This is a genomic window from Luteibacter sp. (assembly GCF_036500425.1).
GTDB lineage: Bacteria > Pseudomonadota > Gammaproteobacteria > Xanthomonadales > Rhodanobacteraceae > Luteibacter.
In genome coordinates this window covers 1-48,909 of sequence record NZ_DASYCB010000050.1, presented here as the reverse complement: position 1 = coordinate 48,909, position 48,909 = coordinate 1, and the positions used below count along the sequence as shown (strand labels likewise).

Genomic DNA, 48,909 nt, shown 5'->3' with positions numbered 1-48,909 from the left:
ATGGCATGCAGGAGGTCGCCGGTTCGATCCCGGCTGGCTCCACCAACTTCTAGTACGTCCCCATCGTCTAGAGGCCTAGGACATCACCCTTTCACGGTGGCGACCGGGGTTCGAATCCCCGTGGGGACGCCACTTTCCGGTTCGCCGGTAAGTGTAATGGATGTAGAAGTTGGTAGTTGTTGGAAGTGTTGGATTAGTGTGGAGCGGTAGTTCAGTCGGTTAGAATGCTGGCCTGTCACGCCGGAGGTCGCGGGTTCGAGTCCCGTCCGCTCCGCCACTTTCCAAAAAAGAATCCGCCAGTTGGCGGATTTTTTTTGCCCTGGATTTGGGGTCTCGGCTTTTCCGCCTTGTTGGTTATCGCGTGCAAGCACGCTCCTACAGGGGGGCTGCGGGCTGGTGTAGAGCGCGCTCGCGCGCGATCAGGGTCCCTCAACCCGGACCAGGGTCCCGATCGAATGGCCCTGCTCGGCCAGGTATTCCAGCCAGCGGCTGAGGAAACCATTCATGCGCAGCCGGTGCTGCAACACCGTATCCGCCGGTGGAAACGGACCCAGCACCTGCCACAGCTTGCGCCCGGGGTGGCAATGCAGCGCTTCAGCCACATGCGCGTCGGTGTACATGCGTAACTGGGCCGACGGCGATGGCTGGCCGGTGGCTTCGTCGACGAAATCGTAGGTCAGCTCAAGCTCAAGCGTGTATGGATGCTTCTCCTGGACCTCCAGCCGCACGTTGAGGCCATCGTCCACATCGGAGAGATAGCGACCCGCCGCCAGTCGTTGCGGCGCGAACAGCCGTGCAAGGCGGTGGTAATTCTCCGCATAAAGACCCATCAGGAATTCGAAGCGTCCCGGGATCAGCGCAGTTGGGCGTTCGAGGATGGCTGTCATGGGCTACATCGTTCTCCGTAAACGTTCTCGTATTAATACATATGCCGCTCTATCCCGAGGTACTCGAAGATCTTGCTCGAGATTTCCTCGATCGAGGTGTGCGTCGTATTCAAGACCGGGATGTTCTCCCGGCGCATAAGGCGATCCGCCTGCTCAAGCTCCCAACGGCACTGTTTCAGCGTGGCGTAGCGGCTGCCGGGTCGGCGCTGCTCACGGATCTGGGCGAGGCGGATGGGGTCGATCGTCAGGCCAAACAGCCTGCTCCGATAAGGACGGAGACGCATCGGCAGTTCGAGCTTGTCGAGGTCATCGTCCGTGAGGGGGTAATTGGCGGCACACACGCCGTAATGCAAGGCCATGTACAGGCAGGTGGGGGTTTTCCCGGAGCGGGATACGCCCACCAGCACCACGTCGGACTGGTTGTAATCCACGTCCAGGCCATCGTCATGGGCCAGCGCATAGTTCGTGGCTTCGATCCGGGCCTCGTAGCGTGCCGAATCGACCAGGCCGTGCGAGCGGTTCACCGCATAGGATTGCTTCACCCCCAGCTCGTGCTCCAGCGGGTCAATGAAGGGGGCGAAGACATCAAGCATCAGGGCCCCGCTACCGGCGACGATATCGCACAGGGCCTTGGAGGTCATGGTGTTCACCACGATCGGGCGCTGCCCGTCCTGGGCGTACTTGGTCTTGATCCGCAGGGCGGCCGATTCCGCCTTTGCCGGGTTATCGATGAAGGGTAGCCGGTGGGTATCGAATTCCACCCCATCGAACTGGGTGAGCATGCTGTTGCCGATCGTCTCGGCAGTGATCCCGGTGGAATCGGAAATAAAGAAGACGGTGCGCCGCATCGGCCGGTTTCCCTTGGGTTGGCTCTATGACTCCCACCTTAAGACCAATACGTCGTCATAACCATCCACCCCGCAGAATCACGGGAAAATTTGTGCATTGCCCCTTGTGCGGTGACCATACCACCGCGACAATGCGCCGGTTTTTTACCAGCGCGGCCCGCCGCCCAACCGATGTGAGGATCTTCCTTTGAGCGACCTGGTACTTTGGCTCGACGCGCTACGCATGACCGACCTTGGCAAGGTAGGCGGCAAGAATGCCTCCCTTGGCGAAATGATCGGCAACCTGGCGAAACTGGGCGTCTCTGTCCCCGGTGGCTTCGCCACCACGGCCGATGCCTTCCAGACCTACCTTGAAAAGAGCGGCCTCGCGCAGCGGATCCAGGAACGCCTGGCCACGCTGGACGTGGATGATGTCGACGAGCTCGTTCAGGGTGGCAAGGAAATCCGCGGCTGGATCGTGGATACCGCCCTGCCCGCCGACCTCGAGCAAGCGATCCGCGACGCCTACATCAAGCTCTGCAAGGATGCGGGTGCCACTGATATCGCCGTCGCCGTGCGCTCCTCCGCCACCGCCGAAGACCTGCCCGACGCCTCGTTCGCCGGCCAGCAGGAAACCTTCCTCAACGTCGTGGGTATCGACGACGTGTTGCACAAGGTGAAGGAAGTCTTCGCCTCGCTGTACAACGACCGCGCCATCGCCTACCGCGTCCACCAGGGCTTCAAGCACGAAGATGTGTTCCTCTCCGCCGGCGTGCAGCTGATGGTTCGCTCCGACGTCGGTGCCTCGGGTGTGTTGTTCACCCTCGACACCGAATCCGGCTTCCGCGACGTCGTCTTCGTTACCGGTTCGTACGGCCTGGGCGAGATGGTGGTCCAGGGCGCCGTGAATCCGGATGAGTTCTATGTGTTCAAGCCGACCCTGCAGGCAGGCAAGCCAGCTGTGCTCCGCCGCAGCCTGGGTGCCAAACAGCAGCGCATGGTTTATTCCGACCAGCCGGGCGAGCGCGTCCGCATCGAGGAAACCCCGGCCGGACTGCGCAACCAGTTCTGCATCATCGATGCCGATGTCGAGGAACTCGCGCGTCAGTCCCTGATCATCGAGAAGCATTACGGCCGCCCGATGGATATCGAGTGGGCGAAGGACGGCAACACCGGCAAGCTCTACATCGTGCAGGCCCGCCCGGAAACGGTGAAGTCGCGCTCGCACGCCACCACGCTTGAGCGTTTCCAGCTCAACGAGAAGAGCAAGGTGCTGACCGAGGGCCGTGCGATCGGCCAGAAGATCGGTTCGGGCAAAGCACGCGTCATCAAGTCGCTGGCCGACATGAACAAGGTGCAGCCTGGCGATGTCCTCGTCGCTGACATGACCGACCCTGATTGGGAGCCGGTGATGAAGCGTGCCGCGGCGATCGTCACCAACCGTGGCGGCCGCACCTGCCACGCGGCGATCATCGCCCGTGAACTGGGCGTACCCGCCGTCGTCGGTTGTGGCAACGCATTGCAGACGATCCCCGATGGCGCCGACGTCACCGTCTCCTGCGCCGAAGGCGATACCGGTACGATCTACGAAGGTATCCTGAAGTTCGACCGCATCACCGCTGATTTGGGCGCGATGCCGGAAGCCCCGCTCAAGATCATGATGAACGTGGCCAACCCGGAGCGGGCGTTCGATTTCGGCATGCTGCCAAATGCAGGTATCGGCCTGGCCCGTCTCGAGATGATCATCGCCAGCCACATCGGCGTCCATCCGAAGGCCCTGCTCGAGTACGCGAAGCAGGATGCAGAGACGAAGGCCCGTATTGACGCGCGCATCGCGGGCTATAAGGACCCGGTCTCGTTCTACACCGATCGCCTCGCCGAGGGCATCTCCACCATCGCCGCCTCGGTGTACCCGAAGCCGGTGATCGTGCGCCTGTCCGACTTCAAGTCGAATGAGTACGCCGGCCTGCTCGGCGGTTCGCGCTACGAGCCGCACGAAGAGAACCCGATGATCGGCTACCGCGGTGCGAGCCGGTACGTCTCGGCGGATTTCGCCGAGTCGTTCGCGCTCGAGTGCAAGGCGGTAAAGCACGTGCGCGAGACCATGGGTCTCGACAATGTATGGGTCATGATCCCGTTCGTGCGCACGCTGGATGAAGGCCGCAAGGTCATCGAGGTGCTGCGCAAGAACGGTCTCGTCCAGGGCGAGAACGACCTGAAGGTCATCATGATGTGTGAGGTGCCATCCAACGCGCTGCTGGCGGATGAGTTCCTCGATATCTTCGATGGCTTCTCGATCGGCTCGAACGATCTGACCCAGCTGACCCTGGGCCTGGATCGCGATTCGAGCATCGTGGCCAACCTGTTCGACGAACGCGACCCGGCGGTAAAGAAGCTGCTCGCGCTGGCGATCAAGACGGCTCGCGAAAAGGGCAAGTACATCGGCATCTGCGGCCAGGGCCCTTCGGATCACCCGGATCTTGCCGAGTGGCTGATGGACCAGGGCATCGAATCGGTATCGCTGAATCCGGATACCGTGGTCGATACCTGGCTGCGCCTGGCGAAGAAAAAAGCCGGCTAAGCAGAACGGCTACTCACTTGTAGGAGCGCGCTTGCGCGCGACGGGTGCTTGCCGCGAGCCCCATCGCGTGCAAGCACGCTCCTACAGGTGTACCGCCACCCCGGCCGCTTTGTAGGCGTCGAGCGTGGCCTGCTCCGTATCAGATGCCACCACCAGGTGCGTCATCGCCGTGATCGGCGCGGTGTGATGCGTGGCCGAAGCCACCAGCTTGTCCGGCGTAGCGATAGCCACGGTTTCGCCGCTGGCCTCGATGATCGCCTGCTTGAACATCGTTTCCTCTTCGTCGATGGTCCATAGCCCGCTACGCGGGTCGATGGCGCATACGCCGGGGAAGCAGAAGTCGGCCCGGATATCCTGCGCCTGGCGCAGGGTGCGCGAGCCGATGGCGCCGCCGATGCGCGGGTCGAGCTTCCCACCCAGCAGCACCACATCGAAGCCCGGGCGGCCCAGCACGGCAAGCGCCACATCGGGCGCGTTTGTCACCACGGTCAGGCCACGATGATCCGGTAATGCCTTTGCCAGCGCCGTGTTGGTGGAGCCGGCATCAAGGAAGAGGATCTGGTTTTCCCCGACCAGCGATGCCGCGATACGGCCAAGATTGCGCTTCAACTCCACACGCTCGTTATGGCGTTCGCCCAGGGGCGCTACGTGCGGGGCCAGCAAGGCGCCGCCATATACGCGACGGCACAACCCCTGCGAAGCAAGGTCGCGCAGGTCGCGGCGGATCGAGTCCTCCGAAACCTTGAACTCCTGGGCGAGATCAGCGGCGACCACCTTCCCGTCGCGCTGCAGGCGCCCGAGGATGAGCTGCTGGCGTTCACGCGGCAGCGTGGTATCCGGCATGTTCATTTCGGCAGGAAACCCAGGGCCACCAGTTCCGAACGCAACTGCGCCGGTGAGTGGAAATGGATGCCGTGGATACCGAGCGCCTCCGCCGCGTCGACGTTGGCCTTGTTGTCGTCGATGAACACCGCACGCTTCGGGTCGATGTCGTAGCGCTCAAGCAAGGTCTCGTACAACTTCGGATCCGGCTTGATCATGCCCTCGTCGCCGGAGACCACGATCCCGTCAAACCAGTTGAAGAAGTCGTAGCGCGCGCGGGCGATCGGGAAGGTCTCACCCGACCAGTTGGTGAGCCCATACAGCGGATGCCCCGCATTCTTCAGGTCGTGCAGGATGGTGATGCTATCGTCGATGGGCCCTTTCAGCGTCTCTTCCCAGCGCTCATGGAACGCCGTGATGAGGTCGACCTGGCTCGGGTGGGCTTCGGTCAGTTCAGCCACCGCCTCTGCCCACGGCCGCCCGGCATCCTGGCGAAGGTTCCATTCCTGCGTGGTGACCTCGGCGAGGAAGCGCTCCATGCCCTCCTCATCATCACCGAACAGCTTGCGGTACAGATGCCGGGGGTTCCAGTCGACGATCACGCCACCGAAATCGAAGATCACCACATCACGCTTGGCATACATAGGAAAGCTCCAGATCAGCGGCGCGCAATGGATGCGCAGAGTGAAACGACGACAAGCAGGCCGGCAACGCCGGTCAGCGCGATGGAAAGCGTACTCAGGTGGGCGACGAAACCGATACCAGCAGGGCCGGCCAGCATGCCCGCGTAGCCCAGAGCGGTAACGATCGCGATGGCCACGCCGGGCGAGGCGCCACCCAGGCGACCGGCTGCGCTGAACAGCACGGGCACGATGTTGGAGGCGCCGATGCCGACCAGCACGAAGCCCACCAGCGCCGCGGGTCCCGATGGGATGAGCGTGGCCGCAAGGAAGCCAGCCGCTGCGATAAGGCTACCGCCACGCACGATGGCGACGGGGCCAATGTGCGCCGTGATGCGATCGCCCATCAGGCGACATACGGCCATGGCGATGGAAAACGCCGCGTAACCCAGGCCCGCCGACGATGCATCGAAACCGCGTGAGAAGCGCAGGAACACGGCGCTCCAGTCGAGCATGGAACCTTCGGCCAGGAAGACGACCATGCACAGGAAGCCCAGCAGGAATACGGCACCGCCCGGCATGCGGAACGGCTTGTGCGCATCGGCATGCGCTTCTTCATGACGCACGAGGAAATGCCGCCACTGCGTCGCCACGATCACCAGCAAGGCGAGCGATACGGCGACCGCGCTGCCGGTGAGCGGCGCCCCTGCCTTGAGCAACGCCGCCATCCCGGCGGAACCGACAAGACCGCCGACACTGAAAAGACCATGGAAGCCGGACATCATCGGCTTGCCGCGCAGCTTCTCGACATCGACCGCATGGGCATTCATGGAAACATCGACCACGCCCAGTGCGGCACCGAAGAACAGGAGCGCGCCCGCCAGTGCCCACGCGTCCGGTGCGAGGGTCAGGAGTGGTAGGGCAAGGCAAACCAACAAACCGCTGATGCCGATGACATCGCGGTTGCCGAAACGATGGGTGAGGAAACCTGCCAGTGGCATCGCGGCGGCCGCGCCGCAGCCCATGCACAGAAGAATCAGGCCGAGCGTGCCGTCATCGAGCTCCAGGCGAGCCTTGGCATACGGCACCATCGGCGCCCAACTGGCCATGCCGATGCCGGAAAGAAGAAAGATCAGCCGGGTGGCTCGCGTGGGGTTCATGCACATTCCATGGGGACGGGGAATGCGCATCAATGTACGTAAACGTGCACAAACGTGCAAGTACCGTTCAACCGTGCATCAGATCCAGTGGAAACCCTTGGCCATCATGCCAGTGAGACCCAGGCCGAACGTGACCATGGAGCCGAACATGAGCCGAAAATCGGTGCGTAATTCGTGGCGGAGTTCGCGGATATCGCTGCGGAGCTCAGTTCGGGTATCTCGCAGTTCCAGATGGAGGTTGTGAATGTCTTCGCGGATGTAATCCATACCGGTTTCAAGCCTTGTGACGCGTACATTGAGGGAAGCATGATCAGCACATGCGGCACCCTGCGGCGTATTCACAAGAGTGGGGAGGGCCTTGAGTGATGACGCTCATGTCGCCGAAAACTCCGTAAGTTAAGGGTGACCCTAGGATTACTTTTCACGAATCGGGTGACGACCCACCCTCGCCCACGCATTCGCGTAGGAAAATTCCTTAATTGTCATTGGCTTTGTAAGGTTTCTTCACCTGAGAAACCCCGTAGCCCCACGAACCCCTTGCACCCTGACCTCGGCTTCTGTACAAATGTACACATGACGACGCCGAACCTCACCGAGCGACAGCAGAAGACCCTGGACTTCCTGCGGGAGTACCTGCAGACCCAGGGCCTGCCACCCACGCTACGCGAAATCGCGGATGCCCTGGGTTTCCCCAGCCATAGCTCCGCGCAGGCCTGCGTGGAGTCGCTGGTGCGCAAAGGCGTCCTGGAACGCTCGCCACAACATCGCGGCTTGCGCCTGCCTTCGGGCAATGCCGCAGCCATCCGCGCTGCCCTGCTCAACGAGCTGCCGCTTATCGGCCGCGTTGCTGCGGGTTCGCCGATCCTCGCCGAGGAAAACGTCGAGGCGCAACTGGAGATCGACCCGGCCATGTTCCATCCCCGTGCCGATTACCTCCTGCGTGTGGTGGGCATGAGCATGCGCGACGTCGGCATTCTCGATGGTGACCTTCTTGCCGTGCATCGCACCGCTACCGCCAGCGATGGTCAGATCGTGGTGGCCCGCCTGGATGACGAAGTGACGGTGAAGCGTCTGAAGCACGAACGCGATCGCCTTCTGCTACTTCCCGAAAACCCGGACTTCCAGCCCATCGAAGTCGACCCACGCCGCCACGCCTTCGCCATCGAAGGTCGCTACGTCGGCATCATCCGCAGGACCTGAGCCATGAATGCTGCCATTGCCTCTGCTTCGCACAACCTGGCCCAGGTCCTGGACCATCCCGGTATCTGGCGCCGCTCCGCCGATCGCCAGCCGCGCGTGCGCGCGCTGTCCACGGGGTGGACCTCGCTCGATACCCGCCTGCCGGGTGGTGGCTGGCCGCAGGGTGCCGTCAGCGAAATCCTGTTCGAACACGATGGCCTGGGCGAGCTCGACCTGGTGATGCCCGCGCTTGCCGCGCTCACCCAGGAACACCGCCGCGTCATCTTCATCGCGCCGCCTTACCAGCCCTATGCGCCGGCGCTGGCCGCCGCAGGCGTCGACCTGCGCTTCCTGCATGAAATCCACGCCGGCTCCACCGAGGCCGCGTGGAGCATGGAACAGTGCCTGCGCTCCGGCTGCTGTGGCGCCGTCGTCGGCTGGCTGCCGGATATCGACTACCGCAGCCTGCGCCGCCTGCAGCTGGCCGCCGAAAGCGGTGATGCCTGCGCCATGGTTTTTCGTTCCGCCGAGCATGCCGCGCAAAACAGCCCGGCCGCTCTCCGACTCAAGGTCAGCAACAGCGACGAGGCCACCTACGTGGATGTCCTCAAGTCGCGGGGTTTGCTGACCACCACCGCTCCGCTGCTCCGCATGCGGGCCTGAGGTCTGTCCGGCATGGTGTTGTCCTCATCCGCCGCCATGCCGGACGCCTCTTTTTTGCCCCGTAACCGTAGCCATGCTTTGGGCCTGCCTCCGTTTTCCCGGCCTGGCGTTCTCCGCCGCCTTCGCCGCGACACCGGAAGCAGGCCCCTCTGCCTTACTCGATAGCCATGCGCGCCAACGGCTGATAGCCAGCGCCAATGACGAAGCGCGCGCCCACGGTGTACGTCGCGGGCAAAGCGTGGCCGCCGCGCGTGCGCTTTGCCCCGCGCTGGAAGTGCGCCCACGTGATCGCGATGCCGAGAAACGCCTGCTCGCCGAACTGGCTGCCTGGTGTTACCAGTTCAGCGGCCATGTCAGCCTGGTCCCGCCCAACGCCCTCCTCATGGAGGTAGGCGCCAGCCTTCGCCTGTTCGATGGCTGGCCGATCCTGGCCGAACGCGTAAGCTCGGGCTTGCGCGACCAAGGCCACTTGCACACCATGGCCGCCACGCCGTTCGCCTCAGCGTCATGGGTGTTTGCCGCCACGGCGGATGGCATGGTGATTCCCGCGCGCGAAGGCGTCATCCGTATGCTCGGCGCGCTATCGCTTACACAAAGCGGCCTGCCCGGCACTGCGGTCCAGGCCCTGCATGCCATGGGTTTTCGCCGGCTGGACGATATCTTCCGCCTGCCCCGTCCCGAACTCACCCGACGCATCGGCCGGGCTGGCGTGAACTGGCTGGACCGCATCCGCGGGCAGGCCTCGGATACCCTGCCCGCCTGGCAACCACCGGCGAGCTTCCAGCAGAAAATCGAATTCGATGCCGAGCTGGATGGCAGCCAGCCCTTGCTGTTCCCGCTGCGGCGGCTCACCCGTGCGCTGGCCAACCTGCTGGCGGCGCGCGATGGTGGTGTGCAGCGTTTCACGCTCACGCTGGAACACGCGCGCGGCGAAGCTACGCGCATCGCCGTGGCCATGGCCGCTCCGCAGCGCGATGCCGATCGCCTGTTCGAGCTGGCCCGCACACGCCTGGAACGCACCACGCTACCCGCACCGGCACGCGCCATCGAACTGCATGCCGACGAGCTACCGGTCTTCCGCCCGCCGGTACGCGATCTGTTTGAACCTGTTCGTGGTGACGGCCTCGACTGGCCGACGCTGGATGAACGCCTGCGAGCCCGGCTGGGTGATGCGGCCCTGCGCCAGCTCATGGTGGTGAACGATCACCGCCCCGAGCGCGCCTCGCGCCACGGCACACCATCCGCCACCGTTTCCCTGCCGCGCGGGCGGCGCCCACTGTGGTTGCTGCCACGGCCCTTGCCCATGCGCCCGGATCCAGCAGCCGTGCTGGCCGGCCCCGAGCGCATCGAAAGTGGCTGGTGGGATGGGGGTGACACCCGACGCGATTACTACATCGTGCGTACCGTGCAAGGCCAGCAGGCCTGGGCTTACCTGCCGCCGGGCACACTGGATGGGTGGATGCTGCATGGCTGGTTTGCCTGACCTGTCGGCCAACGACGGCGATGTCGAACTCCCCGCCTACGCCGAATTGCACACGCTGAGCGATTTCAGTTTCCAGCGCGGTGCATCGAGCGCGCGCGAACTGTTCGAACGGGCAAAGGATCTTGGCTATGGCGCGCTCGCCATCACCGATGAGTGCTCACTATCGGGCATCGTGCGTGCGCTTGAAGCCTCGCTGGAGATGGAGCTGCCGCTTATCGTAGGCAGCGAATTCCGGCTTTCCGATGGCACCGTGCTGGTGTTGCTGGTGGAGAACCAGGCGGGCTATACCGAGCTCTGCCGACTGATCACCCTGGGCCGCCGGCGTGCCCGCAAGGGCAGTTACGAATTGCACCGCGCCGATGTCGAAGCCCTGGGTGAAGGCTTGTGCCTGTTATGGGCCCCGGGCCCATGGCTGGCCACCCAAAGCGCGGTCCATGACGAACGTGCCGCCTGGGTGGCGCGGCATTTCCCGGGACGCGCATGGCTGGCGGTGGAACTGCATCGCGGCCCGCATGACGATGCCGACCTGGCCGCGCTGCGCGAACTGGCCACGCGCCACGCGCTGCCCTGCGTCGCGACGGGCGATGTCCACATGCACTTGCGCCGTCGCCGTGCCCTGCAGGATGTCATGGCTGCGATCCGGGTCAACCAACCGCTGACCGAAGCCGGCGCGGCCTTGTTTCCGAATGGTGAACGCCACCTGCGCCGACGCGAAACCCTGGCGCGCATCTACCCACGTGACCTGCTGGATGCTACCCAGGTCGTCGCGGCACGCTGTACCGGCTTCGATATCCGTGGCATCAACTATGTCTACCCACGCGAGCTGGTACCCGGAGGCGTGGACGCCGCGGCCTACCTGCGCCAGCTCACCTGGGAAGGCGCGGCAACGCGCTGGCCGGGCGGCATCGATGACGTACTGCGCGAACGAATCGAACGCGAACTCGTTCTCGTTGCCGCGATGAAGTACGAGGCCTTCTTCCTCACCGTGCACGATATCGTCCGCTTCGCCCGCTCACGACAGATCCTTTGCCAGGGCCGTGGTTCCGCGGCCAACTCGGTGGTGTGTTTCTGCCTGGGTATCACCGAGGTGAACCCCGCACAGATCAACACGCTGTTCGAACGTTTCATCTCCATCGAGCGCGACGAGCCGCCGGACATCGATGTCGATTTCGAACATGAACGGCGTGAGGAAGTACTGCAATACGTATTCAACAAGTATGGCCGCGAGCGCGCTGCGCTGGCGGCGACCGTCATCAGCTACCGGCGCAAGAGCGCCGCACGCGATGTCGGCCGCGCTCTGGGTCTTTCGGAAGACCAGCTCGACCAGCTGAGCCGCGCCTATTCGCACGCCCACGGCGAGGTACCGATTACCGTGCGCCTTGCCGAGTGCGGCTTCGATATCACCAGCCGCACCATTCGGCAGCTGATCGTCCTGGTGGAAGAACTCAACGGCATGCCCCGGCATCTTTCCCAGCATGTGGGCGGCTTCGTTATTTCCGATACGCCATTGCACCACCTGGTACCGGTGGAAAACGCCGCCATGGATGAGCGCACCATCATCCAGTGGGACAAGGATGACCTGGAAACCATGAAGCTGCTGAAGGTGGATTGCCTGGCGCTGGGCATGCTCACCTGCATGCGCAAAGCCATCGATATGCTCCGCCTGCACGGGCTGGAGGACTATCCGCGCCTGGCGGATATTCCCATGGACGATCCGAAAACCTACGACATGATCCAGGCGGCCGATACCGTCGGTGTCTTCCAGATCGAATCACGCGCGCAGATGTCCATGCTGCCGAGACTGAAACCCGCGTGCTATTACGACCTGGTAATCCAGGTCGCCATCGTTCGCCCAGGCCCGATCCAGGGTGGCATGGTCCACCCCTACCTGCAGCGGCGGAAGCTTCCACCCGAAGAGGTCGTCTACGAACACAAGGTGCGGCCGGTGCTGGAACGCACGCTCGGTGTGCCGATTTTCCAGGAGCAGGTGATGCACATCCTGCAGGTCGTGGCGGATTTCAGCCCGGGAGAATCCGACGAATTGCGCCGCTCCATGGCCGCATGGAAGCGCCGCGGTGGCCTGCAGAAGTTCGAACCAAAGATTCGCCGCAACATGTCGAAGAACGGCTATTCCGCCGAGTTTACCCAGCAGATCATCGACCAGATCCAGGGTTTCGGTAGCTACGGCTTCCCCGAATCGCATGCGGCGGGCTTCGCCCTTATCGCCTATGCGTCTTCCTACCTGAAATGCCACTACCCGGAAGTCTTCACCTGCGCACTGCTCAACAGCCAGCCGATGGGTTTCTACGCGCCTGCGCAACTGGTGGCCGATGCCCGTCACCACGGTGTGGAAGTACGCCCGCCGGATGTCACCGCCAGCGCGTGGGATTGCACGCTCGAACCCCTGGCCAACAAGCCACATGCGTTCGCTTTGCGTCTGGGGCTGCGCATGATCGGTGGGCTGTCGGCCGACCTGGGTGCGCGTATCACCGCCGTGCGTGCGCAGGCACCGTTGCGCGACCTCGCCGATCTCGCCAGCCGCGCGCAACTCAACCGCTTTGAACGCGAGCGCCTCGCCGATGCGGGGGCGCTACGCACGCTAAGTGGCCACCGCCATCGCGCACGCTGGGAGAGCGCAGGTATCGAACGCAGCTTACCCTTGCTCGAGGCCGTGGCGGAGGTTCGGACAACACTGCGACCGCCCAGCCAGGCTGAAAACGTTTTCGCTGATTACGCCACGCAAGGGCTTTCCCTGAGCGGTCATCCGCTGTCGCTGGTTCGCAAGAAATTACTGGCACGCCGCGCCCGGCGTGCCCGCGATCTCCTGGCTATCCGCAATGGTGCATGGCTGCGTCACGCCGGCCTGGTCACCGTACGCCAGCGCCCGCAAACTGCCAGTGGCATCACCTTCGTCACGCTGGAAGACGAGACCGGCCAGGTCAATGTGATCGTGCGCCCCAAGGTGGCGGAGGCATGCCGCCAGGCCTTGCTGGATGCGGTTTTGCTGGCTGTGGATGGGCAATGGCAATCCATCGATGGCGTACGCCACCTGGTGGCGCACCGGCTGCTCGACTTCAGCGATCTGCTTCCCGCCTTCGGATCTGTCTCGCGGGATTTCCACTAAGCCGCACTGCAGCATGACGCGCGTTATTCCCCGTCACTTAACGGCATGTAATTTCCACCTGAACGGATGCCTAGGAACAGCAGAACCAGACCCCCTTTATTCATCCAAAAAGGAATAGCTTCTGCACCGACCGCACACATTCCGGTCTGTAAGCGAGCCACGCCGCCGCGCCCGGCGTTGCCGCATTGAATCCAAGGCGCTCACTAAAGTTCCAGGAGAGATTCGTCATGCGCAACACGAAACTGATCCTTGCCATGCTTGCTGGCTGTACCGTCCTGAGCGGTGCCGCCTTTGCGCAGGATGCTTCGAAGGCCGCCTCCGCTTCCACCGCCGCCACGCCGACGCAGTCGAGCTCCGATTCGATGAAGAGTGACTCGATGAAGAGCGGTTCGATGGACAAGAAGGGCGACGAAGCCGGCGCGATGAAGTCGACCCACAAGAAGCACAAGAAGGCTGCTGAAGCTGCTCCGGCCAAGGCCTCGACCGCGGGCGGCATGTAACAGCCAGCGCATGAACGAAAAAAGCCGGCGCCGCGAGGCGCCGGCTTTTTCTTTGCCCATTCGCCGATCAGACCACGCGGATGGTTTCGTCCTCGATCACCACCACCTGACCCGCGCGGATCTTGCAGGTCTTGCGCAGCTCCAGGACGCCATCCACCGTCACCAGGCCATCGGCCACCAGGTGTTTGCCTTCGCCGCCACTGGCAGCGATACCGGCCAGCTTCAGCAACTGGTTCAGTTCAACGTACTCGCCTTCGAGTTCGAACGTTTGCGATGGCATGGGCGGGGCATTCACAAGCAAGGGGCGCACATTAAAGCGCAATCCGGCCGCCAATGTTCAAAAGCATGAATTCATCCGCTGACATGCCTTGCGCCGCGAGTGCTTCGGACAGCAGCCGCGGCGGCTCATCCAGCTGATCATCGGCCAGTTCGAATACGCCCCAGTGGATCGCCATGGAGCGGCGAACGCCGATCTCCCGATGTAACTGCACCGCCTGGGCGGGATCGACATGCTGGCCATGCATGAACCAGCGCGGCGCGTAGGCGCCAATAGGAATGGCTGCCAGATCGATGGGCCCCGCGCGGCGGCCGATCTCGGCCAGCTTGTCCGAATACCCGGTATCGCCCGCGAACCAGAACCGGAAGTCCGCCTGGGCCATGACCCATCCACCCCACAGCGAACGATTGCGATCCCATAAGGTGCGCGCGCTCCAGTGCCGGGCGGGGACGAAGGTAAACGTGGCACCGCCGACCTCGGTCGATGCCCACCAGTCGAGTTCGCGCACGTTACCGATGCGTTCGCGGTCGAACCAGCGCTTCAGCCCCAGCGGTACGAGGAACACCGCCTTCGGGAAGCGCCGCGCGATCGCATGCACGCTCGCGTGGTCAAGATGGTCGTAATGGTTGTGGGAAATCACCACCACGTCGACCGCCGGCAAGGCAGCCACTTCGACGGGCGTGGGCGTACGCCGCATCGGCCCCGCGAACGACAGGGGCGAGGCTCGCTTGCCGAGCACCGGATCCGTGATGACGTTGAGCCCCTGGCGACGCACAAGGACCGTGGCATGGCCAAGCCACCACGCGGCATCCTCGCCGCCAGCAAAGTCGGCGGGCTGCCACCAGCGGCGGGTAAAGGCCTCGTAGCCTTCGGTGGGCGGTCGGGGAAGCTGCTGTTCCTTGCGCTCGCGGCGCCAGCGTTTCAGGCCGCCGGGTTCACGCGTTTCAGGCTCCAGGTTGCGAAAACCTTCTTCCGCGTGGTGTGCCTTCGTGGCGTCGAAGTACGGGTTCGTCCAGGGCATGCCTTGCCTTGATGGTGGGGTCACCGGAAGACCTGCGGCCCCGCCACCCATGGTTCAAGGTCAGTCGACGTCAATCCGGCGGACCTGGGCCAGCCAGTCCTCGAGGTTGTAGTAATTGCTGACGCGGGTGATCTTGCCACCCGCCACGTCGAAGAATGCACCGCCCGGAAGCGCATAGCTCTGGCCCTGGGCCAGCGGCAGGCCCTCGTCCGTGGCCTTGTACTCACCGTGCATCATGTACTCGGCCGCGGCACGGTTGCCCGTTTCGTTAGCCATGATCACGAGGTTTTTTACCTGCTCGCTATAACTCGCACTCATGCGCTCGAGGAACGCCGCGAACCGCTGGCGCCCGGTTTCTCGTCCACCCTGGTTCACATCGTGCGCCACATGCTCGTCCAGCAAGTCGAGCATGCCGGTCCAGTCGCCGCGGTTGAATGCCTCGTAATAGCGGCGGATGAGGTCGATCGTTTCGTTCATCGTGGCACTCAATAGAGGATGACGGAGCGGATGGCCTTGCCCTCGTGCATCAGGTCGAACGCGCGATTGATATCGTCCAGCCCCATCGTATACGTGATCATCGGATCGATCTTGATCTCGCCACCCATGTAGCGATCGACATAACCAGGCAATTCCGTGCGGCCCTTCACGCCGCCGAATGCCGAACCGCGCCAGACCCGGCCCGTGACCAACTGGAAGGGACGGGTGTGGATCTCCTGGCCTGCACCCGCCACACCAATGATGACCGACTCACCCCACCCCTTGTGGCAGCACTCCAGCGCCGCGCGCATCACATCGACATTGCCGATGCATTCAAACGAGTAATCCACACCGCCGTCGGTCAGGTCGACGATCACCTGCTGGATCGGGGTATCCGGATAATCGCGAGGATTCACGAAATCCGTAGCACCCAGCATCTTCGCCATGTCGTACTTCGCCGGGTTGGTGTCGACGCAGATGATGCGGCCGGCCCTGGCCATGACCGCGCCCTGCACCACCGACAGGCCGATGCCGCCTAGGCCGAAGACGGCCACGCTCGCGCCCGGCTCCACCTTGGCCGTATTCAGCACGGCGCCGATACCCGTGGTCACGCCGCAACCGAGCAGGCACACCTTGTCCAGCGGCGCATCCTTGTTGATCTTCGCCAGCGAGATCTCTGGCAACACGGTGTATTCGCTAAAGGTGCTGGTGCCCATGTAGTGCAGCAACGACTTGCCGCCCATGGAGAAGCGCGAGGTGCCATCCGGCATCACGCCTTTGCCCTGGGTCACGCGGATCTTCTGGCAAAGATTGGTCTTGCCGGACAGGCAGAACTTGCACTCGCCACATTCCGGCGTGTACAGCGGGATGACATGGTCGCCCACCTTAAGCGAGGTCACGCCCTCGCCCACTTCCTCGACGATGCCACCGCCCTCGTGGCCAAGGATCACCGGGAAGGCGCCTTCCGGGTCCGCCCCCGACAGGGTGAACAGGTCGGTATGGCACACGCCGGTGGCCACGATCCGCACGAGTACCTCGCCCGCCTTCGGGCCCTGCACGTCGATTTCTTCGATGGACAGGGGCTTTCCTGCTTCCCAGGCAACAGCGGCGCGCGACTTCATAGTCGGTGATTCCTCTTACATGGCGAACGTGACCGGCCCGGGGCCGGATAGACCGTCGAGTTTAGCCAGCCCGGGACCTACCTGCATCGTCCCGTACGCACGCGTCTGCTCCGGCCCTTGTCTCCCAACGCCCCGGCCTTTCCGGTCGCCATTTGTGAACGGTTTGCAAACGGTCTCGTGGCAGGTAACGCCCGGATGAGTTAAACTCTGGTTAACGGATCAGCTCACTTCGACGAACGAAGGGGTGTTGAAAGGCATTCGATTAGCTCTACTCATGAGCCTGATCGGAAAAAAGTTTGAACCTTTTGCTTACACCCGCTGTCCAAGTTTTTAAGCATTACAGCCCTTGAAACCGCTCAAGGGGACCCTACTAAGGGTTATACGAAACTCGCTAGTTCAGTAATTCGGTACAAAAACCGCATGACGAAAGCCTAACGAGTTGATTGTTCACCAAACGAAACGGATCAATACGATTTGGCCATCTACCGGGGCTTCCCGGGCCAGCGTAAGGTCCTCACCACGCAAGAGACCGGCGGCGTGGCGTTGATTGAAACAACCGGTCATACAAGAGACTGGGAGAGACCATCATGAACGAACTTCGCAACGATTACGGCATTACCACCTTCGAATATACCGCTGGCTATCGCGTGTCCGACGCGGCCAATGGCCTCGATCTTTTCGGCGGCGAGATGGATGGCTACGACTGGCTGGGCGAAGTCGCCAGCCGCCTCAGCACCGACGCCTGAGCCGCGCGTCGCCGTAGGGGCGTACCTGGGCGCAGCCGCTTCCGGCGGCACACTACCCAGTCCACGCTTCCCCAAGGCCGCGGCCCCGCCCGCTCCTACGAGACAAGCGCTGCATAAAGGAAGGCCCGCCATAAGCGGGCCTTCTTCATGTCTAAGTGATGCTCGTGTATGCCGCGCGTCACGCCAACCCGAAGAACTGCGCGACGAGCCACACGTTGGCTGCGGAAATCGCGATAAAAAGAAACCAGGCCGATACGGATACCAGGCGTGAGTTGACGAACGAGCCCATCAACTCACGGTTGTCCGTGAAACGGATCAGCGGATACATAGCAAACGGCAACTGGATGCTCAGCACGACTTGGCTGGCCACTAGCAAGGCGCCAATCGCGCGATCACCCATCAACACCACGCCGATGAAGGCCGGGACGATCGCCAGGCCACGCGTGACCAGCCGCCGCTGCCAGCACGGCAGCTTGAGCTGCAGGAAGCCATCCATAATGACCTGGCCCGCGATGGTGCCGGTGAAGGTCGAGCTTTGGCCTGAGGCGAAGAGGCCGATGGCGAACGCGACGGAGGCCACTGCCGTTCCCGCGATGGGCGTAAGCAATTGCCAGGCGTCGGCGATATCGGCCACATCATGGCGCCCGGTGGCGTGGAATGCGCCAGCCGCCACGATAAGGATCGCCGCATTGATGAGCAGCGCAAGGCTGAGCGACACCAGCGTATCGACGCGAGTGAGCCGGATCGCAGCATGCTTACCCTCCTCGCCGGACACCGCGCGGGTCTGCACGATCGACGAATGCAGGTAAAGATTGTGCGGCATGATCGTTGCGCCGAGGATGCCGATGGCCAGGTATAGCGGCTCCCGGCTATCCAGCGCATGCAGCGACGGCACGAAGCCCGCCGCCACGGCATGCCAGTCGGGCCCGACGAGGAACAACTGGACCACGAAGCAGATACCGATGGTACCGACCAGGCCAAGGATGATCGACTCGACACGGCGAAAACCCCTGCCCTGCAATCCGAGCACGATGAAGGTATCCAGCGCCGTCAGCGCGACACCCACAGGTAACGAAACACCGAACAGCAGCTTGAAAGCCAGCGCGCTGCCAAGTACCTCGGCGAGGTCGCAGGAAATAATGGAGATTTCCGCCAGCACCCATTGCACACGCCCGATCGCCTTGGGGTAGCGCTGGCTGGAAAGCTGGGCAAGATCCTTGCGCGTCGCGATGCCCAGGCGGGCCGCGAGGCACTGCAACAGCATGGCCGCCAGGCTCGACAGCAACACGACGAACAACAAGCGGTAGCCAAAGCGCGAGCCGGCCTCGATATCCGTGGCCCAGTTTCCCGGGTCCATGTAGCCCACCGACACAAGCAACCCGGGCCCGGCGAAACGCAGCGCCTTCTTCCACCAGGGCAGGCCCTCGGGCACGAGGATGGAACCGGCGACTTCGGAAGGGCAGAACGGCGCGGTGGCCGTCTTCGGCAGCGGAAAGAACATGCGCCCATCGTAGCGTCTCGCGGTGCGAGGGTGAACGCTGCCTCGCGTCCATTTCACGGGCCTGTAATGCCGGGAAACGGTACACAGGGTGCGCTGCGAATCGCGCAGAGCAACGAGGGAACCCTCATGGACAAGAACCGTACCGAAGGCATGAAACACGAGGTAAAGGGCGCCGTGAAGGAAGTCACCGGCAAGCTGACCGGCAACCCCACGAAGGAAGCTGCCGGCAACATCGAAAAGCATGCCGGCAAGGTCCAGAAGGAAGTGGGCAAGGCGGCCGACCACGCACGCGACCGCGACCGTCACCACTGAGTAAGGATGGGCGGGGACTGCAAGGCCCCCGCCCCTTTTCGCATGCGCCTTCGCCCCTGGTTCGATCTCACCAAGAAGTCCATCACCACCGCCATCGACGGGTTCAGCGATGACGAGCTGATGACCCGTGCAGCGGCACTGTCGTTCTACTCCGCGCTGTCATTCGCGCCGTTGCTTGTCCTGCTGCTGTGGCTGCTTTCCGCCCTTGGCGATCAGTGGCAGGCCCAGCTCGTCGAGAGCCTCACCACGGTCATCGGCCAGCAAGGCGCGGGCGCCGTGAAGCTGGTCATCGATAATGCGCAGCAACGGCCCAGGCTCGGCAACGTCGTCGGTATCATCGGCCTGTGCGTCACGGTATTCAGCGCCTCGGCGGTGTTCGCCCAGCTGCAGTCCACTATCAACCGCGTCTGGAAAATCCGCGCCAAGCCCGGTGAAGCCGTGGCCGGCTGGCTCAGCACACGGGCGCGGGCCTTTGGCCTGCTCATCGGGATCGCCTTCCTGCTAATCATCTCGTTCGTCGTCAGTAGCCTGATCCAGGCGCTGATACCAGGCGATACCATCGCCTGGCAGGTGGTCGAAGCGGTGATCGCATTTGGCGTGTTTGTCATCGCGTTCGCCGCGATGTACCGGATCCTGCCGGATGCGACGATCGCATGGCGCGACGCCGTCCGCGGCGGCATCCTTACCGCTTTGCTTTTCGTCGCCGGCAAGTTCCTTATCAGCCTGTATATCGACCGCGCGAGTATCGGCGGCGCCTACGGTCCGGCGGGCGCGATCGTCGTGCTGCTGACCTGGGTGTATTACGCGTCGATCATCGTGCTGCTGGGTGCCGAGCTCACCCATGGCCTGGCCGTCGCCCGTGGCGCGAAGATCCGCCTCGCCGAGCACGCCGAGAGCTTCGCTGGAACCACGCCGGTTACGCAGGCGCCGCCACGGAAGCAGGCCTGAGCAAGCGCCGGCGCAACCAGCGGTTGGCCGGCTCGGAAAGCGCGCGCGCCACGAGATGGCCAAGAGCCCACGCCAGCAACACGGCCGGCGCATACCAGAGCCAGCCCCATGCCTTGTCGGTGCCGGTCATACGGGCGATCCCTACCAGGGAAAACACGACGAACATGTGGGTGAGGTACACCTCGTAACTCGACTGGCCAAGGGCGCGCAGCCAGCGGGTGCCACGCACCGGCTCACCACCCTCCGGCGACGCAAGCACCAGCGCCACCGCCGCGGCGATCAGGACCAGCAGGTACTGCTCGTGGATGAGATGCCACACCCAGCCACCCGAGAACATCACCGCGGCAAGCGCGAGCATGCCCGCCGCGGCAAGCACCCGGCGCACGCGCTGGCCGGCCACCCCGAAGCGCGCCCGGGCGAGCGCCGCCAACACGCCCGCCGCGATAGCACCCATGCCCGGCAGGTAGGCCTTCTCCTGCCATATCTCGTTATCCATGATGGCGGCACGGGTGAACGGCACCGACACCACAAGAATCACCAGCGCCGGCACCAGCCATCGCGTGCGGCCCAGGGTCATGCAGACCAGCGGAAAAGCGAGGTAAAAGACCTCTTCGACCGACAGCGACCACAGCACATCCCACCCACCCGGAAGCCAGCCGTGGTGCCCTTCGTAGACGTTCAGGGTGAAGGTCAACGCGGATAGCGTCGCCCCCGCGGGCGATTGCCCCGGCTTGTCGAAGACATAGTTCGGCACCCCGGCGGCGTGGCACGCGAGCAGCACTGCAAGGAGGACCAGGAGACAGGGCGCGATGCGGGCGACACGTCGCGTGTAGAAGGCGCGCCAGTCGACCGCCGCGAGCGTGCCATCGCGCTCCAGCACGTGCCGGGTGATCAGGAAGCCGGAGATGACGAAGAACAGGAAGACGGCTTCGTAGCCGTTGTAGATAAAGCCTTTCAGCAGGAACACCGGCAACCACCGCGCCGCGTCGGTCTCGTGCAAGGGCAGCCGCAAGCCCAGGTGATGTACCACCACGAGCAGGATGCTGACACCGCGTAGCAGATCGATACCGGGGCTACGCGGCAAGGTGCTTCGGGACACAGGGCGGCTTCCATCAGGGAAGCCGCCAGCTTAGCGTCCTCAGGTGCAGCCGCGCACCAGGAAGATCAGGATCAGCACCGGGATGGGTACGCCCAGGATCCACAACAGCACATAGCCGATGCCACCTTTCTGCTTTTCCGCGACCGGGGTCTTCTGTTCGTCCATCGGGATCTCCTCCGCACCTGTGGGATGTGACGAGCGTCCGGTGCCCGGCGTGGAGCAGGCGTGACAATGGCGGTAGTAACGTATTCGCAACGACACGCCCTTCGCAGTTCGTGCATTATCCGTGATGGGCTCCCACCGCGTTGAAGGACGTCCCATGCCGCCGCCCGTGAGCGCAGGCCATGATCCGTTCGCGTTCCTGCCGGCCGACTCGCCGACAGTCGCGGAGATGCGTGCATTCGACTGGGCCACGACGGCACTGGGGCCGGTGGACGATTGGCCGGTGGCGCTCAAGGTCATGCTCGCCACCATGTTCGACACACCACGGCCGATGTTCTTGTCAGTCGGGCCAGAGCAGCAGTTCTTCTTCAACGACCTTTACCGCAGCATGCTCGGGCGACGCTTGCAGGGTGCCATGGGCAAGACCTTCCGCGCCCTGTGGCCCGAGGTGTGGGACGACGTCGCGGCTACCGTCGAGCGCGCACTCGGCGGGGAAGGCACATTGCATACGGATCTGCCGCTACGGATGACCCGCCAAGGCTTCGAGGAGGAAACCTGGTGGACCTTCTCCTACTCACCGCTACGCGATGAACGCGGCAAAGTGCTGGGCATCGTTGCGATCACCAACGAGACGACCCGGGCGGTGCGTACCACCCAGGTCCTGCGCGAACTGAATGCCTCGCTGGAGGTGGAGATCGATCTGCGCACCCGCGAACGCGACCAGATCTGGGCGATCGCCCGTGACCTCTACGTGGTGATGACCCGCGATGGCCACTACCGCGACGTGAACCCGGCCTGGCGTACCGAGCTCGGCTACGACACCGATGAGCTGGTCGGGCTGGGCTTCGAGGAGCTTATCCACCCCGACGACCTGGACCGGGCCCGCGATGCCGTCAGCCAGATGGTTGAGGGCGAGGTCGTCGAGGACCTCGAGCTGCGCCTGCGTGGCAAGGATGGCAGTTACCGCTGGTTCGCCTGGACCGGCGTGCCTGATGGCGATGTCATCTACGGCATGGGTCGCGATACGCAACGTCGCCGCGACATGGACGACCACCTGCGCCATGCGCAGAAACTCGAAGCCCTCGGCCGTCTCACCGGAGGCATTGCCCACGACTTCAACAATATCCTCGGTGGTATCGGCGGAGCCATTGAGGTGGTGACCGAACGGATCGAACAAGGCCGGGTAGACGGCTCTCGGCGGCTACTGGATGCCGCGCGCGGTGCGGTTCAACGTGCTGCCGGGCTCACCCACCGCCTGCTGGCTTATTCGCGCCAGCAAGCGCTGTCTCTATCCGATGTGGATGCCAATGCGATCGTGCATGGACTGGACCTGTTGTTGCGCCCACTGCTCGGTGAACAGATACGCCTGCAGGTGATGATGGCAGAGTCGCTCTGGCGCACGCTATCGGATGCGAGCCAGTTGGAAAGCGCCATCCTTAACCTTGCGATCAACGGCCGCGATGCCATGCCACACGGCGGCACGCTTACCATCGCGACGCGAAACATGGCGGGCATCGACCTGGGCAAGGGGCCCGCCGACCATGTCGTCGTCGAGGTCACCGATACCGGCACGGGTATGTCGGCGTCTGTGGTCGAGAAAGCCTTCGATCCGTTCTTCACGACGAAGGCGATTGGCCAGGGGACAGGCCTGGGCCTGTCCATGGTCGATGGCTTCGCGCGACAGACGGGGGGCCGTGCCATCATCACCTCGGCACCGGGGCGCGGCACCACGGTGAGCCTGTGGCTACCACGCCACGTCGGTGCGCCGGCGGCAAAGCATTCGCACATCGAGAACCCGGGTCGGCGCGGCGGTGGGCAACACGTGCTGCTGGTGGAAGACGAAGACATGTTGCGCTCGCTCACGCGCGAGGTGCTGGAGGAAGCGGGCTACACGGTGAGCGATTGCGCGGAAGGCACGGAGGCCCTGCTCCTGCTGGCGGCCGATGACCGGCCGGATGTACTCGTCACCGATGTCGGCCTGCCCGGCATGGATGGCAGGCGCCTTGCGCAGGCCGCTCGCGAACGCCAGCCCAACCTGCCGGTATTGTTCATTACCGGCTATGCGTGGGAGGCTTTTTCGGATAGCCCCGTGTTACCGGAACGCTGCGCGATCCTGAGCAAACCGTTTTCCGTGCATGCCCTGGTCGATGCGGTTGCCGATCTCGTGGACGGTACGCCAGCATAACGCGCACATTCCATTTCCTTGACCTGGGCGCGTGGAGACTGCGTGGCATGAAGACCGAAGAGCCCATGAAGCGCACGCGCTACTACGCCTTGATCGCGTTGATCGTCGCGATGCTCGCGATCTTTGTGGTGGGTGCGATCCGTAAGGGCGGCCCAGCCGGCGATGTGCCCGACGATGGCCGGGCACCCGCGACGCAACCGGCGGCGCACTAAGCGGGTTCGGCTTCTTCCGCGGCCTGCGTGGTCTCCTGCACGGCAGCAGCGCGCTGCATGGCAACCAGGAAATCGACGCCATAGCGCATCACGAACGGCGCAACGTTACCGGGCATGCAGCCGTCCGGTAGTGCCTGTGCGTGAGTGGTATCAAGCGGATCTGAAAGCGACAAACGACGTGCCATCGCCTTGACGGCCCCCTTCTGGTATTCCCCCGTCGCTTTACTTAACGGAAAGCTAGCGTCTCGTCAAGACCCGATGCACCTGCGGCATTTGGGCGCAGGCGCCTGACCGTGTCCGGCCCGCACGAACCTGCGACCTAAAATAGGGCCGCGCGCTCGCTGTGCGCGGGAGGTTCACTCGTGCATTACGCCCCCGATGTCGCCACGCCCCCACCGGCATTACGCCGAGACGCGGCCTGCTGCAATGCTGCGTGCAGGCATGCGCACGCCTGCCAGGCCACCCGCGGCGGTGCGGCCGAACTGCTCGCCATTCGCGATATCGTCGAACGTGTCGGCCCATTCTCCGATGGCGATCGCCTCGTGCAACCCGAGGCGCCCCATCTCGCCGCCTATGCCGTGCTGACCGGCATGGCGATGACCGTGCGCGGTGGTCGCATCCGCGCCTTTCATTTGCCGGGTGAACTGTTCGCCCTGGACATCACCCGCCAGGGTCTACACACAACCTCGGTCGTCGCAGTGGGCAAGACGTGGTTTTGCCGCTTCCCGCGCGCGGCTACCGATGCCTTGTGCGAGCACGACGACGCCATCGCGAGCCACCTGCGTGACTTGCGTCGGCAGGAACGCCGCCTTGCCACGCAGGGCGGTGATGCCCCTGCCCTCGCCCGCGTCGCGTCCTTCCTGGCGGACCTGCTTGTACGGCGCCGACAGGTCGAACCCGATACCACCTTCATACCCCTGCCGATGTCGCGCGATGACATCGGCTCCTACCTGGGGATGAGCGCGGCCACGGTGACGCGCATGCTTGCTCGCCTGCGCGCCGATGGCAGCCTGGCGGTCAGGAACGACGGCGTCGATATCACCGACGCCGCCGCCCTGGCCGGGCACGGCCTTACAGCTTGACCTTGACGCCCACGGTGAAGAAGCGGCCGACCACGCCGGCCTGCGAATAGGTCGGGTTGTAGTTGAGGCCCGCATAGTTCAGCGGATCGAACGGCGCCTTGCGGTCGAACGCGTTCATCACCGAGCCGGTGATCGCCACCTTGTCGGTCAGGTCGTAATTGCCTGTCAAATCGACCTGCGTGTACGACGACATCCTGCACGAGGCCGGGAAGTCGTCGCCGGTAAGCGTGTTGGTCGACTGGCACCCCGGCGCCACATCCGGCGCGGTGAGCTTGAGGCCGCTGGTGTAATAGATCGTGCCCGTGAGGGTCAGCTTCCCCCACTGCACGCTATTGGCCCACGACCCGCGGTAGCGCGGCGTACCCGCACCGGAAGAGAGCCCGTACGGGCCGTGCGTGCCGACGAATTGCAGCTTCGAACCATCCTGCAACGTCAGCACCCAGCTGATGATCTTCGTGAGGTTGATCTCGCTGGTGAAGCGCACATTCTCTGCGAAGTTGAATCCGCCCTTGAGGTCCAGGTCTACACCCTTGGTCTCAAGTGAGTTCTGGTTAACATACGGCGCCACCACCACGATCGGTCGCGGCAACGCATCGGGCGCCGCCGGGTCGGGCACATCGGCCACGATGTTGGATGCCGTCGGCAAGGGCTGGCCGTTGTAGTAAGCATCGAGCACGGCCGCAGGGCTCTGCTGGCCGATCACGCCGGTCTTCTTGATCCGGTAGTAATCAAGCGACGCGCTGATATCGTCGGTGGGCTGGAACACCAGACCGAAAGTCCAGCTCTTCGAGCGTTCCGGCTTCACCTTCGGGTTGGCTGCCGTAAGGAACGCCAACGGGTAAGGCTGTACGTAGCCGCTGTTGTTGTGCAGGTTCTGGAACTCTTCCGGCGGCGTGTACGTAGCGAACCCTTCTGCCTCGCTCGAACCGTTCTCGGCGAAGCTCGGCGCACGGAAGCCCTTGGAGAACGTCCCACGCACCGCGAGCTGCTCGATCGGCTTCCATTTGATGCCGATCTTCGGCGAGAAACTCCGCCCGAAGTCGGAGTAATGGTCATACCGGCCCGAGACATCGACTTCCAGCGATTCCAGGAACGGCGCATCCAGCTCCACGTAGGCGCCGGTCACCGTGCGGTTGCCCTTGGTATGGGCGATGCCGAGGCCTTGTGCTGCCAGGTCCGGGTTCAGGTCCGGATCGTTCTGCTCCTCGTGGCGCACATCGATACCCGTGGCTAGACCCAGGGAACCGCCGGGAAGGTCGAGCAGTGGCCGGCTGACCCGGAAGTCGAATGACTGCAGGTCGCTCGTCGAGGTCTTATGCAACGCAGGCGCCAACGCTTCCATAAATGCTCGGGAATTGGCCGAGGGATCAAGGAAATTGTAGGTGCCGTTGGTCACCGCGGCGATAAGGGAGTTGTAATTGAGCAAGCCGAACGTGTCGGTATCAAGCGAGGCATGGTTGAATACCAGCGCGGTATCGTAGCTCCAGTCGCCCCATGAGCCGGTCAGGCCACCCGTGATACGCAGGTTGTGGTTCTTGTTCTGGCCACCCCCTGTCACCCCCGGGAACGTGTAGTTGATCAACGCCGCCTTGCCATCGGCAGCGAACGGGTTGTTCGGATTCAGCGACCCATCGGGCAAGGTCGCCGGCAAGGCGATCGAATTGGTGTTGTTCGGCGTGCTCGCCTGGATCTGTGGCGGCGGCCCGCGGAAGTTGGTTTTCACCTGGTAGTAGCTGGTGTCGATGTAGGCCTGCGTGGTGTCATTCAACTTCAGCGTAAAGCGGCCATACACGCCCGCCCGCTCCATCTCGGGCGCGATATCGAAGTACCGCGTGCGGTTGTAGGCACAGTAGCTACCGGGGTTGCTGGGATCATCCGTAATCAGCGTGCTGCCCGCCCCGCACGGCACGAGCGGCTGCGATAGCGCACCCGGGTCGGCAATACCCGAGGTCACGTCACCGGGCTTGCCAAGCGTGCCGGGCGTCACCGTGCCGTACAGCGAACCGGAGTTCTGTGAAGGCTGGCCGCCGATCAGATTGTTACCGCCGCTCGGGCGGGTATCGTTAGTGTTGTACGGGTAGCCACGGTCGCCCACCTTGATCCGCTCGTCCTTCTGGTATTCGGCACTGAAGTAGGCATTCCAGCCGTCTTTACGCAGGTCGCCGCCACCGAACAGCACGGTGCCACGCCGCGTGGTGCCGCCGCCCTTTTGCGACGTGCCGACTTCACCACTGAATTCGGCGCCCTTGAAGCTCGGCTTGAGGATGATGTTGACGACGCCAGCAATGGCATCGGCGCCGTACAAGGAGGAGGCACCGTCCTTCAGCACCTCGATCCGGTCGATGGCGTTGGAAGGGATGGTGTTGAGGTCAACAAAGGAACGCTGGCCATCATCGGCCAGCGGATAGTTCGCGGCGCGGCGGCCATTGATCAGGACCAGGGTGGAGTTAACGGTCAGGCCGCGAAGGGCCACGCCAGACGAACCGGCTGCAAAGCCACCGGTGAAGGCCGGTGGGATCGAGCCGCTGTTATCGGCCGACACCGCGCGGATCACATCCGACACGGTGGTCAGGCCGCTTTTCTGGATCTGGTCGGCAGTGATCGTCGTCACCGGCGAGGGCGTTTCGACGTCGATACGCGGCAACGCCGAGCCGGTCACCGTGATCGCCGCCAGTTCGGTCGTGCCCTTCTGGGCACCCTGCGCGTCCTGCGCGGGGGGTGGGGGTGGTGGCGCATTTTGCGCGTGCAGGTATCCGCCGCTGCAGGTCAGCGCGGCGGCGATGGACAAAGCGAGGCCGTGGCGCCTAAGCGCCATGTGTGCGTGCGTTTTCATGGTGAGTCTCCGGAGCCTTAGGGGAGTGGGGCTGGGACTTTTACGGCGAAGGAATATGCGAAAAACGCAACATTCACGAGACCGCAATGAAAACCTACGCCGTGTAAACCACGGGTGCCATCGGCCATTCGGAATAGCTTGCGCCGGGTTGCACCGCGCCCTTCTGGCACGGCCTATGCAGTGGCTGGGGCGGCCTTACTCGTCTTCGCCGGGATCGAAACCTTCGCGTTCCTTCATCAGTTCGCGCGCCGCGGTAATGCCCAGGCGCATGCCTTCGGCACAGGCGTCTTCTTCGTTATCGTGCAGGGTGACGCACAGCTTTTCCTTCACTTCGTCGCCATCTTCGCTGATGACGTATTTGCCACGCCAATGCCCGGGCTTCGCGACATAGCACGAGCCCTCGACGTCGAAATAACCAATCTTGCGGTGAGTCATGGGTGGCGGGTTCCTCCGTAAGCCACCATCGTATCCATCGCACATCAACGCGATGTGCACTCGCTACTGCAGACTCTGGACCGGCCGCTTCGCGTTTGACTCGAATTCACGCCAGACGCCGTCGGCGCCCTCGACGGAGACCAGCACGTGGGTCAGGCCCTGCGTGCCCAGCAGCTTCGATTGCTGCACTGCGTAAGCGATCGCGGCCACGCGGGTCTCAAAATTTTCGGTCGGCACGCCGTTGAGCTGGACATGCCAAAGGCCGGCCAGATCGGGATTGAACGGAATGTCGTAAATGACGAGGGCCATGGGGAACGAACTGCTCCAGCGCACATGCTTTGCCGCCGGTCCCAGGCAAGTGGGTTCTTACGGTCGGACGTGGGAGCTTAGCCTTACCGCAGCGCGTCCACAACGGAAGACTACTTGGCGAAACCTTCACGGCGCCTGCACGTGAATGCGAGGCGAGCAGCCGGTGCGCGTGTCTCCGTCCGTCCGCGTTGCCTCGGCTAGACTTCGCGCATGACCCGACGCCCTCGCCTCCCCTTGCTGGTCCTCGCCCTTGCCTTCACGCTCGGTGGCCGCGCCCTCGCGCAGGTCCCCCCGCCCGCTACGAGCATCCCCACGCTCGAGGGCGTCACGGTCAGCGGTGTCCAGCCGGGGCCCGGGCTCTGGCGCGCCACGCGCGGCGACCATGTCCTGCTGATCCTGGGTACGCTCTCGCCGATTCCCGGCAACATCACCTGGAAGACCGACGAGGTCGACGATGCACTGGCCCATGCCGGCGCGCTTATCCTGCCGCCGCATACCGAGATCAAGCCTAATGTTGGCTTCTTCGGCAAGCTGGCCCTGCTGCCTACGCTGATCGGCGTGCGCAATTCACCCGATGGCAAAACGCTCGAAGAGACGGTGCCTGCGGATGTCTATGCACGCTGGCTCGCGGTGAAGGCGCGCTACATCGGCGACGAGCGCAAGGTCGAGCGGTACCGGCCGATCTTCGCCGCTATTGAACTGTACAAACAGGCGGTGAAGAAATCAGGCTTGCGCAAGTCCGGATACATCACCGATGCGGTGGTGGATATGGCGAAGAAGCACAACGTGAAACAGGTACCGGTGGATTACACGTTGCTTGTGGATGACCCTCGCGCCGTCGTCAAGGAGTTCAAGCGCTCGACCCTGGATGACCTTTCCTGCTTTACCCAGAGCGTTGACAACATCGAACCACAACTGGCCGCCATGCGTGAGCGCGCGAACGCCTGGGCGACCGGCGACGTGACGGCATTGCGCGACGAGAGCCGCGCGAAGCAACTTTCCACCTGCCTGGATGCGGCCACCGAGGGCGGGCTCGCCCAGCGCATCGGCCTGACCGACGTGCCCGCACAGGTTCGCACCCGCTGGCTTGCCGCGGTCGATACCGAAGTGGCCGCGAACACCCAGACCGTCGCTATCGTCCCACTGGATGACCTCATCGGGCCGCAGGGCTACCTGTCGGCGTTGGCGGCGAAGGGCTTTAAGGTGGAATCGCCGGATGACGGCGATGCGTCCGACAAGACCGCCGGCGGCACGCCCTGACGGATCACTGCTGAAAAATCGTCGTCGGCGTGGCTGGTGCGAGCACGGTCGGTGATCCTGCCGAGCCTGCGCCACTCGTCCACGGGCATGCGCTTGTCCAGCGCACCATTGTCCATCAGGTACTCGGGCAGGTATCCGGTCAGCAGCAGGCGGATATCCATCGGCAAGCCATCGTCGATGCGCCGGGCCATGCGATAGACGATCGTCGTGCAGTTCGAGGTGACCGTGTTGTAGAAGCGTGGCGCAACCACCAGCCGGTTCGCCGCGCTTACGTAAGACACGAAGAGCGAGCGCATCGCCTCGCGCGGCATGCGCAACGGGAACAGGTAATCGTCCTCGCCACGAACGTTCGTGCGTACGCGGATGATGTCACGTTCGTCCGCGGCGATCAGCACGAGCTCGAACTGCTTGAAGAAGCCACCCACTTCCGAAAATGCTTCGCCTTTTTCGCGCCGGATCTCCATGGAGAAAACGACGTGCCGGCCATCATCGAAACCGAACGAGAGCATGGCGTGCGCGATCGCTTCGCTCGACCAGTAGGAGAGCACCGCATCCGCGGAGACCAGGTGGGCCAGGTCGTACTCACGGGTTTCCCAGCGCGCGTCATAGTCATCCTCCGCGCGCCAGGTAAAGTTGCGTACGTTGTGCAGGATGACGTGATCGCCCTGCACCTCGCCGGATAACAGATGGGCGACGTCATCGGCCCATACCCGGTCGTTACGTGGCTGGATCGTCACCCACCATGCCATGAGCAGGCCGAGCAGGATCACGCCGGAAAGCGGCGCCCACCAGGCACGCCACCCAAAAAAAGCAATAAGCAGGGCCAGGTAGGCCACCGACCACAACGCCGCGCCCACGACGCGGAGGGGCGGTGGCCCGGGCAACTGGTAACTCAGGGCCAGCGCACCCCACGCACCCGAGACGAATAGCAACAGGCCGGCCGCGGCACCCAACAGGCTGCGGGCGATCATCCGGCGTTTTCTCATGGCGTAGCGCGAGGCAAAGGACTCATCGCGCAAGGGTGAACGGAGCCGCTAGCCAGTGCAATCGTTTTCGTGCTTTTTTCACCCTTAGGGATATGGCGCCGCATCACGGCACGCGCTATGTTCGAGGTGAAACAGGCTATTTCAGGCTGCCGTGGCAGCTATCGGGGGCAGGCATGGTGCGTTTTCCCGCGACACCCCAGGCCATCGTGTTTGACCTGGACGGCGTGCTGTTCGATACCGAAGCCCTTTACCGTGACGCCCTGCTGGGTGCCGCCGCGGCCGTGGGCATCGAGATTCCCATCGTGTTGTGCCAGCGCATGGTCGGCCTGCACGGCCAGGCCGCACGCATGCTCCTACGCGACCACGTCGGTGACGAGGTGGACCTGGATGAGGTCTGGGTCGGCGCCTCGGAGCGTTACCACGCGATGTTCGAAACCGATCTCCGGCTGAAACCGGGCGTGCTGGCCTTGCTGGAAACGCTCGATGAATTCGATCTGCCGCGTGCCATCGCCACATCCTCACCGCATGGCATCGCCATCCACCACCTGGAGGCCTTCGGCCTGCGCGATCGCTTCGACGCGCTGGTCGCCTCGGGCGACTGCGAACGTTGCAAGCCTTACCCTGACCCTTACCTGCGCGCGGCGCGGATCCTCAACAAGCCGGCGCATTGCTGCCTGGCGCTGGAAGATTCGCACGCGGGGGTACGCTCCGCTGTCTCCGCCGGCATCCCTACCATTATGGTCCCCGACCTCCAGCAGCCATCGGCTGAACTACGCCGGATGTGCGCCAGCGTGGTCAGCGGCCTGGATGAAGTCAACGAATGGCTGCGCAAGGCCTGCAGAGCGCAGGCCTCCTGATACGGACGTGGATCGGGCTTAGCTTAGCTCGCCCGCGCGGCACTCGCCTCCTGGATCGCCTGCGCTAGTTGTTGCGCGCTGTAGGGTTTGCGTACGGTCGGTGCCCGGTAACGGGTGGGAACATCCCGTGGCGAACTTCCAGTCGCCAATACATAGGGAATGCCCCGTCGCTTGAGTTCATCCAGCGCGGGATAGGCCATGACACCCTGCAGGTCCAGATCCACTACGGCCACATCACACGATGTGACATGGGCCACCCGCAGCGCTTCCTCGATACATCCCGCGCACGCGGCTACGTCGTAGCCAAGGCGCGCTTCCAGCAGATCGGTCAGCGCGGAGGCGAGACCGGAATGATCTTCAAAAACGATGGCTCTCGGCGCTGCGGTTGTAATGGCCATAGCGACACTCACGGCGGACGATTCAGACTCCCCGGACCTGAAGCTACTACCGAATTTGCATGCAAGCCATACCCCAACAGGCAGATATCACGCTATTTCGATGGCTTTTTTCACGTATGCGAACGCCGTCATTTTTTGTTTCGATCTAATCGCAAAAGAGTCACGAAAAATCTCAAGGATGATCGTCTGGCTCGACAATGAAGGGCGGCGCGCCACCATCGCCCTTCCCTCGGGTACCCACATCGTCAGCCACTCGCGACAGGCGCTGGGCGATGCGCGCGCTATCCCGGCGCAGCGTATCCCCGGGCTTGCCGGCCTGGGCACTGGCGATCATGGCGGCCTGGGCCTGCTTCAGGCGTACCACGCCCAGGTTGTATTGAACCTGCGGATCGGCCGGGCGAATCTGGATGGCGTGCCCGTAGGCCAGCACGGCCTCGTCGGGCTGTTGCAGGCGGAACCGGGCATTGCCCAGGCGGAACCATGCGTCGGCGTCGTCCGGCTGGGCCTCGACGATGGCCTGATACAAGTCGGCGGCCTGGCGCATGTCACCCGCGGCGTACGCGTGCTTCGCGTCTTCGGCATCCTTCGCCACGTCCACCGTGGGCTTGGGGGGCGGGAGTGTGGCATGGCTTGCGCAACCCGCGAGCAAGGCCACCGTCATGCCAACGGACCCTACGAGACTGACACGCGACATGGATTGCACTCCTCGGGTGCGGATACACGCTTCCGACATTGCCCGCCCCGGCAACCACCCGTCAATTCTTACAAAAGGCCGAAGGCACCCAGTTCGCGATGGAGACGGCGTGAAAGGATGCCGAGCAGCAGGCGCCGCACATAGAAGCGCCAGGCCAGCCAGGTGGCGAAGCGGCCGCCCATGGTGGTCGTCGCCGAGGTGTACAGGGCCTGCATCCGGCTTTCGACCAACGGCATCAACGCCTCGATATCGAGCGCGCCACGCGGCCAGCTGGGCACGGGTTCACGCAGGCCCTGGCAACCGCCAACGAGGGGTATCACTGGCGCGTAGGTTTCCCCATCGATCGTACGCAGGTACCCCGCAAGCGCATCATTGTTCACCCAGCGCGCGAAGATCGGGTTGCTGGCCGGTACCAGCAAACGCTCCGAAAGGAAGCGCTGGCAGTTGCGCCGGCCGAGCAGGAAATCGTGGTGCCGGTAGGCTTCCGCCAGGAAGCCGGAGAAGCCACCCAGCGCACCTGCGGCCAGTGCCCGCCCGCCGATCCAGCGCGCATTGCCTTCGGCCGGGGGGCGGCTCGGCGCGATCATGAAGCGGCTGTACACCGTGGTGTCGAGGGCAAGCGCCACCTCTTCGGGCTTGAAGCGGGCTTGCTGTTTCCACGCGCCGAACAGCGCAGCCATGGACTCGACCAGGTTGGTGTCCGCGGCTTCGATCGGGCCCGGCGCTTCGGCCTCGGGAAAGGGATCGAGCATGATCACGATGCGATTCACCCGGTTGCCTTCGCGCGGATTGCGGCCCAGCGTGCCGGCCAGTTCGGTGCGAGCCAGTTCGAACGGCTCGTTATCCATGGCACCGCCATCCACGGCGACGAAACGATAGTCACCCTGCCTGGCCTCGCCATCCGACCATGCCGGCGGGATCGGCACCGGGACGGCCTGGCCGCCCTGGCCCGGTACGACCACCACGCGCTGGTCGTAGTCGGTCCACGGACGCGCCACTTCCCGGTAGCGCAGACCGGCCGGGAACGCGGACGACGCAAGCGCCGCATCCATGATGCCCCGCCAGGCCGGGCTGGTCGGATGATTCGGCCCGCTGACCGCACGTTCGTCCGGGTATCGCCACGCCGGGTCGTAACGTCCTTGCCCCGTGTCCACCGCGAAGCGGAGCCAATCGGCGTGGGCCATCATGCCGTGGCCCGGGATCTCGGGGTTGCCCTTGAACAACACCATGTAGGGCACGCCGCGCAGGTTGGTGACCGTGAACACGCATTTCAGCGGGTTGGCGACGTATGGCCGCGCCACCTCGGCGCGCTGGTAGGCGAGCATGTCGTCAGCGATCGCATCCAGGCAGCTCGAATCCAGCAACGATGCGATGGGTCGGGCCGGATCCGCGAGATCGGTCTTGCCGAGTAAGGCGCGCACATCGATGCGCTTCACCCACGCGTCGTAGAACGGGTTGCCCGTGATGCCCTCGGGCGCGGGCCCGGCGTGTACGTGGGGAAAGCGATAGCGCAACGCGATGGCGGAAAGCACGCCGTTGATGCTGCCGGCGGAGGCACCGGAGATCACCCTTAGGAGGACGTCATGATCGGGAACGGCCTGGCCCTGCGCCCTTGCGTCGTGCCAGTGCTCCAGCGCCTCGTAGAGGAAATCGAGCACGCCCGCGGCATACGCGCCACCGGACACGGCCCCGGCAAGCGCGAGACCCAGTTCAAACGTGCCCGGGCGGCAGGCAGGCGTCTCCCGGGGGCGGGCAAGCGGCAAATCGGTATCAGGCATCCAGCATCGATCCGTTGGGTTCCCAGGGAACGCCCCGCCCCCTCCGGCGGCGTCTCGATCAAGCGTGCGACCTTAGCGTGCCATCCACTGCGCCGCCAGCGCCAGCGCCGCGGGCAACGCCTGTACGTACAGGATGCGCCGGCTCGCGGTCAGCGCGCCCCACAGGCCCGCCACCACGACGCAGCCCAGGCCATAAAACACGAAGGCCGTGGCGAACGGTTCGCGCAAGACCAGCCCGAGCACCAGCGCCACGACAAGGAAACCGTTGTAGAGACCCTGGTTCGATGCCAACGCCGCGCTTTGTTCGGCGAAGGCCAGTGTGATGCCGAACACCTTGGGCCCGCGCGAGCGCCATAGCGCCATCTCGAGGATCACGATGTAGACGTGGATCAGGATAACCAGCGCAGTGAGAATGGTGGCAAGCAGGGACATGGCGATCCTTCATGGGGCGATAGTGGCCGCAGCATAGCGACGGGACGTCCGCACATCACCCGTTTTGTATCCGATGTGCCGGCCCCGTGAGTTTACGTAGACCGATCGTTGGATTGCACGGTGGGTAGGCAGCGGGTCTTATAGACCGATGCGTTACGTCATGGCAGCCCAGGAGATATCGCTGGAGGCCCTCGGGCTTCTCCAGGCCTTGCTGCATCACGATTATGGCGAAGCGCACTTCCGCGCCGGGCACGTGGCGCGCCATGCCATGTTGCATGAGCATCTGCCCGTGGCGGACGCCGCCGAGCGCATCGAGGACCTGCTGCAGACCGGCACGTTCGATGCCCAGGCCTTGCAACTGGCGCTACGCGGCCTTGCACATTCGGTCGATCGTATGCAGCTGGCTGCCCTCCGTCGTGCCGGAAGGCTGTTCTGAGCGTGCTGCTCGGGTAGGATCGGGAGAGACCTCCCGGAGTCTCCTGCCCATGAGCCACTCTTCCGAATTCATCGACCCCAGCGTGCCGCCCAGCGGTGCGGGTTGCGTGGAATGCCTTGCCACCGGTGACTGGTGGTTTCACCTGCGGCGCTGCGCGAAGTGCGGACACATCGGCTGTTGCGATGATTCGCTGAACCGCCATGCGCGCAACCATTTCGAGGAAACCGGTCACGAGATCATCCAGACCTTTGAGCCTGGCGAGGACTGGTTCTACGATTACCGTACCGATGACGAAGTGCGCGGCGCCCCACGCCTGGCCGATCCCCAGCACCACCCCCGCGACCAACCCACGCCCGGTCCGGCAGGCGTCGTACCACGCAACTGGCAACGGATACTGATGGAACGCAATGAGCGGGAACGCAATGACTGAACTGATCGAATGGAGCGATTTCACCAAGGTGGTGATGGTGGCCGGCACGGTCACCCGGGCCGAAGCCTTTCCCGAGGCCCGGCAACCTGCCTACCGGATCTGGGTCGACTTTGGCTCGTATGGCGAGCGCAAGACCAGCGCGCAGGTCACCGGCGTTTACCAACCGGAAGAACTCGTGGGCCGGCAGATCATCGGCGTGATCAACTTCCCTGAGAAGCAGATCGGGCCGATCCGCTCGCAATTCCTGCTCACCGGTTTCCATACCGACGACGGCGTGGTCATTGCGACCACGGAACGAACCGTGCCTAACGGCACACGGCTGGCTTGAGAATCCGATGTCTGCTTCTGATCCTTTTGAAAACGTGGCTATCGACGAAACGCCCGCGAGCATCGTGGCTTTCTGGCGTGATGCCGGGCCTGATGCGTGGTTCAAGAAAGATGACGCGTTCGACCGCGAATTCCGCCGCCGCTTCCTGCCCGCGCACATGGCCGCTTCGCGCCGCCGGCTCGATCACTGGATGGACACGGCGGAGGGCTGCCTCGCCTTGCTGATCCTGCTCGACCAGTTGCCGCGTAACGCGTTCCGCGATTGCGCGCACATGTTCGCCACCGACGCGCTAGGCCTGTACGTGGCGCGGCACATGCTGGCGCGGGGTTACGACCAATCGATCGACGGCGACATGCGCGTGTTCTGCTACCTGCCCTTCTCGCACGCGGAGCATCTTGCCGACCAGGACCTCGCCGTGGCCGGCAATGAGCCGCTTGGCGAACCCTACCTCAAGTTCACGCACATCCACCGTGACATCATTCTCCGCTTCGGGCGCTTTCCGCACCGGAATCACGCGCTGGGGCGTGAGACGACCGCGGAAGAACAGGCGTTCCTTGATGAGGGTGGGTTTGCAGGGTGAAGCCGTGGCATTGAACATCTGGGTGGATGCGGACGCCTGCCCCAACGTCATTAAGGACATCCTGTTCCGCGCCGCCGAGCGCGAACAGGTGGATGTCACGCTGGTCGCAAACCAATGGATTCGTACGCCAGCGTCGAAGTTCATCCGCTCGATCCAGGTGCCGGGTGGTTTCGACGTCGCGGATGACGAAATCGTCCGCCGCGTCCAGCCGGGTGACCTTGTGATTACCCAGGATATCCCGCTAGCCGCGTTCGCTATCGAGAAAGGTGCCCTCGCATTGCATCCCCGCGGCGAAATGTTCACCCGCGACACGATCGCGGCGCGGCTGTCGATGCGCAATTTCATGGAAGAACTTCGCGGCGCCGGCGTCGATACCGGCGGCCCCGCTGCCATGCACCCACGCGACCGCCAGAACTTCGCCAACGAGCTCGATAAGTGGCTGGCGCGTCGGCGCAGCCAGCCTGCGTCATAGAGGCGAATGGCTGGGTCATGAGCTACGCTCGCCTTCGACTACCTTCGGCTTGGCGAAGACGTCGATGCCCTGACCGGTTTCCAGTAGCGACTTAAGGCTGGAGAGAACGATCGGCCAACCGTGCTGGATGCCCTTGGCCATGCCGCTGCCCGTTTCGAGCTCATCGTGAGTAACGGTCAGCCGGACCATGTCTTCATACTCCTCAACGTCGAAGCGCACGCGGCTGTAGCTGCCCGGATCGTCGGCCTGAGCGGGGCTCGCCCAGGTGATGACCAGACGCGCCGGCGGCGTGTACTCGACGACCTTGCCGACGACCTGCACGGTGCGCTGCTCGTTAGCCCGCACATGCTCCCAACCTGATCCTGGCTTCCAGTCAGAAACATTTTCATGACCCCAGTAGCGCCGCGCGATCTCCGGCTTAGTGATGGCCTCAAATACTTTTTCGGGCGTCGATCGAATGTAGGTCACATAAACGAAGCAGGTCTTCTCTTTGCTCACGGCTACTCTCCTTCGAGTTCTTTCTTGAGGTCATGCAGCAGGCTGAGCCGCTGCTGTTCAAACTTCCGCACCCACCGCTCGTAGACTTCATGCAGCGGCACCGGGTTGATGAAGTGCAGCTTCTCGCGGCCACGCCAGACCGTGCTGAGCAGATTGGCCTCCTCGAGAAGCCCGATGTGCTGGGTGACCGACTGCCGCTTCATGTCCAGGTGCTCGCACAGTTCGCCCAGTGTCTGCCCGTTCTGCGCGCACAGGAGATCGAGCAGCTTTCTGCGTGTGGGGTCGCCCAGTGCCTTGAAAACCTTATCCGCGTTCATGATTTGCGTTTCAGCATGTAAGCATAATATGCAGGCATTTACCTGCATGTCAAGGTGTCGTATCCCCCGCTCGGTGGCTTGGGAACCGACAGATCGTCAGGCCGCCGTGGTGGGTAGCGCGCTTGTCAATTCACTAGCCGGGACGGGACAGCCGAGGAGGAAACCCTGGAGGGCGTTGCAGCCGAGCCGGGTGAGCAGCTCTTGCTGCTCGATCGTCTCGACGCCTTCGGCGACAATTTTCAGGCCGAGCGTCTTGCCCAGCCCGATGATCGCGGCGACGATCGCTTCATCGTCATTGCCTTGCGCAAGCTCGGTAACGAAGCCTCGGTCGATCTTCAGCTCATCGGCGGGCAGCTGCTTGAGATACAGCAGGCTCGAATAACCGGTACCGAAATCGTCGATCGAAATGCCGACACCGAGCGCCGCCACCTGATTGAGGATCGCGAGACTGGTTTCGGCGTCGCGCATGGCGGTCGACTCCGTGACCTCCACCGTGAGGTGACGAGCTTCGATGCCGTGGCGGGCAAGAGCCCCACGCAGCGTATCGACCAGGCCCACATGGTTAAGCTGCGCCGTGGATACGTTCACGGCAACCGTCCAGTCCGCATGCCCGGCATCACGCCATACGCGCATCTGCCGGCAGGCCTCGTCGATGACCCAGTTACCGATGGGAATGATCAGCCCGGTGCGTTCGGCGACGGGCAGGAACTGGTCGGGCGGCACGAGGTCTTCACCCGGCTTGTTCCAGCGCAGCAAAGCTTCCACACCGACCATGGGGCCACTGGGTGAAACGAGCTTCGGCTGGTAGTGCAGCGTGAACTCGTCGCGATCGAGCGCGCGGCGCAGATCCTGCTGGAGCTTCAGTTGCTGATGTACGTTGATGTTCATTACCGCTTCGAAGAAACGGAAACCACGGCGCCCCTGCTCCTTCGCGTGGTACATGGCGGCGTCCGCGTTGATCATCAGTTCGTGGCGGGAACGGCCGTTCTCCGGGTATAGCGCGATGCCGACGCTCGCCGACACATGCGCTGTCACTCCACTAATGAGGTACGGCTCGCTGAGCAGATCCACAAGCTCTTCGGCCAGCACCGCCGCATCTTCTGGGCCGCTGATGTCGATGACCACGACGAACTCATCACCGCCGAGGCGTGCCACGGTTTCATCCTCGCGTTTACACGCAAGGATGCGGCGCGACACATCGCGAAGTAGCTCATCGCCCACGTGGTGCCCGTAGACGTCGTTCACCGCCTTGAAACCGTCCAGATCGAGGAACAATACGGCGAAGCGCCGGCCACTCTTCGAGGCGTTATGGATCGCCTGGTCCAGGCGATCTTCGAGCAACACGCGATTGGGCAAGCGGGTCAGGTTGTCATGCATCGCAAGCTGCAACAACTCGCTGTTGGCGCGATCAAGCGAGGTGGCCAGCATGTTTGCCCGCGCATCGAGCATGGCCACAGCCAGTGCGATCGCGAATACCGAGAGCGTCACGACGATAACGACAACGGCCAGGTACTTCACATCGATGCCGCCGGCCAGGGCAGCACCGCACCAGCTGCCTTCCGGGAAATTCGCCGCGGCCATGCCGGTGTAGTGCATGCCGACGATGGCGCAACCCATGACCAACGAGGCGCCAAAGCGCGCCACCCACACCCGGCCCGTGTCACGGCGCAAGCGGAACGCGATCCACAGTGCCGCACCTGAAGCGAGCACGGCAAACAGGACAGAAAGCGAGAAGAGCACCGGGTCGTAGACCACACCGGGCATCATGCGCATCGCGGCCATGCCGGTGTAATGCATGGCGGAAATGCCTGCGCCCATGAGAAGCGCGCCAACCGCGAGTCGCCGCTTTGGCAGCTCATCCTGACAAACCAGCCACAGCGCGAAGGCGGAGGACCCCACCGCGATAACCAGCGATAACGCGGTCAGCTCGATGTCGTAGCCGAGTGTGATGGGCAGGCTAAACGCCAGCATGCCGACGAAATGCATGGCCCAGATACCCAGACCCATCGCGAATGAACCGCCCACGAGCCACAGCATGGACGCCCGCCCCCGGGTCCCGGCCACGCGCCCGGCCATGTTCAATGCCGTGTAAGAAGCCAGGATGGCGACCACGAACGAGAACGCGACCAGAACGTTGCTGTAGCTGCTGACGAGCATCAAGACCACCTGCGGCGTAAGAGGCAGGCCAGCCCAACTCACACGGCGAGTGGCCCGCGACGACGCGCATCACGCCGTATCACATCAATTTCGGCAGTTTCGGCAATTTCTTGAGGGTGTTTGCCGAAAATGTAGTGGTTACGTTTCAGCCGGGCATGATCCAGCGAGTCACAACGAAGGCGAGCAGCGAACAAAGTGCCGCGATAGCGCTCGTGAGTACGCATGCGCGCGCTGGATGTAAGGGAATTCTCGATGTGTTGTAGGCCCAACGAAATGCTGAGCACAAAAAAAGACCCGCGTCAAGCCGTTGGCGAAAATTGCCAAGAGACCGAAAGCTCAAACGAGACAGGGAGTTAGCTCTACTTCGGGCCGCTTTGAGGGGCTGCGGCTATGTGGGCTAGGAGCCACATGGGAGCGCGCAGTGGAGGGCTGGGTCGTGCCGGATCGGGAACGATTGCCAGCGGACGACAGGCTCGTCTCACAAGCATAGCCCGCCCCGCCCCCTTCCTCAACAACGATGCACAGCGCTGGGTGGTGCGTTCGAGAAATAGCCACCAACGGCGCTGAGAATCGTCAACCTGGCTTCCAGCGGTCAGGTCTTGCTCACGCTTGCCTTTTGGCTGCGACGAAGCTTGGAACATGTGAGGGATCGGTGTCACGGCATCGAACGTGTGGGCGTGTAAGTGGGCCAATGATTCGTTGAGCTTCTCGGCGAGCTTATGGTCTTCATCCAGACGCCGGCACACCCCTTCGCCAATCGCCCTATCGAGACCATTCTTCATCGCCTCAGCAGCACCAGTTCTTCATAGCGTTTGGTGAGATGCAGGTTCTCAATCAATTCGCGAAAGACGCGGATTCTTCCCCGGACGAGCATGGGAGATCTAGTTCGCCAGAAGAAGTAGACGACGACGGAGAGAAGGAGCAGGTAAACCGCGCTCGAACTATCGAGCCGCCATCTCCACGGCCCCAGGCTGTAGTACAGGCCGAGCCTTTCCAGGGCGGGAGCAAATACCAGGTAGTGGATGAGGAGAAAGACGATGGCACCGATGACCCGATCCCACCAAGCCATGCAAAAGCGGAGGCGAAGTCTGCTGGTGGGAGAGATCAGTGCCCAGACCGCGGCAATAACGCCCAATATGGTGAGCAAGCTGGTGGTGTCAATTTGGGCAGAAGCCGTCATAGCGCGGTCTATCTCATCCTTCCGTGTATCGGCAAAGATTACATGCATTTGGGGACAGCGCTGGAATCTTGTGGTGGGCGGGCGAGCGCGGCCCTCCGCCCCGTTGTTCATCGTCGACGAGCCTTAATGCTGTTCGCGCCACGAGACTCCACCATGAGCCGAGTGTTCTCAAGCTCCTTTTGCAGCAACTCGGCATCCGGCAGCACCATCCGGTAGTTGGCTGCCATGACCTTGCTGGGCAAGCCTTCCAGCGTATACCGTGCCAAGGCGTGTCCCTTGTCAGCGCACAGGAGATGACGTAGTTCCCCATACTGGCCCAAGGCGGGCTTGCGGCGCTCGCCGGCGTTGGTGCGGTACTGGAGCATGAACACCTTGCGGCCGGCCGGGGTGATCTTGCATAGGAAGCCGGGCACCACGGTGTCCCGGAGTTCGACGGGCTGCGCCTAAGGCGTCGCGGCATCGACGGCGGACTTGGTGAGTTTGATTCTTGCCATGATGACTCCTCGGAAACTCGGTTTCCAAGAGCCACATGGGAGCCACGCGACCGGAAGCGGGGTCAAGTTTCGGAAAGCACCGGCATATACTGAACTCGCCTAATTCCTTGATACACCTGCCGTAGCGGGCTTAGGCGTAGTCCAGCGAAGTACCGGGCTGGAGTCATCGTCAAACAAAAAAACCCGCTTGCGCGGGTTTCCTTGCGATCCGGCTGAGGTTGTCCGGATCTATGTTGGTGCCCAAGGGGGGACTCGAACCCCCACGACCTAAGCCGCTACCACCTCAAGGTAGTGCGTCTACCAATTCCGCCACCTGGGCATAACTTTTAAAATTAGGGTGTTGCTTTATTACTTCTTGGCCGTCGAAGCGGACGCCGGGTTGGCTGCCTGCTGCGGGGCCGGAACATCGTTGGTTGCCGCCGGTGCCGTCGCTGCCGGGACATCGCCCTGGGCCTTCGGCACATCGCTGGCCGGAGGTGCCGCGTTAGTCGCCGGAGCCACCTGGGCCGCACCACCCGACATGACACCAAGGTCCGCCGTCGGCTGGGGGTTACCGGTCCGGCCGAGGTAGATACCCATGCCGAGACTCAAAATGAAAAACAGACCGGCAAGCACGGCGGTAGCACGGGTCATGAAGCTCGACGAACCGCGCGCACCAAACACGGTAGCGGATGCACCGCCACCGAAACCGGAACCTGCCTCCGCACCTGCACCGCGCTGCATAAGAATCAGCACGATCATGGCTGCGGCGATCAGAATATAGAAAACGCTGAAGAGAATGAACATATCTTCTAGTTTGCCGTGTCGCGAGTTATCGACGCGCCGCGGCGCATTTGCATATATCCAGGAAATCGGAAGCCACCAGGGCGGCGCCGCCGATCAATCCCCCGTCTACATCTGGCTGGGCGAAAAGTTCAGCCGCATTGGCCGGCTTGACGCTTCCACCGTAAAGCACCCGGGTGAGGAGCGAGATAGTAACATCCTTTTTCGCTAGTTGGCTACGGATGAACGCATGAATTTTCTGCGCCTTCTCCGGCGTCGCCGTGAGGCCCGTGCCAATGGCCCACACCGGCTCATAAGCGATGAGCGCCTCGCGGAAGGGCTCGATCCCGTTGTGGTCGAGCACGGCGGCGAGCTGGCGGGCGATCACCGCCTCGGCCTGCCCTGCCTCGTGTTCTTCCTTCGTTTCACCGACGCAGAGAATCGGAGTAAGGCCCGCCTGGCGGGCGGCCTCGAACTTCTTGGCCAGCAGCGCATCGGATTCATGCTGGTACTGGCGGCGCTCGGAATGGCCGACCAGCACCCAGGTGGCGCCCACATCGCGCAGCATGGCGCCCGAGGTCTCCCCCGTGAAGGCACCCTGGACGTGGTGTTCGGACAGGTTCTGCGCCCCGAAGCCCAGGCCACGGTCGCCATAGCGATCGGTGAGCTCGTGCAGGAAGACGTCCGGCGGGAAAACCACCACGTCGGTGCCATCCGGCAGATCCTCGACGATATCGCGGACGAGCTTGTCTGCCATGGCGCGTGAGCCATGCATCTTCCAGTTTCCGGCGACCAGCTTCTTGCGCATGGCTTGGCTTCCAGGCGGTGGCAAAGGGGCGGCAGGATAACGGCGGACCCACGGCGGGCAAAGCTGCATTGCCGCATGGATGCCGCCGTATGCGGCGTTCACCGAGGGTAACGCATGCTTCGGGCATTTGAGCCTGTCGGATCCGGCCTATCATTCCCCCATGCGCATATTGAGAATTCTCTTCATCGCCCTGCTCCTCGCGGGCACCGGCGTCGCCCTGGCCCAGGACGCGGACGCCCCGGCGACCCCGGCCCAGCAGCTGGATGACATCCGCGGCCAGCTGGATGGCGTCGAGAAAGCCATGAAGGCGACCGACGTTACCGATGGCCAGATCGACGACCTCCGTGGCCAGGCCAACGACGCCAGCAGCAAGGCACAGAAGGTCTCCAGTGCGTTGCAGGGGGGCCGCGATGCGGCGAAGGCGCGGCTCGACCAGCTAGGTCCCGTACCGACGGGCGGGGCCAAGGAGCCACCCGAGGTCGTCCAGGCCCGAAAGGACGCCCAGAAGGCGTTCGACGCCGTCGACGGGCAGATCAAGCAAGCCGATGCCATGGTGCTGGAAGCCAGCCAGACGGCGAACGCGCTATCCGACCTGCGCCGCACCCGCTTCCAGGGCAGGATTGCCCGGCAGACCTACTCCCCTCTATCCCGCCCGTTCTGGTCCGAGCCGGCGAAAGCCTTTCCGCGCGATGCGTCGAATGTGCGTGACTTCATCGTCCAGGCCCAGGCGGATATCGCGGATAGCTGGACCAACGGCAACCGCAGCGCGCTGATCACCTGCGTGCTGATCGGCCTGCTGCTGATGACCGCGGTGCGCTTCTGGATCGAATCGCGGGTGCGCAGCCTTACCGCCAACCGTATGCCGCCAGGCCGCCTGCGCCGCTCGGCGTTGATCGTTGGCATCACGCTCACGTCGGCCCTCACCACAGGTATCGGCACCCAACTGGTGTACGTCGGCCTGAACTGGCGCGACACCTTCAGCGACGAAACCAACGAGGTCGCCAAGGCGATCGTCCGCCTGGTGTTCTTCGGCGCATTCATTGCCGGGTTGGGCCGCGCGCTGATCTCGGCCAAGCGTCCCTCGTGGCGCTTGCCCGCCATCTCCGATGAAACTGCACTAAGCCTGCGCCGGTTCCCGATGCTGTTCTCGGTCGCGGTGGTGGTGTTCTATTTCCTGCGCGTCATGAACCGCGTGATCGGCACCAGTCTTGCCGCCGAAGTGCTGACCAGCAGCCTGCAGGCGGTGGTGCTGACCATCCTCACCGCCCTCGCCCTGATTCGCCTGAGCCGCACGCACCAGGTCGCCGAGGAAGGCAGCACGACGCCGCCGCGCCCGATCTGGGCCAGCCTGTTCATCGCCGCCGCCTGGGTCGCCATCGTCAGTTCATGGATCGGCCTGCTCAGCGGCTTTATCGCGTTCGCCTCGTGGATGGCGGGCCAGGTCGTATGGACGCTGATCGTGATTTCTGCCACCTACCTGGCCATGCGCCTGGTAGATGACCTGTTCGAGACCCTGCTATCGGAGAAGGGTCCGATGAGCGCGCGGGCGCAGGCGATCTTCGGCACCCACCCCAAGCTGCTCGACCAGGCGGGCGTACTGCTATCTGGCGTGTCACGGCTGGCGCTGTTCCTGTTCGGCCTGACCGCGGTGATCTCCGGGTTCGGTGCGGGCACTTCGGATATCCTCGATCTGGCGAGCAAGTTGCAACAGCTGAAGATCGCTGGCGTGATCCTGCAACCTGCGCAGATCCTCGGTGGCATCGGCGTGTTCTTCGCGGGCCTGCTCGCGGTGCGCATCGTGAAGAACTGGATGGCCGACCAGTACCTGCCGCGGACCAGCCTCGATCCTGGGATGCGCACGTCGCTGACCACCTTGCTCGGTTACGTCGGCATCGTCATCGTGGTCTCGATCGCCCTGCTCTCGCTGGGCCTCTCGTTACAGAACATTGCCTGGGTCGCTTCCGCGCTTTCCGTCGGCATCGGCTTTGGCCTGCAGGCCATCGTGCAGAACTTCATTTCCGGGCTGATCCTGCTCGCCGAGCGTCCGGTCAAGGTCGGCGACTGGGTGGTGCTGGATGATGCCGAAGGCGATATCCGCCGGATCAACGTGCGCGCCACGGAAATCCAGGTCGCCGACCGTTCGACGATCATCGTGCCGAACTCGTCGTTCATCACGAAGCCCGTGCGCAACATGACGATGGCCAATCCGCAGGGCCGTGTGTTGATCAAGCTGCCGATGCCGCTGGACTCCGATCCCGTGTCGGTTCGCGACCACGTCCTCGACGCGATGCACGAACACCAGGGCGTCTCGGAAAGTCCGGCACCTTCGGTGACGCTGGATAGCATCGACCGCGCGGCGATGACCTTCGCGATCACCTGCTACGTCGGCAGCCCGCGCGACGTGGGTGGGGTCAAGAGCGATCTGTTGTTCGAGATCATCGCGCGTTTGCGTGGCGCGGATATCCCGCTGCTACGTCCGCAGGATCTGGTGCTGCGTTCGGGTGGAAACGTGGGTGACCTGATCGGGCCGACCGGCGCCGCGGCGCCTAAGGCCTCTACCGATCCCGACGGCTGAGGCGAGCACCCGTCGCGCGCAAGCACACTCCCACAACCGCCGCTACGTAGCCCGCTTCTTGTGGGTGCGCCGGTCGCGCGCAAGCGCGCTCCTACAACCGTCGCTTCGTAGCCAGCTTTTTGTAGGAGCGTGCTTGCACGCGATAACCAACGGAGCGGTGACACCGCGCGGCTACGGCTTGACGGGGGCCAGGCGCAGGTCCTGGAAGTCGAAGCTGAAATCGGTCAGCGGCGACACCGGCTCCATCCGCACTTCACGCACCTTGCCATCCGGATCCAGTGCGAAGTTCACGAACGCATCGCCATTGAGTGAGCGATCGTTCCAGTGCGCGATAAAGGTATCGTGCTGCCACGGCTCAAGCGTGCCGGTGAGCTGCGCCGTTTTGGTGAAGGTCATCACCAGCTTGCCGCCCTGCTTCGCCACCTTGACGTCGCCGTACCAGGGATCGCGATACGTGCCGGCATAACCATCCAGCGGCAGCGACGGCTTCGCGCCCTTCGCACGATCGGCCTCATGCTTCTTCATGCTGTCGTCGGCGTTGCCTTCCGCCTTCTTCACCGATGCAGCGTACGCGGCGATCCAGTCGGTCTTCGGCGCATCCATGTAGGCATCCAGCGCACGCATGGTCACTGCCTGGAATGCAGCACCGCTTTCCTGGTTGGTGAGCACCACCACGCCGAGGTTCAGGTCGGGGACCAGGGTCAGTCGCGACACCATGCCGGGCCAGCCGCCGGTGTGCCAGACCAGTTTGTGGCCACGGTAATCGGAGACAAACCAGCCCTCGCCATAACCGGAGAAGTTCGGCACGGCCGCCTTCAGTTCGGGCACGCTGGGCTCGGAAATCCGGATCGGCGTGAGCAGCGACCACATTTCCTTCTGCCGCGCCGCGGAGAACAGACGCTGTTCGCGGCCGTTCGCATCGGTATACACACCACCCGCGAGCTGCATGGTCATCCACTTGGACAGGTCATGCACGCTGGAGTAGATGCCACCTGCCGACGGATTGTTGTTCCACGACATCGGTTCGACCGGCTTCAGGTCCTTGAAGTCGAACTTGGCGTGGCCAATCGCCGTGTCATCGCCTGGGTTGATATGTTCCGGGGCGCTGGTAATCGATTCGGTCATGCCTAGCGGCTGGAAAATCCGGTCACGGACGAAATCCGCCCAGGGCTTGCCCGAGACCTGCTCGATGACCAGGCCGGCCACCGCAAACAGGATGTTGTCGTAGGCGTACTCGGCGCGGAAGCTGTTGGTGATCGGCACGTAGCGCAGGCGTTCCACAACTTCCTTCGTGGTGTACGTCGTCGCCGGCCAGTACAGCAGGTCACCCGCGCCGAGGCTCAGGCCGCTGCGGTGCGCCAGCAGGTCGCGCACGCGCATCTCGCGAGTCACATAGGGATCAGACATCTGGAACCACGGCAGCCGGTCGACCACCCGATCATTCATGTCCAGCTTCTTCTCGTCGGCCAGGATCGCCAGCGAGGCGGCGGTGAACGCCTTGGTGTTCGATGCGATGGCAAAACGCGTATGGGCATCGACCTTGGCCGGATCACCCAGCTTGCGCACGCCCGAGCCCATCTCGAGCACGATCTTGCCGTCCTTCACGATGGCCACGGCAATACCTGGCACGTCGAACTGCTTGCGGGTGGCGTCGACGTAGGCGTCGAAATCGGCCAGTGCCATGGGGCGCGCAGCAGCGGATGCACTGGTGGCGGTGGCTGGCGAGGCGTCCTGTGCCTGCGCGGCCAGCGCGAAGGCAAACGACGTGACCCCGAAGGCGAGGAGGTGGCGAAGACGCGGCATTGGGAACCCCTGCTGGAAAACGGTGTTCCAGACTATGCCGCGCCGGGGGCGCCGAAGGAAGGGACCGCTTAGGCCTTGCTTTTCTGGCTGAACAGGACGCTGCCCAGGATGATCGCGCCAGCCAGGGCCATGGTCGGGGTCAGCGCTTCGCCCAGGAACATCCATGCCCAGGCGACACCAAACAGCGGGACCAGGTACGTGGATGTCGCGGCACGCGGTGCACCGATCTTCTGGATCAGGCGGAAATAGAACGCGTACGCAAGGCCGGTGGAAAGCACGCCCAGCGCCACGACACACGCCCACGACTTCTCCGGAATCGGCGCGTCAGGCCAGGTGGCCCAGGCCAGCGGCGCGGTAAGCAGCGTGGCACCCAGCAGGCAGCCCGCCGCCACGGCGGTCGGTGCGATATCGGAGAGGAATTTCTTGATGAGGTTCGCCGCCAGGCCATAGCAGAACGATGCCGCTGCGCCAGCGAGCGCGGCCATACCGACGTTCTCGCCCGCAGTCTTGCCGCTGGCCAGGATAACCACGCCGATAAAGCCTGCCACGAGGGCAATAGCCTTGCGTGTGCCGATCTTCTCGCCAAAGCCGATAAACGCCACCAGCGCGGCGAACAGCACGGTCATGCTGTTGGCGATGGCACCGATGCCAGCTGGCGCACGTTCGGCACCCCAGGCGAACAGGGTGAAGGGAATGGCGGCGCTCAGGCCGCCGAGCAGCAGCATCTTCCACAGGTGCGCCAACCGAATGGTCGCGCGCGCGCGCCATAGCAACGGCAACAGGATGACCGAGCCAAAGGCAAGCCGCGTGGCCACCATGGGAAACGGGCCAAAGTCCTTCGCTGCGATGCGCATGAACAGGAACGAGCCACCCCAGATGGCGCCTAGCGCCACCAGCTCCGCACCGGTGCGCCAGTCGCGCTCGGCGGTTGCGGGTGCCATGGGTTCGAGGGGGGAATCGGCAGCGGCGGACATGCGAACCTCATGGATGACGGGCTCTCTATTGTCGCCGGAACACCGTCCCAGACAAGCGCTTTGTTTACAGCCCAGCCTACAAAAGCAGTCAACCCTCCCCTGTAGGAGCGCGCTTGCGCGCGAG

Annotated in this window: 49 protein-coding genes, 3 tRNA genes and 1 pseudogene; 22 read left to right on the top strand and 31 right to left on the bottom strand. The window is 63.5% G+C overall.

Annotated elements, in window-relative coordinates; all coding sequences use genetic code 11:
* Positions 1–56 precede the first annotated feature (56 nt).
* A tRNA-Glu gene (locus VGN46_RS12415) sits at positions 57–132 on the top strand.
* A gap of 68 nt (positions 133–200) precedes the next feature.
* A tRNA-Asp gene (locus VGN46_RS12410) sits at positions 201–277 on the top strand.
* A gap of 142 nt (positions 278–419) precedes the next feature.
* On the opposite strand, the gene VGN46_RS12405 is transcribed toward VGN46_RS12410, so the two are convergent.
* Positions 420–887, bottom strand: a complete 468-nt coding sequence (locus tag VGN46_RS12405; protein ID WP_331644022.1) for a DUF1249 domain-containing protein — start codon at positions 885–887, stop codon at positions 420–422.
* Positions 888–919: 32 nt separating this feature from the next.
* On the bottom strand, positions 920–1,735 hold the full coding sequence (ppsR, locus tag VGN46_RS12400) for a posphoenolpyruvate synthetase regulatory kinase/phosphorylase PpsR (protein WP_331644021.1): 816 nt from the start codon (positions 1,733–1,735) through the stop codon (positions 920–922).
* Positions 1,736–1,922: 187 nt separating this feature from the next.
* Here ppsR and ppsA point away from each other — a divergent pair, with 187 nt between their 5' ends.
* The gene (ppsA, locus tag VGN46_RS12395) at positions 1,923–4,295 is read left to right on the top strand and encodes a phosphoenolpyruvate synthase (protein WP_331644020.1); all 2,373 of its coding nucleotides are present in this window, start codon (positions 1,923–1,925) and stop codon (positions 4,293–4,295) included.
* Positions 4,296–4,376: 81 nt separating this feature from the next.
* Here the strand turns inward: ppsA and VGN46_RS12390 are convergent, their stop codons facing one another.
* From VGN46_RS12390 to VGN46_RS12375, 4 genes are all read right to left on the bottom strand, one after another.
* Positions 4,377–5,138 carry a DeoR/GlpR family DNA-binding transcription regulator gene (locus VGN46_RS12390; protein ID WP_331644019.1) on the bottom strand — a complete coding sequence of 254 codons (762 nt, stop codon included), beginning with the start codon at positions 5,136–5,138 and terminating at the stop codon, positions 4,377–4,379.
* A gap of 2 nt (positions 5,139–5,140) precedes the next feature.
* Entirely contained in the window at positions 5,141–5,761 is a 621-nt protein-coding gene (locus VGN46_RS12385; RefSeq protein WP_331644018.1) for an HAD family phosphatase, read from the bottom strand.
* 14 nt (positions 5,762–5,775) lie between these two features.
* Complete coding sequence (locus VGN46_RS12380; protein WP_331644017.1) at positions 5,776–6,897, bottom strand: MFS transporter; 1,122 nt, start codon at positions 6,895–6,897, stop codon at positions 5,776–5,778.
* A 78-nt stretch (positions 6,898–6,975) separates the two neighbouring features.
* Positions 6,976–7,164, bottom strand: a complete 189-nt coding sequence (locus VGN46_RS12375; RefSeq protein WP_331644016.1) for a hypothetical protein — start codon at positions 7,162–7,164, stop codon at positions 6,976–6,978.
* A gap of 306 nt (positions 7,165–7,470) precedes the next feature.
* Here VGN46_RS12375 and lexA point away from each other — a divergent pair, with 306 nt between their 5' ends.
* The 5 genes from lexA to VGN46_RS12350 all read left to right on the top strand — a co-directional run bounded on the left by lexA (position 7,471) and on the right by VGN46_RS12350 (position 13,846).
* Entirely contained in the window at positions 7,471–8,097 is a 627-nt protein-coding gene (gene lexA, locus VGN46_RS12370; RefSeq protein WP_331644015.1) for a transcriptional repressor LexA, read from the top strand.
* 3 nt (positions 8,098–8,100) lie between these two features.
* Positions 8,101–8,739 carry a translesion DNA synthesis-associated protein ImuA gene (imuA, locus tag VGN46_RS12365; protein ID WP_331644014.1) on the top strand — a complete coding sequence of 213 codons (639 nt, stop codon included), beginning with the start codon at positions 8,101–8,103 and terminating at the stop codon, positions 8,737–8,739.
* A gap of 73 nt (positions 8,740–8,812) precedes the next feature.
* Positions 8,813–10,222, top strand: a complete 1,410-nt coding sequence (locus tag VGN46_RS12360) for a DNA polymerase Y family protein (RefSeq protein ID WP_331644012.1) — start codon at positions 8,813–8,815, stop codon at positions 10,220–10,222.
* A complete protein-coding gene (locus VGN46_RS12355) occupies positions 10,104–13,346 on the top strand; it encodes an error-prone DNA polymerase (RefSeq protein WP_414675253.1) in 3,243 nt (1,080 codons plus the stop codon). Before VGN46_RS12360 ends, VGN46_RS12355 begins: the two co-directional genes overlap by 119 nt.
* Before the next feature lie 227 nt (positions 13,347–13,573).
* A complete protein-coding gene (locus VGN46_RS12350) occupies positions 13,574–13,846 on the top strand; it encodes a hypothetical protein (RefSeq protein ID WP_331644009.1) in 273 nt (90 codons plus the stop codon).
* Positions 13,847–13,913: 67 nt separating this feature from the next.
* On the opposite strand, the gene VGN46_RS12345 is transcribed toward VGN46_RS12350, so the two are convergent.
* Genes VGN46_RS12345 through VGN46_RS12330 form a run of 4 tightly spaced genes read right to left on the bottom strand, consistent with a single transcriptional unit; the run spans position 13,914 to position 16,742 of the window.
* Positions 13,914–14,126: an RNA-binding S4 domain-containing protein gene (locus VGN46_RS12345; RefSeq protein WP_331644008.1), complete on the bottom strand. Its 213-nt coding sequence runs from the start codon at positions 14,124–14,126 to the stop codon at positions 13,914–13,916.
* A 31-nt stretch (positions 14,127–14,157) separates the two neighbouring features.
* Positions 14,158–15,144 (bottom strand): MBL fold metallo-hydrolase, encoded by a 987-nt coding sequence (locus VGN46_RS12340; protein ID WP_331644007.1) that lies wholly within the window; start codon positions 15,142–15,144, stop codon positions 14,158–14,160.
* A 60-nt stretch (positions 15,145–15,204) separates the two neighbouring features.
* The gene (locus tag VGN46_RS12335; protein ID WP_331644006.1) at positions 15,205–15,621 is read right to left on the bottom strand and encodes a ketosteroid isomerase-related protein; all 417 of its coding nucleotides are present in this window, start codon (positions 15,619–15,621) and stop codon (positions 15,205–15,207) included.
* A gap of 8 nt (positions 15,622–15,629) precedes the next feature.
* A complete protein-coding gene (locus tag VGN46_RS12330; protein ID WP_331644004.1) occupies positions 15,630–16,742 on the bottom strand; it encodes an S-(hydroxymethyl)glutathione dehydrogenase/class III alcohol dehydrogenase in 1,113 nt (370 codons plus the stop codon).
* A 587-nt stretch (positions 16,743–17,329) separates the two neighbouring features.
* Between VGN46_RS12330 and VGN46_RS12325 the strand changes: the two genes are divergently transcribed.
* Positions 17,330–17,488 (top strand): hypothetical protein, encoded by a 159-nt coding sequence (locus VGN46_RS12325; protein WP_331644002.1) that lies wholly within the window; start codon positions 17,330–17,332, stop codon positions 17,486–17,488.
* A gap of 178 nt (positions 17,489–17,666) precedes the next feature.
* Here VGN46_RS12325 and VGN46_RS12320 read toward each other — a convergent pair whose 3' ends face one another.
* A complete protein-coding gene (locus VGN46_RS12320) occupies positions 17,667–18,989 on the bottom strand; it encodes an Nramp family divalent metal transporter (RefSeq protein WP_331644001.1) in 1,323 nt (440 codons plus the stop codon).
* Positions 18,990–19,115: 126 nt separating this feature from the next.
* On the opposite strand from VGN46_RS12320, the gene VGN46_RS12315 reads away from it, so the two are divergent.
* Entirely contained in the window at positions 19,116–19,301 is a 186-nt protein-coding gene (locus VGN46_RS12315) for a CsbD family protein (protein ID WP_331644000.1), read from the top strand.
* A gap of 42 nt (positions 19,302–19,343) precedes the next feature.
* Entirely contained in the window at positions 19,344–20,249 is a 906-nt protein-coding gene (locus VGN46_RS12310) for a YihY/virulence factor BrkB family protein (RefSeq protein ID WP_331643999.1), read from the top strand.
* On the opposite strand, the gene VGN46_RS12305 is transcribed toward VGN46_RS12310, so the two are convergent.
* Together VGN46_RS12305 and VGN46_RS12300 are read right to left on the bottom strand one after the other, a co-directional pair.
* The gene (locus tag VGN46_RS12305; RefSeq protein WP_331643997.1) at positions 20,218–21,348 is read right to left on the bottom strand and encodes an acyltransferase; all 1,131 of its coding nucleotides are present in this window, start codon (positions 21,346–21,348) and stop codon (positions 20,218–20,220) included. The genes VGN46_RS12310 and VGN46_RS12305 overlap by 32 nt on opposite strands.
* A 39-nt stretch (positions 21,349–21,387) precedes the next feature.
* Positions 21,388–21,513, bottom strand: a complete 126-nt coding sequence (locus VGN46_RS12300) for a hypothetical protein (RefSeq protein WP_331643995.1) — start codon at positions 21,511–21,513, stop codon at positions 21,388–21,390.
* Between the two features lie 154 nt (positions 21,514–21,667).
* Here VGN46_RS12300 and VGN46_RS12295 point away from each other — a divergent pair, with 154 nt between their 5' ends.
* The 3 genes from VGN46_RS12295 to VGN46_RS12285 all read left to right on the top strand — a co-directional run bounded on the left by VGN46_RS12295 (position 21,668) and on the right by VGN46_RS12285 (position 24,989).
* Positions 21,668–23,695 (top strand): hybrid sensor histidine kinase/response regulator, encoded by a 2,028-nt coding sequence (locus tag VGN46_RS12295; protein ID WP_331643994.1) that lies wholly within the window; start codon positions 21,668–21,670, stop codon positions 23,693–23,695.
* Between the two features lie 47 nt (positions 23,696–23,742).
* Entirely contained in the window at positions 23,743–23,907 is a 165-nt protein-coding gene (locus VGN46_RS12290) for a hypothetical protein (RefSeq protein WP_331643993.1), read from the top strand.
* A gap of 362 nt (positions 23,908–24,269) precedes the next feature.
* Entirely contained in the window at positions 24,270–24,989 is a 720-nt protein-coding gene (locus VGN46_RS12285; protein ID WP_331643992.1) for a Crp/Fnr family transcriptional regulator, read from the top strand.
* Here the strand turns inward: VGN46_RS12285 and VGN46_RS12280 are convergent.
* The 3 genes from VGN46_RS12280 to VGN46_RS12270 all read right to left on the bottom strand — a co-directional run bounded on the left by VGN46_RS12280 (position 24,979) and on the right by VGN46_RS12270 (position 28,566).
* On the bottom strand, positions 24,979–27,822 hold the full coding sequence (locus VGN46_RS12280) for a TonB-dependent receptor (protein ID WP_331643990.1): 2,844 nt from the start codon (positions 27,820–27,822) through the stop codon (positions 24,979–24,981). The two genes, VGN46_RS12285 and VGN46_RS12280, sit on opposite strands and share 11 nt — an antisense overlap.
* A 195-nt stretch (positions 27,823–28,017) precedes the next feature.
* Complete coding sequence (locus tag VGN46_RS12275; RefSeq protein ID WP_331643989.1) at positions 28,018–28,257, bottom strand: hypothetical protein; 240 nt, start codon at positions 28,255–28,257, stop codon at positions 28,018–28,020.
* Positions 28,258–28,320: 63 nt separating this feature from the next.
* Positions 28,321–28,566: a hypothetical protein gene (locus tag VGN46_RS12270; RefSeq protein WP_331643988.1), complete on the bottom strand. Its 246-nt coding sequence runs from the start codon at positions 28,564–28,566 to the stop codon at positions 28,321–28,323.
* 210 nt (positions 28,567–28,776) lie between these two features.
* Between VGN46_RS12270 and VGN46_RS12265 the strand changes: the two genes are divergently transcribed.
* Positions 28,777–29,826 carry a TraB/GumN family protein gene (locus VGN46_RS12265; protein WP_331643987.1) on the top strand — a complete coding sequence of 350 codons (1,050 nt, stop codon included), beginning with the start codon at positions 28,777–28,779 and terminating at the stop codon, positions 29,824–29,826.
* Here VGN46_RS12265 and VGN46_RS12260 read toward each other — a convergent pair.
* Positions 29,736–30,797: a DUF4105 domain-containing protein gene (locus VGN46_RS12260; protein ID WP_331643986.1), complete on the bottom strand. Its 1,062-nt coding sequence runs from the start codon at positions 30,795–30,797 to the stop codon at positions 29,736–29,738. The genes VGN46_RS12265 and VGN46_RS12260 overlap by 91 nt on opposite strands.
* A gap of 188 nt (positions 30,798–30,985) precedes the next feature.
* On the opposite strand from VGN46_RS12260, the gene VGN46_RS12255 reads away from it, so the two are divergent.
* Complete coding sequence (locus VGN46_RS12255) at positions 30,986–31,669, top strand: HAD family phosphatase (RefSeq protein WP_331643985.1); 684 nt, start codon at positions 30,986–30,988, stop codon at positions 31,667–31,669.
* Positions 31,670–31,692: 23 nt separating this feature from the next.
* On the opposite strand, the gene VGN46_RS12250 is transcribed toward VGN46_RS12255, so the two are convergent.
* From VGN46_RS12250 to VGN46_RS12235, 4 genes are all read right to left on the bottom strand, one after another.
* Positions 31,693–32,067 carry a response regulator gene (locus VGN46_RS12250; protein ID WP_331643984.1) on the bottom strand — a complete coding sequence of 125 codons (375 nt, stop codon included), beginning with the start codon at positions 32,065–32,067 and terminating at the stop codon, positions 31,693–31,695.
* Positions 32,068–32,239: 172 nt separating this feature from the next.
* Positions 32,240–32,761 (bottom strand): tetratricopeptide repeat protein, encoded by a 522-nt coding sequence (locus tag VGN46_RS12245; protein ID WP_331643983.1) that lies wholly within the window; start codon positions 32,759–32,761, stop codon positions 32,240–32,242.
* 68 nt (positions 32,762–32,829) lie between these two features.
* The gene (locus VGN46_RS12240; RefSeq protein WP_331643981.1) at positions 32,830–34,539 is read right to left on the bottom strand and encodes a hypothetical protein; all 1,710 of its coding nucleotides are present in this window, start codon (positions 34,537–34,539) and stop codon (positions 32,830–32,832) included.
* A 72-nt stretch (positions 34,540–34,611) separates the two neighbouring features.
* Positions 34,612–34,971 (bottom strand): DUF1304 domain-containing protein, encoded by a 360-nt coding sequence (locus VGN46_RS12235; RefSeq protein WP_345786190.1) that lies wholly within the window; start codon positions 34,969–34,971, stop codon positions 34,612–34,614.
* Between the two features lie 160 nt (positions 34,972–35,131).
* On the opposite strand from VGN46_RS12235, the gene VGN46_RS12230 reads away from it, so the two are divergent.
* The 5 genes from VGN46_RS12230 to VGN46_RS12210 are packed head-to-tail and all read left to right on the top strand — an operon-like array spanning position 35,132 to position 37,217.
* The gene (locus VGN46_RS12230; protein ID WP_331643980.1) at positions 35,132–35,407 is read left to right on the top strand and encodes a hypothetical protein; all 276 of its coding nucleotides are present in this window, start codon (positions 35,132–35,134) and stop codon (positions 35,405–35,407) included.
* Between the two features lie 49 nt (positions 35,408–35,456).
* Positions 35,457–35,837 (top strand): UBP-type zinc finger domain-containing protein, encoded by a 381-nt coding sequence (locus VGN46_RS12225; protein ID WP_331643979.1) that lies wholly within the window; start codon positions 35,457–35,459, stop codon positions 35,835–35,837.
* A complete protein-coding gene (locus VGN46_RS12220) occupies positions 35,830–36,165 on the top strand; it encodes a tRNA-binding protein (protein ID WP_331643978.1) in 336 nt (111 codons plus the stop codon). The genes VGN46_RS12225 and VGN46_RS12220 overlap by 8 nt, the downstream gene beginning before the upstream one ends.
* A gap of 7 nt (positions 36,166–36,172) precedes the next feature.
* Complete coding sequence (locus VGN46_RS12215; protein WP_331643977.1) at positions 36,173–36,745, top strand: DUF924 family protein; 573 nt, start codon at positions 36,173–36,175, stop codon at positions 36,743–36,745.
* Positions 36,723–37,217: a YaiI/YqxD family protein gene (locus tag VGN46_RS12210; RefSeq protein WP_331643976.1), complete on the top strand. Its 495-nt coding sequence runs from the start codon at positions 36,723–36,725 to the stop codon at positions 37,215–37,217. Before VGN46_RS12215 ends, VGN46_RS12210 begins: the two co-directional genes overlap by 23 nt.
* Positions 37,218–37,232: 15 nt before the next feature.
* On the opposite strand, the gene VGN46_RS12205 is transcribed toward VGN46_RS12210, so the two are convergent.
* The 8 genes and pseudogenes from VGN46_RS12205 to tpiA all read right to left on the bottom strand — a co-directional run bounded on the left by VGN46_RS12205 (position 37,233) and on the right by tpiA (position 43,433).
* The gene (locus tag VGN46_RS12205; protein WP_331643975.1) at positions 37,233–37,715 is read right to left on the bottom strand and encodes an SRPBCC family protein; all 483 of its coding nucleotides are present in this window, start codon (positions 37,713–37,715) and stop codon (positions 37,233–37,235) included.
* 2 nt (positions 37,716–37,717) lie between these two features.
* Entirely contained in the window at positions 37,718–38,032 is a 315-nt protein-coding gene (locus VGN46_RS12200; protein ID WP_331643974.1) for a helix-turn-helix domain-containing protein, read from the bottom strand.
* Between the two features lie 96 nt (positions 38,033–38,128).
* Positions 38,129–40,189 (bottom strand): putative bifunctional diguanylate cyclase/phosphodiesterase, encoded by a 2,061-nt coding sequence (locus tag VGN46_RS12195; RefSeq protein WP_331643973.1) that lies wholly within the window; start codon positions 40,187–40,189, stop codon positions 38,129–38,131.
* A gap of 778 nt (positions 40,190–40,967) precedes the next feature.
* A complete protein-coding gene (locus VGN46_RS12190; RefSeq protein WP_331643972.1) occupies positions 40,968–41,258 on the bottom strand; it encodes a hypothetical protein in 291 nt (96 codons plus the stop codon).
* A gap of 410 nt (positions 41,259–41,668) precedes the next feature.
* A pseudogene (locus tag VGN46_RS12185) lies at positions 41,669–41,863 on the bottom strand (Arm DNA-binding domain-containing protein); the annotation flags it as partial.
* Positions 41,864–42,097: 234 nt separating this feature from the next.
* A tRNA-Leu gene (locus tag VGN46_RS12180) sits at positions 42,098–42,182 on the bottom strand.
* A gap of 29 nt (positions 42,183–42,211) precedes the next feature.
* Positions 42,212–42,649: a preprotein translocase subunit SecG gene (secG, locus tag VGN46_RS12175; RefSeq protein WP_331643971.1), complete on the bottom strand. Its 438-nt coding sequence runs from the start codon at positions 42,647–42,649 to the stop codon at positions 42,212–42,214.
* A 25-nt stretch (positions 42,650–42,674) separates the two neighbouring features.
* Positions 42,675–43,433, bottom strand: coding sequence for a triose-phosphate isomerase (tpiA, locus tag VGN46_RS12170; RefSeq protein ID WP_331643970.1), 759 nt, complete (start codon positions 43,431–43,433; stop codon positions 42,675–42,677).
* A 160-nt stretch (positions 43,434–43,593) separates the two neighbouring features.
* Between tpiA and VGN46_RS12165 the strand changes: the two genes are divergently transcribed.
* Positions 43,594–46,008: a DUF3772 domain-containing protein gene (locus VGN46_RS12165; RefSeq protein ID WP_331643969.1), complete on the top strand. Its 2,415-nt coding sequence runs from the start codon at positions 43,594–43,596 to the stop codon at positions 46,006–46,008.
* 171 nt (positions 46,009–46,179) lie between these two features.
* Here the strand turns inward: VGN46_RS12165 and VGN46_RS12160 are convergent, their stop codons facing one another.
* A complete protein-coding gene (locus VGN46_RS12160; RefSeq protein WP_331643968.1) occupies positions 46,180–47,811 on the bottom strand; it encodes a serine hydrolase in 1,632 nt (543 codons plus the stop codon).
* Between the two features lie 68 nt (positions 47,812–47,879).
* Positions 47,880–48,785 (bottom strand): DMT family transporter, encoded by a 906-nt coding sequence (locus VGN46_RS12155; RefSeq protein WP_331643967.1) that lies wholly within the window; start codon positions 48,783–48,785, stop codon positions 47,880–47,882.
* Between the last annotated feature and the right edge of the window lie 124 nt (positions 48,786–48,909).

What these genes read in the sequence shown, in the direction of transcription:
- VGN46_RS12300 (WP_331643995.1), bottom strand. Translation starts at nt 21,513, where the DNA reads ATGGACGAACAGAAGACCCCGGTCGCGGAAAAGCAGAAAGGTGGCATC.
- VGN46_RS12345 (WP_331644008.1), bottom strand. Translation starts at nt 14,126, where the DNA reads ATGCCATCGCAAACGTTCGAACTCGAAGGCGAGTACGTTGAACTGAAC.
- VGN46_RS12385 (WP_331644018.1), bottom strand. Translation starts at nt 5,761, where the DNA reads ATGTATGCCAAGCGTGATGTGGTGATCTTCGATTTCGGTGGCGTGATC.
- VGN46_RS12310 (WP_331643999.1), top strand. Translation starts at nt 19,344, where the DNA reads ATGCGCCTTCGCCCCTGGTTCGATCTCACCAAGAAGTCCATCACCACC.
- tpiA (WP_331643970.1), bottom strand. Translation starts at nt 43,433, where the DNA reads ATGCGCAAGAAGCTGGTCGCCGGAAACTGGAAGATGCATGGCTCACGC.
- VGN46_RS12215 (WP_331643977.1), top strand. Translation starts at nt 36,173, where the DNA reads ATGTCTGCTTCTGATCCTTTTGAAAACGTGGCTATCGACGAAACGCCC.
- VGN46_RS12390 (WP_331644019.1), bottom strand. Translation starts at nt 5,138, where the DNA reads ATGCCGGATACCACGCTGCCGCGTGAACGCCAGCAGCTCATCCTCGGG.
- VGN46_RS12250 (WP_331643984.1), bottom strand. Translation starts at nt 32,067, where the DNA reads ATGGCCATTACAACCGCAGCGCCGAGAGCCATCGTTTTTGAAGATCAT.
- VGN46_RS12195 (WP_331643973.1), bottom strand. Translation starts at nt 40,189, where the DNA reads ATGCTCGTCAGCAGCTACAGCAACGTTCTGGTCGCGTTCTCGTTCGTG.
- VGN46_RS12270 (WP_331643988.1), bottom strand. Translation starts at nt 28,566, where the DNA reads ATGGCCCTCGTCATTTACGACATTCCGTTCAATCCCGATCTGGCCGGC.
- VGN46_RS12210 (WP_331643976.1), top strand. Translation starts at nt 36,723, where the DNA reads ATGAGGGTGGGTTTGCAGGGTGAAGCCGTGGCATTGAACATCTGGGTG.
- VGN46_RS12380 (WP_331644017.1), bottom strand. Translation starts at nt 6,897, where the DNA reads ATGAACCCCACGCGAGCCACCCGGCTGATCTTTCTTCTTTCCGGCATC.
- VGN46_RS12265 (WP_331643987.1), top strand. Translation starts at nt 28,777, where the DNA reads ATGACCCGACGCCCTCGCCTCCCCTTGCTGGTCCTCGCCCTTGCCTTC.
- VGN46_RS12245 (WP_331643983.1), bottom strand. Translation starts at nt 32,761, where the DNA reads ATGTCGCGTGTCAGTCTCGTAGGGTCCGTTGGCATGACGGTGGCCTTG.
- VGN46_RS12200 (WP_331643974.1), bottom strand. Translation starts at nt 38,032, where the DNA reads ATGAACGCGGATAAGGTTTTCAAGGCACTGGGCGACCCCACACGCAGA.
- VGN46_RS12225 (WP_331643979.1), top strand. Translation starts at nt 35,457, where the DNA reads ATGAGCCACTCTTCCGAATTCATCGACCCCAGCGTGCCGCCCAGCGGT.
- secG (WP_331643971.1), bottom strand. Translation starts at nt 42,649, where the DNA reads ATGTTCATTCTCTTCAGCGTTTTCTATATTCTGATCGCCGCAGCCATG.
- VGN46_RS12160 (WP_331643968.1), bottom strand. Translation starts at nt 47,811, where the DNA reads ATGCCGCGTCTTCGCCACCTCCTCGCCTTCGGGGTCACGTCGTTTGCC.
- VGN46_RS12405 (WP_331644022.1), bottom strand. Translation starts at nt 887, where the DNA reads ATGACAGCCATCCTCGAACGCCCAACTGCGCTGATCCCGGGACGCTTC.
- VGN46_RS12340 (WP_331644007.1), bottom strand. Translation starts at nt 15,144, where the DNA reads ATGCCCTGGACGAACCCGTACTTCGACGCCACGAAGGCACACCACGCG.
- VGN46_RS12275 (WP_331643989.1), bottom strand. Translation starts at nt 28,257, where the DNA reads ATGACTCACCGCAAGATTGGTTATTTCGACGTCGAGGGCTCGTGCTAT.
- VGN46_RS12360 (WP_331644012.1), top strand. Translation starts at nt 8,813, where the DNA reads ATGCTTTGGGCCTGCCTCCGTTTTCCCGGCCTGGCGTTCTCCGCCGCC.
- VGN46_RS12315 (WP_331644000.1), top strand. Translation starts at nt 19,116, where the DNA reads ATGGACAAGAACCGTACCGAAGGCATGAAACACGAGGTAAAGGGCGCC.
- VGN46_RS12330 (WP_331644004.1), bottom strand. Translation starts at nt 16,742, where the DNA reads ATGAAGTCGCGCGCCGCTGTTGCCTGGGAAGCAGGAAAGCCCCTGTCC.
- VGN46_RS12320 (WP_331644001.1), bottom strand. Translation starts at nt 18,989, where the DNA reads ATGTTCTTTCCGCTGCCGAAGACGGCCACCGCGCCGTTCTGCCCTTCC.
- VGN46_RS12295 (WP_331643994.1), top strand. Translation starts at nt 21,668, where the DNA reads ATGCCGCCGCCCGTGAGCGCAGGCCATGATCCGTTCGCGTTCCTGCCG.
- lexA (WP_331644015.1), top strand. Translation starts at nt 7,471, where the DNA reads ATGACGACGCCGAACCTCACCGAGCGACAGCAGAAGACCCTGGACTTC.
- VGN46_RS12290 (WP_331643993.1), top strand. Translation starts at nt 23,743, where the DNA reads ATGAAGACCGAAGAGCCCATGAAGCGCACGCGCTACTACGCCTTGATC.
- VGN46_RS12240 (WP_331643981.1), bottom strand. Translation starts at nt 34,539, where the DNA reads ATGCCTGATACCGATTTGCCGCTTGCCCGCCCCCGGGAGACGCCTGCC.
- VGN46_RS12155 (WP_331643967.1), bottom strand. Translation starts at nt 48,785, where the DNA reads ATGTCCGCCGCTGCCGATTCCCCCCTCGAACCCATGGCACCCGCAACC.
- VGN46_RS12280 (WP_331643990.1), bottom strand. Translation starts at nt 27,822, where the DNA reads ATGAAAACGCACGCACACATGGCGCTTAGGCGCCACGGCCTCGCTTTG.
- VGN46_RS12355 (WP_414675253.1), top strand. Translation starts at nt 10,104, where the DNA reads ATGGGGGTGACACCCGACGCGATTACTACATCGTGCGTACCGTGCAAG.
- VGN46_RS12325 (WP_331644002.1), top strand. Translation starts at nt 17,330, where the DNA reads ATGAACGAACTTCGCAACGATTACGGCATTACCACCTTCGAATATACC.
- imuA (WP_331644014.1), top strand. Translation starts at nt 8,101, where the DNA reads ATGAATGCTGCCATTGCCTCTGCTTCGCACAACCTGGCCCAGGTCCTG.
- VGN46_RS12165 (WP_331643969.1), top strand. Translation starts at nt 43,594, where the DNA reads ATGCGCATATTGAGAATTCTCTTCATCGCCCTGCTCCTCGCGGGCACC.
- VGN46_RS12230 (WP_331643980.1), top strand. Translation starts at nt 35,132, where the DNA reads ATGGCAGCCCAGGAGATATCGCTGGAGGCCCTCGGGCTTCTCCAGGCC.
- VGN46_RS12220 (WP_331643978.1), top strand. Translation starts at nt 35,830, where the DNA reads ATGACTGAACTGATCGAATGGAGCGATTTCACCAAGGTGGTGATGGTG.
- VGN46_RS12375 (WP_331644016.1), bottom strand. Translation starts at nt 7,164, where the DNA reads ATGGATTACATCCGCGAAGACATTCACAACCTCCATCTGGAACTGCGA.
- VGN46_RS12350 (WP_331644009.1), top strand. Translation starts at nt 13,574, where the DNA reads ATGCGCAACACGAAACTGATCCTTGCCATGCTTGCTGGCTGTACCGTC.
- VGN46_RS12235 (WP_345786190.1), bottom strand. Translation starts at nt 34,971, where the DNA reads ATGTCCCTGCTTGCCACCATTCTCACTGCGCTGGTTATCCTGATCCAC.
- VGN46_RS12255 (WP_331643985.1), top strand. Translation starts at nt 30,986, where the DNA reads ATGGTGCGTTTTCCCGCGACACCCCAGGCCATCGTGTTTGACCTGGAC.
- VGN46_RS12260 (WP_331643986.1), bottom strand. Translation starts at nt 30,797, where the DNA reads ATGATCGCCCGCAGCCTGTTGGGTGCCGCGGCCGGCCTGTTGCTATTC.
- VGN46_RS12335 (WP_331644006.1), bottom strand. Translation starts at nt 15,621, where the DNA reads ATGAACGAAACGATCGACCTCATCCGCCGCTATTACGAGGCATTCAAC.
- ppsR (WP_331644021.1), bottom strand. Translation starts at nt 1,735, where the DNA reads ATGCGGCGCACCGTCTTCTTTATTTCCGATTCCACCGGGATCACTGCC.
- VGN46_RS12190 (WP_331643972.1), bottom strand. Translation starts at nt 41,258, where the DNA reads ATGGCTTGGTGGGATCGGGTCATCGGTGCCATCGTCTTTCTCCTCATC.